We start from the raw sequence: 57671 nt of genomic DNA on the forward strand, positions 1-57671 counted from the left end.
CCTTTCGGGGGCTGCGCCGGTGGTATGGCTGACCAGGGGCCCCGCCGGCGCGGGCGCCCCGATATCGCGCCCGCGCGACGGTGGGGACGGCAGGGCGGATGTGTTACCCATGTTTGACAGGACTACACCCAGGCGAGTCCGATGCATCGACTCCTTGCAGCTCACGGACAAGCACGAGGTCGCGTTCGGCAGGGGTGCAGTGTTGTCTGGCCTCTTCTCATACGGCTAGCACGTTACCGAACGTCTTCGACCCATAACAGGTACGGTGCAAGTGGGCCCCTGTTAAGGCTGGCATACAGGCGCCGGTCAGAGGTGACAACCTGGCAACGCCTGCTTATGGCTAGGGCTAAATATAGGCAGTCGTAGACACTTCTGCCAAACTGCGTTGCGATGTCCAGAGCGGGGTCGATGAGGCCAAAGGAAGGAATCGTCTTGATTGGGAAACGCCTGACGTCTTGCAAGAGGTCGCGGGCTTCTTCGGCGGTGAGCTCACCGGTCCGGGATTTCTTCCAGAGCACATTCCCGAGTTCAGCCCACAGCAGGTCTGGGGCGAGAAGATCGTTGCGTTCTGTAAGAACACGGCGAGCTGGTACACTGTGTAGCTCGGGGAGCAGCCATTTCACGACGATGCTGGCATCCACCACAAGCGGCGTCACCGCTGACGATCCTCCCGGAGGATCCTGGCGCTGTCGCTGAAACGTTTGCCGGCGAATCGCCTCTGCCACTTCTCGACGATGGCTGACACCTCGTTGGCAGGCAGCGTTGCTGCTTCCTCCAGGACGATCTTGACTTGCCCCTGAAGGGATCGTCCATGCTGCTTCGCAAGGGCCTTCAGGCGCTTGATCGTCTCCTCATCCAGGTTTCTTACTGAGAGCTGTGGCATGTCTACCTCCTCTGCGGTCACCCGTTGCAAGCAAATTGCATGCACAATGCTAGCACAAGGAGGGAAGTCGCAGCAAGCACTACGGCGTAATCACCGGGCCAACTTGAAACTCCAGCCATAGCGGTTCGCATCGCACTATATCATCGTTAAACACCTTGGAGGGTTTAACGAGCGGTGTGCCAGGAAAGGCAGGAATACAACTGGAGTGAGTGAGAGGAATGATCGGGACGGGGTGCTTGGACAAGATGCCGAAGCTCACCAGATGCATAGTTCGCAGAGTCAGCGACAAGATCCCGCTGACGCACTTGGTGAGCTTCGGCTGAAACCTGCCATGCACATCTCTCGCTTAGAATTGGATCTGCACCTCGGCAATCCCCTCGTGCACCAGCTCGCCGTGCGTGCTATTGCTCACACCGATCGTATTCCGACCTGGCCGGACGTCGGTGAGGAGGTAGTTCGCCCGCAACCGAACGCTGGGGTTGACATACCAGTTCAGGCCGAGGGTGCCGGACCGCATCTCCATCGGCTGCTCCTTGGTGGCCGTGGCTGGCGCCGTAAAGGCGCCCGTGTTGTCATCGACCCGCAGATGCTCGTAGCGGCCGATGGCCAGCAGGCCGCTCCGCTTATTACCGAAGATCCAGTAACCAAGCGACCCGTAGCCACCCTGGATGATGAGGTTGTCGAGATTGCTGCCACCCGCGCCCAAGGCGTCACGCTCTTGAGAGGCGTAGGCGTACTCCCCCTTGATGATGAATGGGTACAAGTCGAAGACGAGATCGCCGCCGCCGGTCACACGGTTGCCGTTGATCAGGAAGCCGTTCTGTGACGTGCCGGCCCCGTCACCCCCAAATTTCCAGCCGGTCGCCTGGGCCGGGTTAAAGCGGTGAAATGAGGTACCACTGACCGACGTCGTCGTACTGTTTGCATCGGTCGCACCCTTCCCATTGACGACCCGGAAGGTGCGATGATCGGCATTCAGCCCGATGGTGAGATTGCCAAAGGGCATCGGAGGGGCAACGGTCACGCGACCGGTGAACTCCTTGTCGCCGTCATTGTCGATGCCGCCCTTACATTGATCGATCCGGCCGCAGCCGTTATAGATTCCCACTCCATAGTAGACGGGTAGCAGGTTGGCGAGTTTCAGCGTACCCTCGACGGTGGCGCCCAACTGCTGATCCGGGGACAGCGCCTTAGAGATAACCGACCGCTCGGCGAAGTCCAGGTCGCGGGAGGTGGTAATCATCTCGAGGCCGAATCGAGGCTTGTACTGTCCGACGGTCACCTTGGCCCACGGGGCATACGTGTAGCTGCTCCAGGCCTCTTCGAGCCGCACACCGCCTGTACTATTTCCGGCGGAATCGGGGACCCCACCGAAGGAGAGCTCCGGCTCGATGAAGAAGCCGAAGTCGTTGAAGACCTGGCCGCTCACGATGATCCGGGTGCGGCGCTGCCTGAAGGTGCTCGGGCTGTGCCGCGCGATCCCGGCGGCCTTGTCTGCAGCGTTGAACTGCTCTTCCTGTCGCGCCCCTTCCGTGATGAACCAGGTCTGCGTGAATCCGCGCAAGCTCAGGTTAAACTGGCCATCGGCGGACTTCAGGAAGAACCCCTTGCCGGGCTCATACCCGGTGAGCAGGGATGAGGCTGCGGCCTCGGCAGCCTTCTGCTCCACCTCCATCACGCGCCGGTCGATTTCTGTCTGTTGCGCGGTCCGGTCTTGCCGCAGCCGGTTCATCTCCTGTTGCAACTGCTGCAGCGACTGCCGCTGTGTCTCAAATGCCTGCTCGAGTTCCGTGAGTTTATCGGCCCACGCCCCAACCGGGGCAAGCAGCAAGGCGCTACCCAGGACGGCACCACGAACCCACCAGCCTCTTTGCGTCATGATTCTCCTCTCTCTGCGTCGTTCGGAAGTGAAGTACGCATCATCACTTCCAGCACCTCCAATAGCGCCGGTATCGTTGTATTGTGGTCAAGATAGTTCATAGAGTGACGTATTCTAGCTTTCGACAGGAGAAAGTGCAAGGTTTACATGCTTCCGACTCGATCACACAACTCACCATGAAGCCACGGACCGCTGGCTTGCGAAGACCTTAAGCATCCAGTATAGTGTGGGCATAGCGGGCCGACAAAAACTGGATTCCGGGTCAAGCCCGGAATGACAAACTTGTACGTGCGGGATGCAGATGACTGAAGTATCAGATCGAACGACAGAGCTTGAGCAGATGGTGCGGCGTCGTATCGTCATCCTTGACGGCGCGATGGGTACGATGATTCAGACGCACAAGCTGGAGGAAGCAGACTTTCGTGGGCGCCCGTTTGCCGACCACTCTTGCGACCTTAAGGGCTGCAACGACCTGCTGTCCATCACGCAGCCGGTCATCATTGAGGCGATTCATCGTCAGTATCTGAAGGCCGGCGCCGATATTATCGAAACCAATACGTTCAATTCCACGTCGATCTCGATGGCGGATTATCGGTTGGAATCGCTGGCCTATGACCTGAATGTTGCCGGCGCGAGCGCAGCGCGCAAAGCTGTTGAGGCAGTCATGGCGAAGGACCCGAGCCGTCCTCGCTTCGTGGCCGGCTCGATGGGTCCGACGAATCGCACGGCGTCGATGCCGTCCGATATCCAGAACCCCGCCCATCGCGCCATTACCTTTGATCAGTTGGTCGCGGCCTATACCGAGCAGGCCCGTGGCCTCCTGGACGGTGGAGTAGATCTCTTATTGGTCGAAACGGTCTTCGATACGCTGAACTGTAGGGCCGCCCTGTTTGCCATCGATCAGTACTTCGAGAAGGTCGGTCGATGCGTGCCGGTCATGGTCTCGGTGACCATTACGGATCGCAGCGGGCGCACGCTTTCCGGGCAAACCGTGGAAGCCTTTTGGAACTCTATCGCCCACATGCCCGTACTGAGCGTCGGAATCAATTGCGCGTTCGGGGCGAAGCAGATGCGCCCGTTCCTGGAGGAGCTGGCTCAGATTGCGCCGGTCTTTCTCAGTTGCTATCCCAATGCCGGCCTGCCCAACGCGTTCGGAGGATTCGATGAGACACCGGCCATCATGGCGGCCGATCTCAACGACTTTGCGAAGAACGGCTGGTTGAACATCGTGGGCGGCTGCTGCGGGAGCACCCCGGCCCACATTGAGGCGATTGCAATGGCAGTGCAGGACTGTCAACCGCGCATTCCCCCTCACCCGCAGCCGCACACCCGATTAAGCGGTCTGGAGCCGGTGACGATTTGTCCGGAGGTGGGTTTCGTCAATGTCGGGGAGCGGACCAATGTCGCCGGGTCTGCGGCGTTTGCCAGGCTTATTCGGAGCGGCGAGTACGAGGCCGCCGCCTCCATTGCGCGGCAGCAGGTCGAGGGCGGCGCCCAGCTTATCGATATCAATATGGATGAGGGGATGCTGGACGCGAAAAAGGCGATGGTGACGTTTCTGAATCTGATTGCCTGTGAGCCTGACATTGCCAGGGTTCCGATCATGATCGATAGCTCCGACTGGTCGGTGATTGAAGCGGGGCTGAAGTGCGTCCAGGGTAAGCCGGTGGTGAACTCAATCAGCCTCAAAGAGGGCGAACAGGCGTTCATCCAGCGGGCCCGGCTCATCAAACGGTATGGGGCTGCGGTCGTAGTCATGGCCTTTGATGAGCGTGGTCAGGCCGACACGCTGCCGCGAAAAATCGAGGTCTGTGCCCGCGCCTACCGCATACTGACCGAGACGGTCGGGTTGCCGCCGCAAGACATTATCTTCGATCCGAACGTGCTGACGGTGGCGACCGGACTCGAGGAGCATAACAGCTACGCAGTCGACTTCATTGAGGCGACCCGCTGGATCAAAGCCAACCTGCCTCGTTGCAAGGTCAGCGGCGGGATCAGTAATGTCTCGTTCTCGTTTCGCGGGAACAATCCGGTTCGCGAAGCGATGCACTCGGCATTCCTGTATCATGCCATCCAGGCCGGCCTGGATATGGGGATTGTCAACGCCGGCCAACTGACGGTCTATGAGGAGATCCCCAAAGAGCTGCTCGAGCTGGTTGAAGACGTACTGCTGAATCGACGTCCCGATGCGACCGACCGGCTGGTAGAGTTTGCGAAGACTGTAAAAGCGGAGGGCCGGGCCGCTGTGAAAGATGAAGCCTGGAGACAGGGAACGATCGAGGAGCGGCTCGCGCATGCATTGGTAAAGGGGATCGTGGAGTATATTGAGTCCGACGTGGAGGAGGCGCGGCAGCAGTACGACAGGCCGCTTCAGATTATTGAAGGTCCATTAATGGCCGGCATGAACCTTGTCGGTCAGCTCTTCGGCTCCGGCAAGATGTTCTTGCCGCAGGTGGTCAAGAGCGCGCGTGTCATGAAGAAAGCGGTGGCCTACCTTCTCCCCTTCATTGAGGCCGCGCGCCTGGCGTCCGACAGTAAGCGCAACCAGCGGAAAATCCTGCTGGCGACCGTGAAGGGAGATGTGCACGACATCGGTAAGAATATTGTCGGGGTGGTGCTCGGATGTAATGACTATGAGGTGATTGATCTGGGGGTGATGGTGCCCTGCGACACGATCCTCACGACCGCCCGGGAACAGCAGGTGGATATTATCGGTCTGAGCGGGCTGATTACGCCGTCGCTCAACGAAATGATGCACGTGGCGCGGGAGATGATGCGTGAAGGGCTGCAGATTCCGCTCCTCATCGGTGGCGCGACCACCAGCCGACCCCATACGGCCGTGAAGATCGCCCCGCTCTATGACCAGCCTGTGGTCCACGTCTTGGATGCTTCAAGGGCCGTGGGGGTCGTCAGCCATCTCTTGAGCCAGGAGCAGCGATCGGCGTTTGTTGAGAGCAATCGAGTTGATCAGGAGCAAGTCAGGCGCGCGCACGAGGATCGTGGTCCGAGCGCGCTTCTGGCCCTCACCCAGGCGCGTGACCGGAAACTCCTTCTTGATTGGGGTATGGTAGAGATCCCCAAGCCGTCCTTTACCGGCATCCGTGTATTGGACGAGTTTCCGCTCGATCAGATCGTGCCGTATGTTGATTGGTCGCCGTTCTTTCATGCGTGGGGAGTGCGGGGCCGGTATCCTGAAGTCTTGCAGGAGGCAAAAGCCAAGGAACTGTTCGAGGATGCCCAGCGTTTACTGGAGCAACTCATCAGCCGGCGCCGGCTCATTGCCCGGGCGGTCTATGGGTTCTTTCCGGCCAACAGTGTGGACGACGATATCGAACTTTATATGGATGACTCGCGGTCGCAGGTACTGGCGACGTTCTACACCCTCCGCCAGCAACTGTACAAGGCCGAAGGGCAGTTCAACCTGGCGCTGGCCGATTTTATCGCGCCGAAATCAACCGGACTCCAGGACTACCTCGGCGCATTTGCCGTGACGACCGGTCATGGTCTCGATGTTCTCTGCAAGGGATATGAAGCCGCCCATGACGACTATATGTCTATTCTGGCTAAGGCGTTAGCCGATCGCCTGGCGGAGGCCTTTGCGGAATGCCTGCATCGCCGAGTTCGAGCAGAGTGGGGGTATGGAGTCGGAGAACAGCTCAGTAACGAGGATCTGGTCCGAGAGCGGTATCGAGGGATCCGTCCCGCTCCCGGCTATCCAGCCTGTCCGGATCACTCCGAGAAACGGACGCTCTTTGATCTTCTACAGGCAGAGCGCAACGCCGGTATCCGCCTGACAGAGAATTGCGTGATGGTTCCGGCCAGTTCGGTGAGCGGGCTCTACTTTTCCCACGCTGAGTCAACCTACTTTGCGGTTGGAAAAGTCGGACGGGACCAGGTATTGGACTATGCGCGGCGCAAGCGGATGGATGTGCGGACGGTGGAGCGGTGGCTGTCACCAAACCTGAATTATGATCCGGATTCTCCCGGTCAATGATTTGAGCGAGTAGCCATAAAAAGGCAATGGGCAGGAAAGTTTCCTTCCTGCCCATTGCTTTTCTCTTGATTGTGTGGGGCGGCGTTCTTACTTTACGGCTTTGAGATGTGTGAGCGCCCCCTCAGCGGCCTTGCCGGCGACATCGGCATGACCCGCCTTGCCGTGCTCAATGGCCTCTTTCAATCCCTTGATGGCCGCAGCCGTATGATCGTTGGCCTTTGCCTTCTGGGCTGCCTCGGCATGCTGCAAGGCTGCCGTTGCGTGTGTAACTACTACATCGGCATGACCCGCCTTGCCGTGCTCGACGGCTGCCTGGGTATGCTCGATCGCCTCGGTCTGATGGGACTTTTCAGCCCAGGAGATACCGGTTCCCACGAACATTACCGCCCCTAGGATCAACGCTGCTACTGCAAGCCTCCGCCTCATCCTGACTTCCTCCTCGTGATAGATTGCCCACTTTTCCCTTCGACGCGCTTCTTCCTCCCTCACCGCTTCTGAAACCGTCAAGTTACCGAAGCCCGATCACTCTACCATAGAGATTTTTCAAGTGTCAAGGCAGGGAAGAAATTCGGTGTTCACTCACGATCAGGTCGCGAGCGGCGCGTGGAGCCCCCAGTCAGGTTCCGTTCGATCAAGGCGAGTATAGCGGATATCGGGAGCGGTGGGCAGGGAGCGATCGAACGACCGCTCCCTGCAGAGCGTACGTGAGAGGGAGGCGCACGAACGTTCCGGTCCACCGTGGTGCGTGAGCGCGCAACCCGAGAGTCGTAGACCCGCATCTCGGACTATACTGTGGCCTATTTCATGACCTCCTTTTCCTCAAGATTCCTCTTGTATGATTGTCAGAACTTGACGGTTAGGGCGGTATAGAACGTACGTCCCATGCCGGGAACGGCAATGCCCCAAGGTATCGAGTTGAGGCCCATCGTCATACCCTGACCGGTATAGGCGCCACCGAGCGGCAAGGAGTAGAACTTATCGAACATGTTCTCGATGCCGAAATCGAGCCGTACCAGCTTCCAGTTGTAGCTGGTACGCAGATTGGTCAGGATGTAGCCCGCCGTCTTGATTTCGTTGCGCACATCGGCGACGTTGTTCTTGCCCTTCGCTATCACCATCTCGACGCTGCTGTCGAAGCCGCCAAGCTTGTGTCCCAGTATGAGCTTACCGTTGAGCGGCATGATGTTGTAGAGATCGTCGTCGGTGGTGAGGTTCTTGCCGTTCGTGTAATTGAATAGCCCCGCGAGGCTGAATTCGCCCAGGCTGTCGGTTTTCGCCAACGGCATATGGCCGGACACATCGATACCATAGAGCCGGGCCGTCTGGTTCACGTACTGGAGAAGGACAAACTTGTTTGTGGCGGTATTGTTCGCCGGGCCGCCGCAGATCGCATTCATGCCCGTTCCGCTACCTACACAGCGCTTCGCATCGATGTAGTCGGTGACATGGGTGTAGTATGGCGTGACCTTGAACTCCCAATTTCGGTCGACGGCATGCCAGTCGACGGTGGCGCTTAGGGTGTGCGCTTTTTCCGGGTCCAGATCCAGATTGCCGACATAGCCGTTGCCGTCGCCGACAAAGTTGTTCATGACCATGGCCATCGCATTCGTCGACCAGGCGTACCGCTCATACAGGTTCGGCGAGCGTGTCTTGTGCGCGTACCCGAATTCGAGACCGAGCGTCGGCAATGGCGCGTAACGGGCGAGCGCAGTTAAATCCCAGTTGTTGTCGGTGCGGTCGTGATTGCGGGCATTGAAGGCGTCTGCTGCAGGCTTATAGGCCATCGTATCGTTGTAGCCCTGCACCGGCCCGGTGTCCATCGTCACTCGCTCGTAGCGGGCGCCCAGCAGCGTCAACCACTGCGGATGTAGGCGCGCCTCCCATTCGGCGAATAGCGCCTTTCGCTCGCGCGTACCGTCGTTGATATTCCTGAATACATTCGGCGCCATTCCGCTGAACATAACGCCAGGCGGCAAGATGGCGGGGGACGGCGGCCAGAAGTCGTGCAGGCGGTAATACTGATATTCACCACCAACACGGAGGGTGTGCTGCTTGGCCAGATCGATGTTGGCCTTGACCGCGCCGCCGAGGTTCCTGCTGTCGCTGTTCATCGGCATCCCTGGCGCAACGGGACTGCCCATCATCCCTCCATATAAAAACTGTTTGTCGTCGCCGAAATCCATATCGTGTCGGACGGTTTCATGGTAGGCGTGGGCATCCAGCGAGCCCCAGTCGAACTGGCCGAGATAGCGCAGGTTCTGGCGCCACTGGGTGTTGCTGATAATGTCCATGCGCTGGTTAGGGAAGCCCTGTTCCGGAATATACTGGTACCCCAACTTCAGTTCGACCAGATGGTTGGCTTTTCTCAGCGCAAAGCCCAGCGTGTGGTTTTCGGCCTTGTACGCGCTGGAGCCGACCTCGTCACCATCAAGAATATTTCCCGGCTTGTCGACGGCAGCCGGGCCGGCCGCCTTGAAATTTCCGCCCGCCGTGTAGTTGTCGGCATGGACCACCGAGCCGCTGTAGGTCGCGCTGAACATCTCGGTAGCATAGGTAGCCGAATAATGGCCGCCTCGGGCCTTGTTGTTGCTGCGATAGAAGCCGCCGGCCTCACCCGTGAGCAGGTGGTCCTGACCTGGGGCGGCAAAGGCCGGTGCGGGAGCATCCAGCAAAATCGTCCCGCCGATGCTGTCGCCGCCGACGCTGACCGGTGTGATGCCGGCGAACACTTTGAGGCTCCCTACGTAGCTTGGGTCGACGTAGGACAGCGGCGGAGTCATGTGGTTGGGACAGGCGGAAATCAGGTCCATGCCATCAACCTTGATGCGCAGACGATCGTCTGCTAGGCCGTGAATGACCGGTAGGCTGGACACGCCGCCACCGCCGTAGAGACTGACGCCGGGGATGTCTCGCAGTAGGCTGGCAGCGTCGCTGGTGGCAGGCGACAGGGACTGCACCTTTGTCTCCTCGACTACCGAGGCATTCAGCGGCACAAAGACGTCGTTGAGAGCGGTCGAGCGCACCACCACCTCCTTCAGTGTTGTCACTTCATCTTTTTTCTTGTCTTCCTCTGCTATTGCCACGGTACCCCATGTGAGCAGCGTAGTCAGCCCCATAAGAGCTGCGGTGTACCTGTGCGTGCGTCTGCATCCGCGTCGTCTCATCGTTGCCTCCTTGTTTTTCTTCCTTCAGCCTTTGGTCTATCTACCTGCCCTCCTGACGGGTGAGTCTCGGGACCGCCGGATGAGGATGGCGGTCCCGAGAAGACTCATCCGCTTCGAGGGAGGAAGTCCCTGCCATGGCGCATCAGCCCGACCCCGGCAGGGGAGGGTGGGCAAGTTGCGGTGCAGTGCCGCCAGTTGGTCCCCTTGTTAGAGCCACTTGACCCGCCACCAGCGGATAAGTCCCGTCACCACCAGCGTTATGGCCAGGACCGCAAAGAGATCATTCAGCCACTTCCAGTGCTGCCAGAAAATCAGCCCGTCGTGAAGCTGCCTCAGAACGTAGTACCACGGCACGCCATCCTCCACAGGCTGAGTCAGCTCGATCTGGCCACGAACCTGACCCGACCGATCCGTCATCACCACCGTCTTGCCGTGATGGAGCCATCCGATCTGACCGTCCTCCAGCCGCGTGATGTCGCTCGTCATATGGGCATGCTTATCCGAGAGCGTGAGCCACCCGGCCCCGTCTTGCGGCTTCATATAATTGTTGATGCCCATCCAGCCGCCGATATAGAGCGAATCCCCGAAGCGGCGAAGCCTTCGGGCCGCTGCTATGCGTTCGGCGCCGGCATGCTCCGCCGACCATGTGCGTCCCCCATCCTCAGATGTAAAGAGCCCAACCCGAGTTCCGATAGAAAGCTTCTCTGGTTGACCCGGATACCCGATCACTGCCTCAATCCACCCGTCCCACACATTGAGATGATAGACAGGTGGGTAGAAGATCGAGGGCACCTGCACCCGTCGGAGCCATTCGCCTAACTCCTTAGAGTGTCCAAAGAAAATACCGGTAATGACGAGATAGAGGAGCGGCAGAGCCGCGTAGAGCCCGATCAACGGGCTATGGAAGCGGAACAGCCAGATGAGCGTCGTGCGTTTGGTCTCGACATGGATCTGACCCCCGTGTCGGCGGCGGTGCCGCCAGTACTTGGGGAATCCCCAATAGCACACCCCGCTCAGCGCCAGGGCGCACAGACCAAGGCCTGCCAGATCGTTGAGTAGGAGCGAGAGGCCTTCGGCGAATAGCCCCCGCCCGACATGCAGGTCGATGATGAGCCGTCGCAAGGACATCTGGTGCGGTAGCGCGTCGTTCGGCGGTGTCTCCAAACGGAGCCAGAGGGGATCATCCGGTCTCCCGGTGAGCAGTTGGAATACTCGGCTTCGGTCCGTCACCCCGTACAGTTCCCCATGGCTTGCCCCCGCCGAGAGTGCCGTAATCCTCTGCGCTTCCATCCCTGCTTTCACAACGGTCTTGCCGCCATCAGCAGACACCCAAATTCCGTTATCCGTACCGATCCAGAGCCGATCCCAACCACGCTCCGGGTCCGGTTCAACCGCAAAGACCTGGAGATGCCCGTCCTTATCGCCAACCAACTGTGTTCGCTGCCAGCTCTTGGCCCCATCCTCCGTGACCCACAACCCACGCGATCCTGCAGCGACCTGATGCATCGGCCGATTCGGATTGACCTGGAAGATCTGAATCACGGTCCGACTAAGGCTTCTAACCGATCCAGGCATAAGACGTTCCGGAACAGTCGAAAACCAGATCCACCGCCACTCCTTGTGATCGAGGAGAAAGCCGGTCGCCCCGAGCACGCACAGCCAGACAGCCGAGATCAGGCCCGCCCATTTATGGAGCTTGAGGAGCGTAATCCTCCGGTACCAGCGCGTATGTGTGCTGAACATTGCTGTCACACTTGTGTTGACATCTACTCGCGCCGCGCCGAGAAGCCTCGTTCTCGGCACGGCGCTAGAACCTGAGCTTGAGGCCGGCGAAGTAAGATCGCGGCTGGCCGGCGAAAAATGCTTGCTTTGACGTCGCCAGATTGGCCGGCGTATCGCTGAGCGCATCGGCCACGACGTTGGCGCTTGCGATGTAAGTCGCGTCGAACAGATTCTGAATCTCAAAGAAGGCCGACAGCGATCGAACGAAGGGGATCGTGACTTCCCGGTCGTAATGGAGATTCAGGTTGACCAGTTGGTAGGGCAACGTCTTCAGCGTATTGCTGTTGTTCACGTAGAAATCGTCCAGCCAGTTGACCTCGATCCAGCCGCCCACCCCACGCCACCACTCACTGTAATGGCTGGTGTCATACGCGAGTCTCGCGTTCAGGATATGGCGCTCAACGCCCGGGATCTTATTACCGCTCCGATCGAAACTCTTGCACGTTGTACTGGAGCAGATATTCTCCGTAAACTCGGTGTAGATGTGGTCGTTGAAGGTATATGAGGTTGACACCTTTGCTCCCGCGAAGGGCCGCCAAGCCAACTCCGCCTCGATCCCGCGATGCTCGGCGTTGGGGGCGTTGCTGGTAAAGGACGACAACCCCGCGCCGGGCGACTGTGTGATGAATTCGTTGAAAGAGAACTCATAGTAGCCCGTCAGGCTTGCCGTAACAGTCGGCAGGGGTCGGACATCGATCCCCAGCTCTACCCCGACATTGCGCTGTGGCTTCAAACCGGTATTGTTCCCCGCGAGCCCTGTCGTGGCTGTGGTCAGATTGCCGATCCCAGGGATGCCGTAGGCGGTTGCCACCCGCCCGCGGAACTGGAGGTCCGGGTTCACGGAATAGATCACTCCCGCCTCCGGCGCGACACTCACGAAGTCGCGACGCACATCGACATTGGTCAGCGGGGCGGTCGTGCTGTTGCGGGATCGGACTTCGGCCCGAATCTCCGAGCCCTCCACGCCCACTCCGAGGTACCCGGTCCATCGCGGCGAGAACTGAACCTCCTCCCGCACTCGGCCCCCAAGATTGCGGATGTGGCCACGGGTATTGGCCTGCAAGTCGCCGCGGCTGCCATGGCCGTCGGCCAGATTGAAGAAGGTGCTCGATTCCTGCTCTATGCGATTAAAAAAGAAGCCGGCATAGTGTTTCGCCGCAAGGCCCAACAGGCTTCCTTCCCTGGTGATGTCGGCATAGAAATTAAAGCTCGGATTCTCGTTATCCCCTATCGTTCCGAAGGTCTGGTTAATGTCTTTATAGTCGTAACTCCCCAGAAGGCGGAACCCGGTCTGCGCGTCCAGTTGCTGTTCGTATCGGGCACCGACAATCGTGCGATTATCGTTTCTCCCCTGGTCTGCCTGCTGGGCGGTGACAAATCCCTTGCCGGTCACAAAGGTGCGCCCTGCGCCCCATGGGTTCGCTCGAAATTCCGCCAGTGTCAGGCGGTTGGGCACCTTAGTGTCAACGTCATTATTGATGAACTTCAGCGTAATCGATCGCTTGTCATCGGGGGTATAGGTGGCCACCAGGTTTTCAGTGGTGGTGTTGAATTTGCTGTGAGCCAAGAAGCCGTCACCCCGGACGTGGCTTCCAAAAAGGGAGTACTCGAACTTATCGAGCTGATCGCCGATATGGACGTAATGGTTCGAATAACCGTAACTGCCACCCTCATTCCCCACCTCAACGCCTCGAATGTCGCGCCCTTTCCGTGTGCGGAAATTGATCACGCCCCCGAGGGCGTAGTTGTCATAGAGTGCCGATGAAGGTCCTCGCAGGACATCGATCCCCTCATAGGCATGGGGATCGTTTAGGTCTGTGCGCGCGAGGCCGTCCGGTTGGGTAGTTGGAAACCAGTCGTCAAAGACCTTAATGTTCCGAATGCCGAAGGTGGTTTTGGCGCCGGACCCTCGAATAGAGATTCCCACATCACGGGGCCCGTTGCCTTCCTTGAGGAAAACCCCTGGGGTGACCTCGATCAGTTCCTTGACGCTGAAGGCTCGCGCGTGCTCGATCTCCTCCTGCTCCACGGTACTGACGGCCCGGCCAACCGGCTTCTCTTCCATCCGTGTGGCAAGTACCTTGACCGGTTCCAGGACCAACGGTTCGCCTGGAGTCGGAGGGGCCACCGGCTGACTCGCAGTGGCGGCAGAGGCAGGCGAGGCGGCTCTAGCCTTCTCCTCCGGATCAAGCGCCTGAAGCTCCTTCTCGATCTGCTCCAACTGGCGCAGCAGTTCCTGGCGTCGCTGCACCTTCTGAGCGACCTGCTTGGGATCCGGGGTAGTCTGGAGTTGAGCCCAGACGACCCTTTCACCCGCAAAGGCGCCCCATGCCAGGAGCGTGATCAGCCCCACAAGGGTTGCGGTACACGTGCGCGTACACTTGCATCCGCGTCGTCCCATCACTGTCTCCTTCCTTAGAGAATAGGGAATTAGGCTGAAGACTTTTAGATATAGCCTCTTCCTTCCTTCAGTCTTCGGTCTATCTACCTGCCTTCCTGATGCGGTGAGTCTCGGGACCGCCGGATAAGGATGGCGGTCCCGAGAAGGCTCATCCGCTTCGAGGGAGGAAGTTCCTGCCATGGCACATTAACCCAACCTCGGCAGGGGAGGGTGGGCTAGGTGTGCGTCGCTCGGGTGTGGTGTGACGCTCACCATCTCTTTAATCTGAATTCGACCGGCAGCACGGCCCAGGCGGCGACGACCCGATGGTCTCGTCTTGCCGGTTCGAAGCGCCATCGTCTGATTGCCTGGACTGCCGCGTGGTCGAGGTCTGCGTAACCGGACGACCGCTCAATCGTGACATTGGCCACACCGCCATCGGCTTGCACCAGGAATTTGAGGAGGGCCGTCCCCTCGATGCCGGCCCGGCGGGCCGACTCCGGATAGCGGGGGGTAACCTGGTAGCCGCCCTTGAGCAGTCTGCCATCGATTAGGCCGCCATTGTCGGTGCCTGCCCTCCCCCCACCAGCCGCCTTGTAGGCGGGGGGATAGCCATCTGTCCGAGCAGACGCCACGATGGCAACTCCCGCTGCAACGGCGCCGCGGTCGGTCTGCGCTGTTCCGCCGACAGTGTGGTGACCGGTCAACGTCTGTGTATCCTGGCCCCCAGGGACGACCCGTCCGGAGTCGTCTTCTGCCACAACCGCTGGAAGTGCTCGCGTCGATGCGGCGTCGGCTTTCTGCTCTACAACAGCCTCTGGCGGCAGTAGCGGTATTGGTGGCTGTTCGTGTGGCACTGACGACTCATGTGACGGCTTCTGTACCGCCTGCGGCGTTTCGATGCCGAGATCGGATGGAGAGACAGTGGGATTGTCGCGCGGCGAGGGGACGCCAGGAGTTCGGAGCCGGTCCTTCAAGATCCGCCCAGTGCCCGGCATGGATTGCTGAGACGCCGGCACATCAGTCTCTCCGACTGTGATGACCTCAATGGGGATCCGTACCTCCAGGGGGCTGGAGAGGCCCAGACCCGACACGCCAGAGACAAGCGCCAGCAATGAGAGGTGGATCAAGCCGGACGCCACTGCGGGGCCTTTCAGCGAATGATTCACTCCTCACGCCTCATCTGATTCGGCTTTACGGCGATCGCCAGCTTGTTCGAACCGGCCCACCTGGCTACGTCCATCGCCTCCACAACACGTCCGTGCGATACGGCCTCATCCGCGCTGAGGATTACCGTGAGTTCCGGGTTCACCGTGAGCAACCCCTTCAACCGCTCCCGAAGCTGATCGACCGAAATAGGTTGCTTGTCCAGATAGAGCTGTCCATCTTTGGTGAGCGTGACCGCCGCATGGTCGCGCATACCCTGTTGCCCCGTCCCCGCCTTGGGCAGATCGATCGGCATCCCCCTGTAGACTGCCATCGATAGCGAGGCCATCATGAAGAAGACCAGCAGGAAGAAGATCGTGTCGATCAGTGGGATGATCTCGATGCGGGCCTTCCGTGGCGGGCGGCGCAGCAGCCTCATGGACGGACTTCCTTCAATGCGAGTTCCAGTCGAGAGCCGTAGCGTTCGATGTCGCCCATGATCCGCTCGACCCGCGCAGCGAAGTAGTTGTAGGGGACCAGGGTCGCAATAGCGATCCCGAGGCCTGTCGCGGTCGCGATGAGGGCTTCAGCGACGCCCCCGGTGATGGCGTGGGGTTGGTTGATGCCGCCGGAGGCCATGACCCCAAAGCTACTGATCATCCCTGTAACGGTGCCGAGGAGGCCCAACAGGGGCGACAGGGTGATGACCGTGTCGAGCAGCGGCAGATATCGCCGCATGTGGGTCAGCTCTTCATGGGCGGCGGCCTCCATCGCCAGCGTCGGGGCAGGGTTCCGATGGCGGATCCCGGCTGCGAGGACCCGCGCCACCGGAGAGCGGGAGAGTTCGCCGAACTTGCGCGCATCCTCCCAGTTGCCGGCTGCCGCCAGCGTGAGCAACTGCTCTATCTCCCCGGATGGGCGCAGGCGCCACCAAAATAGCCCCCGTTCGATGACCACGGCCAGCGAGGTGATCGAACAGCAGAGGAGGGGGATCATGACGGGCCCCCCTTTGATAAGTAACGCAATGAGTGCGGACATCTCTACCTCCTTCACGCGCGTGCGCAGCTTGAGCATCTTCCCGCTCCTCAGAAAATAGCGGTCAGCAATCAGCGCTCAGCTGTAGGTCGGGTTAGCGCAGCGTAACCCGACATCGCTGCAGAACGCTTCCGGTTTCTCGGATCGTTTGTTCATCGCGGCCTTGAGTAAGGCCCAGGCGCACTAGTTCGCGCGAGATACCGTTGGTGGTACAGGTCGAGTATTCGAGTGGAAAGACTTACGCGAAGGCGAGCAGGGGTGGGGAGCGGCCGGTCAGCCTGATGGGGGAGATCTGAGGGTAGTGCTGAGGTAGCGGTAGAAAGGCGAGCAGAACAGTCACAGCTAACGGTAGGAGTATCCTTGACGACGGCACATGGGAGGCAACTGTCTTGTGTGCCCAGGCACAGACAGAGACGGGGTGAGTATCTGCTTGGCCTTGGATGTGGGTATTGTGAGGGTGGACCAGGCACAGGATGAGGAACGCATTGACCAGCAGATAGAGACAGAGCGCTGATAGCGCAAGCGGCTTGAGATGCCGAGATTCGCGGGATGATCTATTCAAAAGCGCCACTGGTGAAGCTCCGTCTTCTTCGATGGACGACACTGAGCAGGAACATAGTTTACGACTCTTTCTACTTCTTCCGGACGAGCATGTCTACAGATGCCTGCTCACTGTTGCTACAAATATTCCGTACTGACCAAGTTGTTTGCAGGCCGGCACGACTCCGGGGTTCGATGACTCTTACTTACCTCGATACCCCAAATCCGGTTCTGTTCGATCAGCCTCGCCACAGAGGTCTGGAAGATGCGGAGACTCCCTTTTCCGACCTTGGTCGCCTCCAATCGACCCTCCTGCACCCAACGGTAAATGGTCCAACGGCTGACGCTTAGCAGCATCGCCGCTTCATCGACGCGCAATAAATGTTTGTTCATGGCTGTGACTCCTCCAAAAGACTCGTCAGTGCAATTCTGCCTAAGCGGTCAGGATTCAGCTTCTGATACATCCTTCGCCTTGGCCGAGTTGTCGGGTTACGCTGCGCTAACCCGACCTACGGTTGAGCGCTGGCTGCTGAACGCTATTATCTGGGCAATGGCGTGAAGTTTAGGCAGTAAAAGAAGGAGGGGCACGTCCATGGACAGGAGCGAGACAGGCGACAGAAGGACCACTAAAGACGACTCTTGGAACGATCTCTAAGAGTAGAGCAGGTGTCTCGATGGCAACGGACTCGACGGCGGTGCAAGCCAGGTGTGCGGAGGCCGAGGCCACCGCACACTGGGTAGTCTGGTTGAGACGACCGAGGTTGTGCATCGAGTGGAGCCCGGCCGCGAACGCGAAGAGGAAAAGGATCAGGACAAGGACCAACGCTTCGACGGACTGCGCGCGCGGCCGCTTCAGTGTCAACACGCACCTACCTGTGCATTGATGGCGGCATGGCCGTCGGCGTGTCGTGCGCCGGCAGATGGTCGCCATGAAGTTCTTGGGACTTGAGATGTTCGAGATGGCGCGCATGGCGAGCCGGCATGAGTTGAGTGAGGAGGGCTGAACAGGCCAACGTCGCAACAACGATCATCCACTCCAGTCGGACGAATCGAGAGAACTGGGATTGAGGCATACTGGTGAACCGACGGATGATCCTGAAGATCAGCCCATCGGCCCTGCCGGACCTGTGCATCAGCAGGGCGAGAAAGTAATACCGGTTGACGGCCGCAATCATCAAGATGCCGCCCACAAGCGCGAGCTTAACCAGGAGGGTCCAGCCGTACGCAGCCTCGACGAGAGCCGAGGCGGAGCCCACCTGCAACCAGGAGTTGTAGAGCCCGGTCGCCAGAAAGACGGCGACGCAACTCGCCGCCATCTTGGAGAATGGCCTCGCGATCGAAGAGAGGCCGTGCACCGTATCTTGCATACCTGGAGTTGCGAGGGAACGCTTGAGCACGAACCCGAACGTGAAGAGGCCGCCGATCCAGATCGAGACTGCCAGGAGATGGAACCAGCCGATCAGCACCGGAACCGTCATATCGCCCCAGTCAGCCGCGTGGCCTGAAAGGGTTGTCGTCAGCGCAACGAGGAACGTCGCCAAGAAGGAAGCCCTGATAAACCATGGGCTTGCGGTGCCCCCCAGCAGCCTCAGCCACCAAGTCATGCCCAGCAGCCCTATCCGGCCGAGCCGCGCGATCCAGAGTAATCGCGGGGGTGTGGCTATCCCCTGCAGCCTCAGCCACCAGGCCATGCCCAGCAGCCCAAGCAGGCCGATCCGCACGGTCCAGATAGTCCCATAGTGTGTTTTTCGAAGGACCAACGGAAGCGCGACGCCCAATGTGGCCAGACCCCCGCCGCTCATCATCAACGTCCTCAGGATCAGGTCAGCAAGGCTCGTCAGTACCACGAGCCCGAGCGAGACGAGTTCTACTCGGCGAAGGTGTCCCTCGATGATCTGGTAATCGTGGCGTGATAACAGGCTTGGTGGGAGGATCAGAGACTGAAACGCTAACCCGCCGACGAGCGTCATGAGGCCCATGAACTCCAGCCAGCGGATGAAGATATGAAGAAGGGCGTGCGGGCCGGTCATGGGCCGGATCCGATGGTGAACGGGAAGTCACCCTCGGTGTGGTGGCCATCTCGGGCGATGACGCTCCAGAATACCCGATACCTGCCAGGCGGCAAGGGTGGGAGACTCACCTCGAGAATGGTGGTGTCGGAAGGGTTGACCCGCCCGTCCGCTTTATCGACTCGTTCTTTGTTACCGTTCATCACCGTGATGGTACTGAATATTGGCTCGATGGCGCCGTCAAACCAGATCCTGACCTGGGCTGGCGACTGCTTCACCATCCACCCTACCCGTGGTTCGGAGTGGTCGGGGAAGGCATGGCCCCAGGCCGAGCTGACCATCAGGAGCAACCCTACTGCGAGAGCGGTAGAGCTGCTCCAGCGCCCTGGCAGCCGGTTATCGTGGCAGCGTTTGTGGTCCCAGTACGCCATGGAACGGTGTCCAGGTAAAAATGTCAGGAGCGATATCGTCGAGGAAGATGTGGAGCATCACCAGGGCTCCCGTATGGCGCCCGGCCGTATCGTTGAGGGGTATTTGCGCCGAGGCTGCAAGTTCGAAATACTTCCCGGCCCAGACCAGCCCGGGGTTGGCAAAAGCGGTGTGTGTTCCATTGTTAGGCCCGCTGATCTGGGTTTCCCCATTGAACTCCACGACGGGGAACAGACGGTTGAACGGCCAGGCAATACCCACATCTTTTACGTACGATTGTAGATACGGGATGCTATACATCACGGCAACTCCCCAAGTGAAGGCATGCTGGGCATCTTCTTCCCTTTCGTTACGGTTGGCGCGCAGGTCGAAGCCAACCGACGTGGTGACCGCAACCGGCTTGAGCCAGTCGGCCCAGTCCGGGAGATCACCGAACCCTTTGCCGATCTGAAGGGCCGGGCTGACGGTTGTTCCAGAGAGTCTGCCGACTCGCCTCTGCCCGACGCCGCCCGGCGAAACACTGACGGCAGCGGTGGCGGCCAGTTCATGCATTGCATTCCGAGCGAACTGGTAGCGGAGGCCGAAATCCGGATTATCGAAGCCAGAGGTAGCACCCTCCTCTGCTGCGGCCTCGCCACGAGGCCTAATAATGTGATACGAGCCGCCGAGCGTGATCGCCAAGTCCGGGCTCAACCGCTTCGAGATCTCCGCCTCGAACTCAGTTGAGAGCGCCTCCGGCTCCCTGCGGTGGCTTGACACGAGGCCCGCCTCGTCAGAGACGAACGAGTCCTCGACAACAATCGTAGATGGGAACCACCGCTTACCCACGACGCCGTGGGCCCAACCGGCGGCCGGCAACGCGATCACAACGGCAATGCCCAACACCAACGAACACACACTACGCCAACTGGTCGCTCGGTGCATGATCCTCCTCACGAACGCGAATCTCGCGCTGATAGAGAAAAGTCGATTAGGTGTGACGCTGCATGCCGACATAAGTCCCAAACGGTTCGTCATTCCGGGTTTGACAAGCCTGCCCCGTACTTGATACGGGGGAACCCAGCATCTCTCCGGCTGGATTCCCGCTCCTGGCTTAAAATGTGCCGGGACAAGCTTCGCGAGGAATGACGTCCATTATTGTGACTTACGACGTAACGTATAACATTCCCGCCGGAAGCAGGTTCGCTAAGCGTCAGAAACGTCGATTGAGGCGAGTCACGCGAGAGAAAATAGGGGCGGGGATCGACCGGTAAGTTTGATGATCTGGAATTGGGAAGAGCGCGGCAGGAGCGGTATCGGGATGAAGAGAGTCGCCGCAACTACAGGCAGAATCAATCCGGTTGATGGCGCATGAGGCGCAACGGTCTTATGGACCCACATACAGATCGAGGCGAGATTACTCTTGACCTGACCTTGTGAGTGCGTATTGTGGGGCTGGATGAGGCAGTGGGTGAGAAAGGCGTTGAGGAGCAGGTAAAAGCCGAAAGACGCAGCCGCAAAAGATCTAAGGCGCAGGCGAATCAAGGATCTTTGATGTAATCTTTGCATGATAGGGATGTGCACCCTGCTTCGCTTACCGGCTTTGGCATGTTCCTCAACTAATTGTAGGCTATCGAAGCCGGATTACTGCTGTCAAGTGAAAAAGAATGAACTACCCCGCGGTAAGCCGCGTGGAATGAACCTCCAGTGGATTCAACAAATATCTTGGAGGATTAGGCAGCGTCTGCGGCGTCTTTCTCAAACCAGCGATAGAGGCTCGGGAGCACGAAGAGCGTCAGTAGTGTGGATGTCACGAGGCCGCCGATAACGACCGTGGCCAGCGGGCGCTGGACCTCGGCGCCTACGCCGTGGGAGAGTGCCATCGGGATGAACCCGAGACCGGCGACGAGGGCTGTCATCAGGACCGGCCGCAGACGGATTTCGGCGGCCTTGAATGCGGCGTCGCGCGCCGAGAGCCCTTCCTCGCGAAGGTGTAAGATGTAACTCATCAGAACCACGCCGTTCAGGACGGCCACGCCGAACAGGGCAATAAAACCCACCCCGGCGGAGATACTGAACGGCAATCCGCGCAGCGCCAAGGCAAGCACCCCACCGGTCACCGCCAGCGGGACGTTCAAAAAGATCAGCAGCGCAGGTCGAACGGCATTAAAGGTGGTGTACAGCAGGACAAAGATCAGGCACAGCGACAGAGGAACGACGATCGCCAGGCGACTCGTTGCTCGTGCCAGGTTTTCGAATTGCCCGCCCCACTTGATATGATAGCCGGGAGGCAGCGTGAGTTCTTTGGCAATTCGGTCTTGCGCCTCGCGTACAAACGAGCTCAGGTCGCGACCTCTGACATTGGCTTCTACGACGATCCGTCGGCTGATATCTTCACGGCTCACCTGCGCCGGGCCCTCTTCGACGCTAACGGTGGCCAGTTGGGCCAGCGGGATAAGGGCGCCATTTGGCGCCGCGACCGGTAAGTCTTGGAAGGAAGGCAGATCAGTACGGCCGCTGCCGATCGCTCGGACAACCAGGGGGAATCGTCGCTGCCCTTCAAAGACCGTTCCCACCACCCTGCCGGCGCCGGCCGCCTCGACAGCGGCCAGGACATCCGCTGCGTTGATTCCGTATCGGGCGATCCGCCGCCGGTCCACCTGAATACGCAGGGCCGGGAGGCCGGTCACCTGCTCGACTCGAATATCCTGGCCGCCACGGATCTGTCGCAGGATGTGGGCTGCCTGGTCACCTTTTTCTTTCAAGACGTTGAGATCATCACCAAAAATCTTGAGCCCGACATCGGATCGGACACCCGCAATCATTTCGTTAAAACGCATCTCAATCGGCTGGGCAAAGCTCATACCTACGCCCGGGACTTCGGACGAGAGGGCCGCAGCAAGCTGGTCGATCAACCGGTCTTTTGTCATGCCGGCTTTCCACTCCCGTGACGGTCGGAGGGCGACGAAGACATCGGATGCCTCCATCCCCATCACGTCGGTCGCCACTTCGGGAGACCCGATTCTCGACACCACCTGCCGCACCTCGGGAAAACGCAGGAGGGTACGTTCAATCTCAAGAGAGTCCTTGATTGATTGATCTAACGCGGTGCTCGGGAGACGCCAGGTCTGCAGCACAATATCACCCTCGTCGAGTTGCGGGATAAACTCTCCGCCGAGAAACGGCACAAACGCGAGGCTGATGATAAAGGCCGATGCCGCCATAATGGCCGTCATTTTCGGGTGGTGGACACACCACGCGAGTCGCGGCAGGTACAGAATCTTCACGCGGCGGAGGAGCCACGAATCGCCCTCGGCGATCGGCCCCCGCAGGAACAGGGAAGCCAGAACCGGCATCAGCGTAAACGACAGGATCAGCGATCCAATGAGGGCGAAAATGACCGTGAACGCCATCGGCTTGAACATCTTTCCCTCGACGCCCTGTAACGTGAGAATCGGCAGGTAGACGATGACGATAATGCTGACGGCGAAGAAGATGGGTCGCAGGACCTCGCGCCCGGCTCGGAGGATAATGAGAGGACGTTCCTCTCGTCGTACGCTGCGCTCTTCCGCCAGATGCCGAATGATATTTTCAATCATCACCACCGCGCCGTCCACGATCAGCCCGAAATCGATCGCGCCCAGGCTCATCAGATTGCCGGAGATTCCGGTCTGGACCATTCCCGTGAAGGCGACCAGCATGGAGAGGGGGATCGCTGCGGCGACGATCAGGCCGCCTCGGAGGTTGCCGAGGAGCAAGAGCAGAACGGCAACGACCAGCAGCGCTCCCTCGATCAGATTGGTGGTGACGGTTCGGATGACCTTATTGACGAGATCTGATCGGTCATAGTACGGCTCAATAGAGACCCCGGGCGGAAGACTCGGTTTCATCCGCTCCACCTCGTCTTTAATCCGCTCAGCTACGACGCGGCCGTTGCCGCCGCGAAGCATCAGCGCCATGGCGACCACCGTTTCCCCCTCGGCATTTCGGGTCGCTGCTCCGATCCGGGGCATCGAGTCGATCCTCACCTGGCCCAGTTGAGCGACCGTAATCGGCGTACCGCCCGGTCCGGTGCCCACCAGGATCCGGGACAGATCTTCCTGATTTTCGACCAGCCCCTCGCCTCGAATCACATACGCCTCGCCGTTGTGCTCAATGTAGCCGCCGCCGGCGATGGCGTTATTCTTTTCAAGTTCATCAAACACTCGCCCGATAGGAATTCGGTACGAGACGAGTTTTCTCTGGTCTACGATGACGTGGTACTGCTTCGTGTACCCGCCCCATTGCGACACTTCCACGACACCTGGGACCGTACGCAGCCTGTACGCGATCTGCCAATCGAGGATCTCGCGCAATTGCATTGGCGTAAAACTATCGCCCTTCACCACGAACTGGTAGACCTCGCCCAGCCCTGTGGAGATCGGCGCGAGCTCTGGTGTCCCGAAGCCGGCAGGAATCTGTTCTCTGGCCGTCGCCATCCGTTCGGCGACCAGTTGCCGGGCAAAGTAGGCGTTGACGTGGTCCTTAAAGACGATGGTGACGGCCGACAGACCGAATCGGCTCACCGAGCGGAGCTCTTGCAGGTCCGGCAGACCGCTCATCGCCGCTTCGATCGGGAAGGTGACGTATCGCTCCACGTCCACGGGGCTCATGGGCGCCGTTTTCGTCAGAACCTGGACCTGGACCGTGGTGATGTCCGGGACAGCGTCGATCGGCAGGTCGCGCAAGGCCATCACGCCGCCGAGGACCAGGAGAGCGGTCAGGATCAGGACGAGAAATCGGTTTTCCAGAGACAGCTCAAAAATACGCTGGAGCATGAAAGATCCCTCTGGGGACTATTGACCTTGTCCCTGAGCGATTTGTTCTTTCAGGAACTCAGATTTCAACGTGAAGCTGCCCGTCGTCACGAGATGCTCATCCCCTGTGAGACCTTCGGCGACTTCCACGAGGTCTCCTGATGCGGGTCCAAGCTTGACCTTCCGCCGCGCAAACGTCACCGGATCGAGTTTGACGAAGACCGACGGTTGCCCATCGATCTGCTGAATGGCGGACGAGGGAATCGCTGTTACCGTCGCGCTTCCATTAACGACCCGGGCTCGAAGCCGGACGGTTGCGAACATCCCGAGTTTCAATTTCCCCTGATGGTTGGGGATCTCTACGCGCGCCTTAGCGGTCCGCGTTTCGGGATCGAGGAGATCGCTGACGTAGCTGATGGTGCCGCGAAAGGTGTCCCCCGGGTAGGCCTCGACGTTGATTTCAGCGGCTGTTCCACGTCGAACTTGGCCCAGGTCCTTCTCGTAAATATCCACCAGCGTCCAGACGCTGGAGAGGTCGGCGATCGCCAGCAGCTCTTTTTCGGGTCCGACCACCTCGCCGGGCGCCCCCTCCCGCTTGATGATCACGCCACTGATCGGCGCCCTGACGACGGTAGAGGAGGCCTCACGACGGAACGACTTCTCGTAGCTGGTCGACAGCTCGTCGATCTGCTCCTCAGTCATGCCGAATCGGTACAGCTTCTCCTTCACCCGTGCGATTCGCGCATGCCGATTCGCGACCGCCGCTTCGGCGACTCGCCGCTCCGCCTCCCGGATGTGGACCTCTTTTTCAGCAATGGCTTCTTTTTTCAGGAGCAGTTGCCCGCGATCCAGCATTTGCTGCGCATGGTGCAGGTTGGCCAGATCTCGCCGCAGATCGGCTGACTCGGCCATATAGTCTCCGATCGCCTCCCCCAGCTCGATGTTGTCGTACTCGAAGAGCGGGGCACCCTGGTTCACCAAGTCGCCAACCTGCACATAGACTCGGACGATACGCCCCTTGGCGATCGGTGCGATGTGACTCACGCGTGCAGGATCCGGCGCGATAGCGGCTGTGGCTTCAATGAGCCGGACCGGCGTAATACGCTGGGGCTTGGCGGTAGTAAATCCGAATCTGGTCTGAGTCTCGGTCGAGATCGTGATCTTATCACTTCTCTGCTCAGCCTTGGGCTCAACCTTTTGTTGTTCGTCTGGGGTTCGGCCGCAGGCCGCCAGCGCCAGCGCTGCCGCGATGATTGCCGTCGGCAAGGCACGAGCGTGAGGCGTGAGGCTGATGAATGAATGTACAATCATCGTAGGTCCCTAGTGTGCTGATTCTTCAATCTGTTTTACCCATTCCGTTCACCCTGAGCCTGTCGAAGGGTGAATCGTGTCACGGTGTTCCGTTCATGCTTCGACAGACTCAGCACGAACGGTAATTGTGAGATGCTGTCTACCGGCCGACGGCCGCCTCGACTTGAAACCTGGCGATGCTCAGTTCGTACAGGGAGCGGTTGTACAGCCGCTGGACCTCCCGGAAAGTTCGCTGTGCGTCCAGAAACGCCGTGAGATCGATGGCTCCCAGCTTGTGCGCAGCCTCGGCGATTTCCCGCGATTCTCGGGCCTTGGGCAGGTATTCGGTTTCCAGTCCTTCGAGGCGTCGGTGTTCGCTCTCAAACCTGTTGAACGCCTGATCTACCTCCAGGAGCGCCTGAGTTTCCGATCGCCTGAGTTGCAACGATTCTCGCTCCTCTTCAGCCTGAGCTCGAACGATGCCTCCCTGGTTCCGATTGAAGAGGGGCAGAGGGGCCGAGACGCCAAACATGACGCTGTCCTCGCTGAAGTTTCGCTTGTAGCCCACGAAGGGAAAAAGATTCGGGAAGCGCCGCGCCTGTTCGAGTCCGGTCTGTTCATGAGCCCGGACAAACCGCTGATGCTGAGCCTTGAGGTCCGGGCGGCTCTGCAGGGCCTCGGCATGGAGCGGTGCCAGACTGCCGACAGGTGCGCCCTTCGCAAGTTCTTCGGTCACATCGAATTCGAATGTCGGGTCGGTAACGCCGAGCAGCGTGAGCAGCGTGGCCTTGGCCTGTTTGAGGTTCAGCTCTGAAGCGACCACGTCGTCAAACACCCTGAAGCGCTCAACCTGCACACGCCTCAGTTCCGCCCCGGAGATCTCGCCGAGACGGAACTGCTCCTCCTTGGAGCGGACGGTCCGATCAAAGTCGGTCAGCAGGTCGCGGGCCACAGTAAGATCGGTCTTGGCCAGCACGATCTGGAAGTATGTCTGCTTAACCGTGAGCCTGAGAAGACGAGCCGTATTGTCGACGTTGGCCTCGGTCGCGCGAAGATTCGCGCTCGCAACGGCCATCTGCTGGGCGCGCTTGCCGGCTGTCTGAACCTCCTGACTGACTTCAAAAAAGAACTCCTGTCGATCGACAAATGAGCCCCCGCGAAACCCTTCTGATCTGAGCGAAAGCTGCGGGTTTGGGAGCAGCGCCGCGGTGGTCGCGTCTCCATGTGCGATCTGTCTGGTCGTCATCTCTGCCTGCAGACCGGAGTTTTGCCGTCCTGCGATCTGCAAGGCGTCGGCCAGCGAAAGCGTCCTCGGGAACTCCTGGAGTTGGGCGCCAGCAGAAAGAGGCGTACTACACCAGATCAAGAGAGGGACCACAAAACTGACACGGTGCATGTGTCTCATCTGTCTACCATCCTCAAAATAACATTGGACATACCCGACTCCTTATGACCCGCGTCGCTGGATGAGGAAGCAATCGTCATTCAGGGCTTGACCCGCCTGACCGTACTGGATACGGGGGAATCCAGTGCCTTTCCAGATCCCAACCTTCATGGGAATGACGAGCCTAGAATCAATAACGGCGCTCGTCCCCGCGGAGGCGGGGCGATGATGACCTTTGTAAGGTCTGGAAGAAAGATTACGCGTGACGAGGCGGTGGGGAGGTTGGATCGATTGTGAAGGAGAGAGGGGAGGGGGCAAGTTGATCGTTGCGTGCCCTGACGGATTCCGGAGGAGCGAAGCGGCAGAGAGGCGGATAATCGATTGGGCTGACCTCAAAATCGCAGTGCGGACTCGATGGGGTTGCGGGAGCAGGCCGGTCATCCGGCATTTCATGCGATTCGGAGGCTTGGGAGAACAGGTTGACCTGCCGGTCGTGAACGGGGGACAGGGTCCCAGGAATGTTCGATACATGGTAGTTGTCAGGATCGACCGCCCAACTATGCAGTGGCGGAAGGGCGATGCACACCAAAAGGAGAGTACGGGCAACGATTGACTGAATCTTCACGGCGTATAATCCCCGCGGACCTGGTGCCAACCCTGAACAGCCTTCAAGGCCTTGGGTGGATCTCATAGCTTAGCGCAGTCTATCAATCGATCCACCATCGTGTCAAGCTAGCACCGCCTCCGTCCCTGCATCTGTGAATTTTCCTCCGGCGACCGGGATGAACTCCCACTCGTAGCGCGCCGGGTACAGGGTCAGCTTCAAGACGCCGAACGTCTCATTGTTTCGTACTGTGCTGTTCGAGTAGGCTCAAGGAAGGCGGTGTGAGTACGGGGGGCGGCTCCTCAAGCGGACCAAGGCTGAGCAGTACAGCAACCGGGCTCCCCCTTCGAACAAGGGCGCCGGCCTCGGGATCCTGGGCGATCACCTCCCCCTTTGGGCGCTCCGACGAATGGACCTGCGCCACCCGGCCAAGGGTGAAGCCATAACGCTGCAGGAGCTGCTGCGCCTGGGGTAGCGGCAGTCTAGTCAGGCTGGGGAGTGCGACCGCGTCGCCCCCCTGACTGATCACCAGACGAACTTCGCTATTCTTTTGTACCCACGAGCCGCTGGCCGGCCGTTGGGACAAGATGGCATCCTTCGGGACCTGTTCGCTGTACTCCCGGCCGCTTACTTTCGGCTGAAGCCCCTGCCCGCGCAGCAGATCGAGGGCCGCCGTGGAGTCCATTCCGATGACCCGCGGAAGCTGGACCTTATCCTTTTCGGTAGCAAGCCACACCGTGATGGCGCCGCTCACGACAGCCACAGCGGTGAGGACCAGGGCCCACGCGAGCCCTTTGACCAGCAGACGGAGGAGTTTCATCTGTTGCCTCTGCGCAGTCGAATAGTATAGAAGCCATCAATTCTGTGGCGGTGCGGCCAGGTGCGAATAGCGCCCTTGGAATCGATCAGCTTTGCAACCGTGGCTGGAAGGCTGCCGGAGGGGTCGGCGATGGTAAACTCCGGGAAGTCACGCAGGAACGTCTCGACCACGGCGTCGGTCTCCTCTGGTTCAAGCGAACAGGTGCTGTAAACCAGGAAGCCTCCAGGTTTGAGGATCGGTGCGACACCATGAAGCAGCTCACGTTGCAGGTGTGCCAGGGCTGCCAAGCCCGCCTCTTGCTGCTGCCACCTTCGCTCGGGATGGCGTCTGAGGGTGCCGAGGCCGCTGCATGGCGCATCGACCAAAATCCTGTCCACCTGGCGCGTGAATAACTGCGCGGCCTGTCTGGCATCGGCCTGGACCGGGGAGACTCGATCGAGACCCAGGCGTGCCTTGGCCTCTTGGAGGCGTCGGTGGGCGCGAGCACTCGGGTCGAGCGCAATGACTCGGCCTTTTCCGGCGAGTTGACCCAGAATCAAGGCCGTTTTCCCGCCGCCGCCGGCACAGGCATCCAATACGACGTCGCCGGGCTGGGGATCCAGCAGGAGGACCGGTAGGGCCGCCGCCTCGTCCATCGGGAAGTACCAGCCGTCCGCGAATGCCGGATCGCGCAGCGCCTCAGCGCCATCTTTGAGGTGAAAGGCGCCAGGGACGAACCGGCCCGGCGTCACCGATCCCGAGATCTTGGAGAGGCGCTCCTGGACCTCCTCGGGCTGACGCTTGAGGCGGTTGACCATAACCGACAGCGCCGGGGTGTCGTTGTTGGCTTGCAAAAGCGCTTCGGTCTCTTCGGTCCCCAGCCGCTTCAGCCACCGGGCAACCAGCCACGGCGGGTGCGACCAGCGCGCCGCGAGGGCGCCGACCGGATCGTCGGACGGATCAGAAAAGTGGATCGTGGCATGGCGCTCCAGCAATCGACGCAAGATCGCATTGACGAAGGCTTTAGCGACAGGCTTGAGGTGGCTGCGCATGACTGCTTGAGTCAGGGCGACGGTCTCGTTCACGGCGGCATAGGCCGGTATGCGCGTCAAGAAGAGGATCTGGTAGGCGCCAAGGCGCAGCAAACGGCGCAGCGCCGGATCGACCCTGTCCCAGGGGCGGTCGGTCACGGCGGCCAACAGGTAATCGAGACGACCCTGCCAGCGGAGGACGCCGTACGTCAGCTCGGTTGCCAGCGCCCGATCCTGTGACGAAAGGCGCGAACGCTTCAGCCTGGCGTCCAGCAACAGGCTGGCGTAAGCCTGCTGTTCCTCCACCTGGGTCAATATCTCAAGTGCGAGACGCCGCGCGTTGATTGGCGCAGCACTAGAGCGAGCCAAAGATGTCACCGATGCGGACACGGTATCCCCTCGCGAACTCTACAGCCGTCATAGCGTGCCGGTTCTCCGGTTGCACCTGGGACCGTCACAGACCCCCCTGTCCGAAGCCAATTGGCGAACCGACCCAGCATCGGATCGGCCACGAGCGTTCTCACATCGACCTCTAATGCCTAAGATAGCATAAGCCCTGTGTGCTCATGAGGCGGAAATCGAAAAACCAAGTCCTAGGGGACATGATCTTTTGGGGGAGGGGGAAATGTGCATCTTTGGGTGGCGCTCGCGCAATAGTGCCTTGTCGGAAGAACGCGCTCCTGATAACATCTCTAGTCCGAAATGTGGAGGTCAGGGCCAACGTCGGCCAAGCTGATTACCATATTTCATGTACGTGTAGATCAACGTTGCCTGATATCTGAACTTGAGCGCGGTGTGCTGCTTGATGATGATGACCTGTGATGGGCAAGTGGCGCATCGTGAAATGATATCACATTGGGGCTATGTAAGGGTGTGCTAGCCTGATGAGCGACTGTATGGCCTACCAACCACTGAGAGGACAGAAGGCCCTTGTGACCGGGGCCAACTCGGGAATCGGGGAGGGCGTAGCCCGAGCTCTGGCTGCAGCCGGCGCAGCAGTGGCGATCAACTACATTACGAACGCTGAGGTCGCCTATGCGATTGTGAACGAACTTCAAGCGAGCGGAGTTGACGCAATGGCCATCCGGGCTGACGTGTCCAAAGAGGACGAGGTTCGAGCGCTGTTTCGGGACGTATTTGCCGCCTGGGGGACCCTCGACATCCTGGTAAACAATGCGGGGGTCCATCGCGATGCGTCAATCACCGAGATGACTCTAGACCAATGGGAATTCGTGCTACGAGTGAACCTGACCGGGATGTTCCTCTGTGCACGCGAAGCAGCTCGTGAGATGATTCGGCGAGGGGTTCGGCCTGAGATCTCGCGGGCGGCAGGGAAAATTATCTGCATTTCGTCCGTGCAAGAGAAGATCCCATGGGCGGGCCGGGTCAACTACACGGCTTCAAAGGGGGGCGTAAAGCTTCTGATGCAATCCTTGGCAAAGGAGCTGGCACCGCACCGGATCAGGGTCAATTCGATCGCTCCCGGTGCTGTCCAGACGCGAAATAACCGCCGCACCCACGAAACGCAAGAAGAATTAGAACGGTTGCTGAGGCTGATTCCTCACGGACGCATCGGACTCCCTGAGGATATTGGGAAAGCGGCTGTATGGCTCGCCTCCGATGACTCGGACTATGTCCTTGGCCATACCCTCTTCGTCGATGGCGGTATGACGCTATATCCAGAGATCGGTAGCGGAGCCTAGACAAATGAACCTGGGAATCGTTACGCCGCAACTCAGCCAATACGGAGGTTCGGAGATTTTCCTCTTGGAGTGCCTGAAAAGGTGGCAGGAGGAACTTGAGATAACGGTGTATACCCCCTCTTTCAGCAAGACACTGCTCAAGGAATTTGGAATAAGTAATAATGTAAGGGTGATCCCTCTTCCTTCCGGGGGGAGGAGCAGAGATGCTTTTTTCTACGACACCGTCATCCTCCCTCGGATCTGGGAACAGAAGATCCTTTCGCACGATCTCTACTTTCTTTACTTATTTCCCACGCACTTCATCCACCGAAAGCCCTCCATCTGGTTCGCGCCTGAACCTCTTAGAGCAGCCTACGACCTGAGACATCTTAACAGTTCGAGCGAACGAGAGATTGACGTCCATTTTTATCCTAACTTACACTATGACAGGGTCAGGGTTTCTGAGCTTGACGTGCTCTTACACATCATCGAGAAGCTTGACTCTACTCCCACCTTCGACCGGTTGGCCACCAATAGCCAGTCCATGGCCAGATATCTTGAAAATATCTATGGACGGAAACCTGACCGGATCGTGTATCCCGGAGTCAATCTACGCATTCCAACTTTCCCACCTCCTGTTTCCGAGCAGATTCTCTCTGTGGGGAGGTTGTGGAGGCACAAGAGGGTGGACCTCATCGTTAGGGCCCTCTCGCTTCTGCCTAAGGGTGAGTTGGCCATTGTCGGTGAAGGTCCGGAAAAGCTGAGCCTAAAGAGCTTGGCGCAAAATCTGGGCCTCAACGGCAGGGTAAAGTTCCTTGGACAGGTCACCCAAAAACGTCTAGAGGAGCTGTACGCAAGATGCGTACTGTGCGTATACACCCCCGTGCGGGAGCCCTTTGGAATTGTACCCCTGGAGGCTGCGGCAGCCGGAAGACCAGTGGTGGCCACCGAAGGTGGGGGCTACAGCGAGATCCTCAACGAATCGTGTGCCCGCTTTGTGCCACCAACGCCGGAAGGGATCGCTAAGGGGATGGAGGCCATCATTGAGGATCGTGCGCTTGCGCGAAGGATGGGCGAAGCGGGAAGAAAGATCGCTGCCCGGTACACCTGGGATCGTACAGCGGCTGACCTGCTTGGATTTTTCCGAGAAACCACTCGCAATGGCGGCAAGAAGAAGATCCGGCGCAAGACCCTGCTAGGGGCTCATTATTACCCATGGTACCGTGCCGGGAGGAATCCTGAGCATTGGAACGAGAACCAGGAGTTCGCCGCCGTCACAGACTTCCCCATCGATGGGCCCTACTCCTCCGATAATGACGCTCTTGTCCATCGCCATCTGACTCTAGCCCTGAATTCCGGGCTCGACTTCCTTGTGGTGAACTGGCAGGTCACCTTCACGGGACTCAATCCCACTGAAGTCGCCGCTACCAGAAGACTCTTTAATGCGGTCGAAGAAAAGGGCTACCCGATATCGATTGCGATCCTCCTTGCTATTAACGCCGACGATCCCAGGGTCATTGGCAGTGCCCTCCGGACTATCCGAAAGGAGTTCATTCCATTACCAGCCTACCAGCGGTTTCGCAAGCGGCCTCTCATCTGGTATTACCTTAGCAATCCCTTTATTGGGTATTTTTTTTATCACTACCACGATCTGATTGATCTGAATCGCGGCTGTTACCCTGTGGCCACGGGCGCTCTGGCCTACAATAAGTTCCTCCCGGGGCTCCTCAGGCAATTCTTCAATGGATGGTGTCTGTACTCTCCACTACAAGTGGGACCAAAAAAGATCCGGGAATCAATATGGCGGGACACGTATAGGGACTTCTCCGAGGCTGGGGGCCTTATTCGGGTATTTACCGTCTGCCCGGGGTATGATGACTCATCTCTTACTTCCGCCCAGAACAAAAGGAGTACGTACCGCATCCTACCTCGAGAAGGCGCCCGGACCTATCAGAGGATGCAAAAAATTGCGTTAGAGCTCACCCCTTCCCCAGACTTCGTTGTCGTTACTAGCTTTAATGAATTCCACGAGAACACGCACATAGAGCCTTCAGAGCAGTTCGGGGACGTCTACCTGAAGTTGACGCGGGCCTTCAAGGAAGCATTGAGAAAGTAAGATGAGGAGGTCCATACGACAACAGGTGCGGAGGGGCATCATTTATACCCACGGCCTTCCTGTGCTCGGTACGCTCTACCGCAAGGGGTGTCACCTAGGGACATGGGTGGTGGGGCGGCGACTGGTACGAATGCGAGGCGTGGAAAGCGTATTTCTACGGCACAGCCACCCCTCTTCCCCGATGTTCGTACCCGGACAGAGCGACCTGGATCTCACGCTGGTCTTCGAAGATGAGGCGGCTGAAGATCCATTCAAGATCAGGGAATGTTCCATGGAAATCGAGAATCTTAGTCGCCTGTTCTTTTTTGTCTGGCCTCCTGATGTCAGATATATATCGAGGAGCGATCTTTCTCAGTATGTTGCCTCGCCTTGGTCTCCGGAAGTCCTCTGTCAACCTGGGGATTGGATCTTGCTCGCCGGAAAGGAAATAAGGAATGAGAGATCCCATTTTGTCCTCCCTGATCAGATCCCCTGGCACCCGGAGTTCAACAAATGGTGGGGGAATATCCTCCAGTCCGATATATTTGCACTGCACAACAGCTTAGACATACGGTATATGCGGGCCTTCTACCGCGCGGCCTTGAAAAGCCAGCTCCATCTGCAGGCCGCGAGGGGGATGGTGACTGGAAGAGATGGGGGATATCTGAAAGACAGGATACCGTTAGCGCAATTCATCAGTGATCCTGATCTGGCGGCTATCCTGACAGACCTCAAAGAGCGGAACTTCTGGGCGGAGGACGCCGACAACCTGAAATCTCAGATTCTTCAAGCAGTTCTTCTCACCGTCGGAGACTTCTACGGTGACTGGAAGGCCCATCCAGAGAACATCAAGGAAACGTCAATCCATCCTCGATCTACGGAGGAGCCACACAGATCGTACTATGAGGAACTGAAACGCAGAATACAGAGACAGTCTGCACTCACCTCGATTCTGGAGGCGGCAGTCGCCTATCCCTCTCCTCACTGGTACCCGTATGAGTACCAAGTTGATCTCATCTGTCGGGACGGACTCTCGCCGGATGATTTCACGAAAGGGGTCAGGGCCCTCAGGCTTGGTTTCGGAGGGAGGACGTTTGCGATTGGGGCTGCTAATGCCCAGGTCACCATCACCCTGAACAGCATCTATCGGCATCCTTTGTACTTCCTGGGTTTGCCCTTTCCCTTTCTCAGAGAGCATATCCAGGAATTTGGGGCTGTGGTTTATGGAGCTCCGATAGAGGCTAATCGGGGGACCTTCAGCCGCGCCGACTTGACCCAATGGTGCCGCATGTATCTCCCTTTTCATGAGTTCAATTTCAAGTGTCGCCCTGAGTACTTTTCCAAAGATTGTAATTACTACCAACTAGCCAGCCTTCATCTTTTCCTCGAGACCGGTGAGATCCTGACCGACCCGCCTCAGATCCGGCAGGCGTACCTGGATCGATTTGTAACAGGGGATCGGGACAGGGCAGTCCTGGACTATTATTATCTCCACCGGGCCGCCACCCCGGCTTCTTCAGACCTGTATGCTGACGCCTTTACTTTTGTGTCCGATCAATATAGGAGGGTGAAATCACTGTTAATGGAGAGCACTGGGGCAACTCCTTGACCCTTCGAACCAGCGACTGGATTTGAGCACATCAGAAGAGGAGACGTTGTGGAGAATGTGATTCTCGACGAGAAGAAATTGGGTCAGGGCTGGTTTACCACCGAAATTGGCACGCGCGGAAAGCTCTTTCGTTGGACCTCAGCGCAATGATCTTTGGAGGGCATTCGTCTGATCTCCGTCGTCATCCCCTCCTATAACATGCGGGCTACCATTCGCCACTGTCTCCGGTCGGTTCTCGACCAAGACCTTGAGGCCCAGTGCGAGATCATCGTGGTGGACAGCTCGAGTGACGGGACCGATGACGTCATCCGACTGGAGTTTCCCCAAGTACTCTTGCTTCGTCTGGAAGGGCAGACATCGGTTGGGCAGGCGCGTAATGTGGGCGTGGACAAAGCCTCTGGCAGCTTTGTAGCTTTTACGGACGCCGATTGCATCGTTGCCAGGGATTGGCTGCGGCGGATGCTCTGGCGACATCGAGAAGGGGCGTATGCTGCCGTCGGCGGATCCATCGCCAACGGTACTCCCTGGAGCCTCGTAGGCTCAGCGGAGCACCTCTTCGAGTTCAACGAGTTTCTCCCTCAGGCTCCGGAGCGGCTGGTGGACAACATCCCCACCTGCAACATCTGCTACCGCCGGAGCGCGCTAGATAGAGCGCGATTCGACGTTGGGCTGGAGGGGGCAAATCTAGGGGCCGAAGACCTGATCTTGAACTGGGGTCTGACGCGAAGCGGCTTGAAACTACTGTTCGATCCCGCGATCCGAGTGATCCACCTGAACCGGACCCGTCTGCACTCTTTCCTGCGCCACCAGCACCTGCTTGGGCAGAGCTCGTGCTGGGCCCGGAAACGCACCGACCTCCCAGGTAGAATCTTTGCCGACTACCCGCTGCTTGGGCTGGTGTTGCCTATAGTCCGCTTGGCCAGGATCAGTTTCAGGCTTTGCCGATTCGATAGGATTGAAACGCTGCGCTTCCTGGCCCTTTCCCCGCTGATCCTTATGGGGGCCTCGGTGTGGGCGGCCGGCTTCATGCGCGAGGGGTTCCGACGGTAAGCCCTGGAGTGATGGCTAGCCAGAGGTTGAAATTATAGGTGTGATTTGTCCAGGATTCGAACGATGGAGATGACTGACGGTTTATCGGATTTATATTTGAACTTCTATGGCTGCATTGTGAAGGTTTCGAGCGACGAGCGCACGTGCCTGGATAATGTGCGTCGCGATTTTTTGTACTTTCTCTGTTCTCAGCCGCCGGAGAAACCTCTATCGGTCAGCATTCGACTCCATAAAGAGCCCCCCCCTCCGGTGCCGGCTCAAGCAAAACAAGTGTTCCAAACGAATGAAGGTGTCTGCTACGAGTACGAGCAGATCAGATATGTGGACTACTCGGGAAAAGCACTTGCGAGGTATGACTTCAGGTCGGAAGAAGGGGTAGGATTCAGCCTTGATGACAGCCTGCTCTACGAGATTAGCTATATAATGGTCCTCTCACGTATCGGCGAGTTGCTTGATAGAAAAGGGATCCACCGCCTTCATAGTCTTGCCGTGTCCGTGGATCGCTTTGCAGTCATTTGCCTTCTTCCAATGGGAGGCGGAAAAACCACGCTTGCACTGGAGTTAATAAAGGCGAATGATTGTTTTCTCTTGTCCGATGAAATTGCTGCTATTGATGGGTCTCTTCAGGTGTTGCCATTTCCCCTTCGGTTAGGGGTTACGACGACCGAACGGATTGACCCCAACATGCCAGGGAGGTACCTTCGTTCAATCACAAGGATTGCCTATGGGCCGAAGGTGCTGATTGATGTGGAATATTTTATTCAGAAAGTGGCGACCGAGCCAGCGAGATTAGGGGTAGTGCTGTTTGGGGAAAGAAAAAATTCCAACAAGCCGGAGCTGAAGAGGCTTTCTAAATTCGCCGCTCTTTATCATGTCCTCAAATATATCACCCTCGGCTACCAACTTCCTCAAACAAAGGCGTATTTTTTCAAGTTTAGCATAGGATATTTTATCACTCTCTTTACCATTCTTCTTTCGCGGCTATTGAGCGGTGTGAAAATTGCTCTGTCAGTCAAGTGCTATCGTTTTAAGCTTGCCGATAATCCACATAAAAATGCGCAGGTGATTGCCAGTGTTTTGCGGAAAAATGGATCTTGACTGAGTGGGTTGACTCTTAGGCATACCCCTGCCAGCGGAGGACGCCGTACGTCAGCTCGGTTGCCAGCGCCCGATCCTGTGGCGAAAGGCCCGAACGCTTCAGCCTGGCGTCCAGCAGCAGGCTCGCGTAGGCCTGCTGCTCCTCCACCTGGGTCAATATCTCGAATGCGAGCCGCCGTGCGTGCATCTGTATGCCTCTATGGAGAGCCAAACAGGTCGCCGGGTTTGACACGATACCCACTGGCAAACTCCGCTGCGGTCATGACACGACGGTTTTCCGGTTGCACCTGAGACAGCCACAGACCCCCCTGCCCGGCGGCGACCAGCACCCCCTTCGCGCGATCGATCGCACATACGGTGCCTGCAGGAGTGCCCGTTGCCATTTCTACTTCGGCTTGTAGCAGTTTGACGCGGCGTCCCCCGAAGCTGGTCACGGCTCCGGGCGCTGGACACAGGCCACGAATCAAGCAGTCGAGCGCTCGCGCATCGCGGGTCCAGTCGAGATGCGTCTCGTCCACGGTGAGCTTCGGCGCATAGGTCGCCAACCGCTCGTCCTGCGGGGTCGGGTGGACTGTCTTGCGTGCCACCTGATCGAGAGCCTGGCACAACAGCTCGGCCCCAATGACGGCCAGGCGCTCGCCCAGCGTGCCGGTGGTATCCCGAGGCCCGATCGGCTCTGGCTGCCGCATGAGGATCGGGCCGGCATCCATCCGCGCCTCGATCTGCATAATCGTGACCCCTGTGACGGCCTCGCCGTGGATGATGGCCCATGAGATCGGCGACGCGCCGCGGTACTTCGGCAGGAGCGAGGCGTGAAGGTTCAGGCAGCCTTGTGGTGGGAGGGTGAGGATCGGTTTCGGCAGAAGCTGACCATAGGCGACAACGACAATAGTCTCCGGTTGGGCTGCCTGCAGTGCCGATATGACCGCCGGCTCGCCGACCTTTTCCGGCTGCAGGACTGGAAGCTCATGCTCCTGGGCGGCGAGTTTCACCGGCGGCGACGTAGGTACGCGGCCGCGTCCGGCCGGCCGGTCCGGTTGGGTTACGACCATGCAGATGTCGTGACCTGCAGCCATGAGCGCTTTGAGCGAGGGTAGAGCGAACGTGGGGGTGCCCATGAAGCTCACGCGCATAGGCCGTTCCCTTTTTTCATAGCTGCCACGCGATCGAGCGTCTCTACCATCCGGGCGTAATGCGTCCCCTCCCAGTAGATCCGAAGACAGCCGGGGCAGCGGGCGAACCGCTCCTGGGTCTGCCAGACGAATACGGGGATCTCGGCGCGTACCTCGGTTTTGTCGACCGCCTCCAGAGGGAGGTTGCATCGCAGGCACAAACGGCCGATGATCCGGGGCGGCAACCCAAAGCGAGCCACAACCTGAGCAAGCTGCGCATCGTAGTGATCGCTCTCAATAAAGCAGGTCAGATGGGCCGGCAGGCGAGGCGGCAAGTGGGTGTCCCGGGTAAGCAGCAGCCGGTTCTCCGCCAGGACTAGCCGCACCAATCTGGCATCGTCGCCTCGCCAATACAGTGTGTCGTAGCCCAACAGACGGAGCCACTTGGCCAACCGACCGAGCATCGCATCGGCCACAAACCGCATCCTATTCCGTCCCTTTCGGCTTCTCCGTGTCCTTGGTGCATCTCTACCTATGCGCATCCTCACGCGCAGACGGCTGCGGCACATCGCCTACGTGTCACTATAACACACGAACGGGATTTCGGTATGGGTAGAGCAGGGGCTGGGCCTAAACGGGCTTCCGACAGCATCAGGCCTGATTGCCATGACCGGTCATGCCTGACTGGTACCCAAGCGCATAGAGTAGCTGGTGTTTTCGGAATCAAATTGTCAAGCTTTCAATCGCAAGCGCCGATACACATTACAGACCGCAAGGGAGCCCCTCGCCCACTGAAAGTACAGCCCTTACAAGGCTGGAATGTAACGCCGGGGATCACTTATCGAGACCTGCAGCCGGGCCCATAAAGGAGGAACGACACCAATGCTCTTGGAACATGAGGAGTTGCCGCCAATGGAAGGGGGATGCTGATGGAATCTACGTCGTATCGATATCCGCCCATCCTATCGTCCTGCTCCCGGCTTCCGTGCGTCATCTTGCAACTTATTAGACTTGCCGGCTTCTTCGCCATCCTGGGCATGATGTCTTTCACCGTTGTGGCGCTACCGACGGTCCATGCCGCGGCCGGAGACGGCGGAGGGCAAGCGGCCTACAACACGCCCTGCCGATCCGGTCTCGGCGTGACGAGCGCATTTGACGGCGCGCATCTCTGGTACGCCTGCGACGTCCGCGTCACGAACTTATACCGCACCGACCCCGAGGGCAAGGTTTCCGCCTCGTACACCATTGACGGCGGTCTCGGCGCCCTCATGTACGATGCAGAGCGCAACGGGATCTGGGCGGGCTGGGCAGATAGAGCGGGCGGGGCCGCCGCCGTTCGGTTCATCTTCCTGGACGCCGAGAAGAACGTGGTCGGATCTGTGGAGGTACACACCGTAGCGGATGTCGTTGTCTGCGGTAGGGCCACCGGGCTTGCCTACAACGCGCGGACCGACACTCTGTACATTAGTGATGAGTGTTCCGGGATGTTTCACGTGCATCCGGCTGAGCTCTTATCTCCAGGTTCTGTCAATACCATGGTCAGACCTGATAGTCACGTAACGATCCACAACTCCGGCGAGATCGAGCGTAACCAACTGGCCCACACCCACTGAACCGAAGAGACATAGCTGTAAGGCTTCAATCCTGACCCCGGTCTTGATCTAGGCGGTCCGGCACTCCGAGACCCCAAGGACCATGGTTGCCTCCGCCATCGTCGACTCCCTGCGAAACACGCGTTCGATCACGGCGAGTCGTTAACGCTCTTTTGGCGTCAAGGCTATAGTGTGCACAGCCTGACATTATCACACGGCCATTAGTCTCTGACAGAGCCATCTTGCTCGCATCGCCGCCAACACAGCCATCAAAAAGGCTTGACCGTTTCCCAAGGTTGGAGTACGGATCGTCGCTGAATCCGAATATTGGCGAGCTTCGACTCTCGCGGGTCAAGTCATGGCAGCCCACGTTCCTCGCGCATCTCCAACGCGTACTCCCAAGCGTTGCTAACTGCAATGCAGCGACTGCGATGGAGGTTCATGTATGAGATTCACTGCAATAGCCGGGATTAGGGCAAACCTCAATGGGCTTTCCCCTTAGTGGCGACATTCGCTCGTTATGACGTTGATTGTTGGGTTGACTGTCTTGGTTTGGCTGGCGGTGCGTACGTATCAGTTCGCGCCGCAGATTCCGGACAGGGTAATTGGTCCGGGTGGCGCGATCATCCTCACAGCCGACGACATTCGAGCCGGACAGGAAGTGTTCTTGAAGTAAGGCCTGATGGAAAACGGTTCCGTCTGGGGACATGGGGCGTATCTGGGACCCGATTTTTCAGCGGAGTATTTGCACGCATTGGCGGTCGCGGCAGGGCCGGCGTTGAAGCAGAACCGCTATGACCCGCGTACCAGGACGTTAACATTCACGGATGCGGAGGCGGCGACGTTCGAGAGCCAGGTGGCAAGGTGGACGGCGTACTTTGCGGAGCCGACTGGGAGCATCGGGTTGCCGGCCAAGTACATCACCGACCCAACATCGCATCGGCTACAAACCGCATCGTTGTTCTATCCCTCTCTGGTCCTCTGCGTCCTTGTCACACAAAAGATGTGCCGCGTGCCTGTGACTATAGCACACGAACAGATCGCCCTTGACCGTAAATGCCCCAGCCGGTAAGCGCCATAGCCTCTGTCATTCGTTTGCCACGTCCTTGTTCATGACGAGCCACAGACGTGGGAAGAATCGGTCGGCCCTAACAGCAATAGGCTGAACAGCGTTTGTTGGCAACGGCGATATGTGGAAGCTCTTGACAAGTCCTTAGAACGGCTGGAGAATCGCGGCAATCGTTGCAGTTTTATGGACGTAATAGGCCGAGTTGCCTAATATTGATAAGCCTGACTAGGCTAATCAACAGTTGGGCCGATATGGAACAGTTTTTATTTCATAGGAAACTTCGTTAATGCGTTATTTGCCGCCCTCGCTTCGTCTCCTCCTAAAAGAGATTACTCCGACTGCTAGCGTAGCGGATCAACGGAGACAACTTCGATCGGGCTTTCTCCGTGAACTGCAAGATCAGTCCATGTGGGCACTTGAACGGTGGAGTTATGCGGACAGGCGCACTCCGTCGCGTGACCTATCGCTGGTAGCCCCGGGAGATGCTCTCAACCCGCTTGTTGGGGGCTTCAAGTGTGGCTCACCGCGGTGCAGACTCCAGTCTACGATAGTGTTCGGACGCTATTGCGCTCTTTACACAGATGGCGCCATCCTGCCAGACTATATCACACAGGCGCTAGCGAAAGGTGAAGAGCGCAATACTCTTGCCGTCATACGGGTCTGGCTCCCACAACGCGTTCAGCTTTTACCCTTAGTCAGGGCGGGACTTCTGCGATTCGCTAGGCCGATTCATGACGCTGAGACACCTCAGGGAGAGTCGCACCGTCTCTTGCGCGAAATTGTGCGCGACCTCATTAAGGCGAACCGCGAGTCCTTCGTACTTGAGTATTTTCCGTACGCACGTCGACCTGAGTTGCACTTCAGTAGCCCGGGGGTCACCAGCGGAGCAGTGCCTCTTACGCGAACACTGCCGCTATCTAGGCGAGAGCTCATTAGTCTTGGCCGAATTGTCCGACTCCGAACCAAGCCTGTCGTCCTGCCACCGACCGCATTCGATGTATTTACAGACCGTATTGCTGACATTGTAGATGGCGATCTCTGCGGCCTGCTCATCCAAATGCACACGGCGTCCGCATCAGCCGCGACCCTCTTGCTCGGAGCGCCGGCGGAGACCTTCGTGCTTCAGCGCCATGGCACTGCGACAGAGAGTCGCCTGTCACCACGTGCAGAGAATATGCAGACTGTTCGCCTTCCTTGGGTTAACGACCTCACGATTGCAGAGGCGGTCCGCCTCCGCGAAGGAGCAGGCCCGTCCCTGGATAGGCTAAGAGCCCGGGTCGCAACTGCATCAAATGCCGAGGACGGGCAGCAGCTTACTCGCCTAGTTGCCGATTTGAACGAAGAGGCGGCCGAGATCGCTGCTGAGTTGAAGACGCTCCGAACTGGTGCGCCGAGAGTCATTGATGCGGGATTTACCGCTCTAGGTATCGGCCTTATTCTTTACGGCTTGACCAACTCGTCCCTTGTAGCCGCTGCAGCGGGGTTCAGTTCCATCGTAGCCAAACTACGGGAAGAAGCAAAGGGAAGGCGTGAAGCGATCGTGCGGCAACTAGCCCGGCCCGGATACGCGCTCCTCAAGGCACGCCAGCTCCTTGGAGATCGTGAGTTGCACCATCGTCAGGCTTAGGGCACCCCATAGATCCCGTCATGTTCCGGAAGCGGATAACCACGTGTGTGATGACTAAATGAAGCTGATCGGTCTGGGAGGTAGGTAACAAAATAGTTCGGGGACATGGGTTACACCCTGTAGCGGACGGTCATCCACGCGAGCACGCTCGCGCCTCTGCCAGGTGCTGATCGGACGCCCCGTTGAGTAGAACAATCGACGAGGAGGAACGAATGTCTGGTAAAACGACCGGACCCGAGAGTAAGAATGCGCTCCGTGCCTATCTTCAGCGCGCAGAGGTCAGGCTCTCCACGATGCACCGTATCGCGGGGGCGTTCCTCGGCGGTGCGGGCCTGCTGTTACTTCTACCGACATTCCTTCGAGATGCGCCCGTTCAGGTATTCGGCGTCATCAATAAAGCCGTTCCCATGCTGTCGACGCAGTGGAACCTCCCGCCTCTTCTTATCGGCGTCGCATTGAGTCTTCCTGTAGTGATCGCCTACACGATCCCTGTCTATGCGCTCTGGCTCTTGCTTCAAGATTTGACGCTGTTCTACTTCAGCGTCAATACCCCCAGAAATGTATCTGTTGGGAAAACTGATAAGCCGGTATTCCATCCCAGGTTTTCGCTGACGGCGATACCCTTTAGTGATGATGAACCCTCGGATATCAAGAAACAGCTTCGCGCGATCCAGTTCGGATCCTCACTGAAGCACTCCGTCCTCCCTCACGTACAGAAAGACAAACATTGGTTCAAAGCGCTTGTAGAAAAGGAAAAGGAAGAAGAGGAGGAGGAGAGGCAGGTAGCGCTTCCTGATGATTCGTGGTTGGAGGAGTGTCCGACAGATGACGAAGACGACCGATCTGCCTTGTGTGTGGCGTTTGGTCTTGCCGGGGCATACAACCATGACTTGGTTGCGGAGGTGGCAAAAACCGAACTTTCACTGATTCGTCACAATCTGAACCTCAAACGCCTCGTCCTGCGGTACATGAAGGCGCTGCTCACGCTTGTCTGGACCACACTCCTGTCCTTTATGGTTCTCGCCGGGATCAATGATATCATGCCTGAGAAGGATCTCATTGTGGTCGTACTCGGGTTTCTGGCGTGGGCTATTATCACGCCGTGGATCGTCAGGGCGCCCACCAGGTGGGTCTATCGTGGGCACAGTCAGCATGCGACCGGCGCCATTAACGATCGGTACCTGGCCCGGTTCGAGAGGCTCGTCATTGCCGGTTGCTTTCTCGCCGCACTTCTCACGTCCGGTATTGCCGGATTCTTTGTGGGATGGACCTTTATTTGGCTTGGTCCAGTGGGTCCTGGTCTGGCGCTTGCGCGAAGCTTCGGCTGGCTTAAGCACGATCTGTTGAAGTGGCTGTGATTTAGTGAGACGAAAAGATGGATCGGCATTTATGATCGCGCCGGTCTCGAAGCCTGAGTCGCCACTCGATGTTGAGGGGGTGAACTTAGAGATGACCGCAGACGAAATCGTCACAATCGTGCGTAAGGTTCGGAGGCGGTAGCCTCAGGAGAAAGGAGACGGTTATGCAAGTCCAACCTTACATATACTTCGATGGTCGCTGCGAAGAGGCTCTCGAATTCTACCGCACTGCGCTCGGCGCGCAGGTGGACATGCTCATGCATTACAAGGAAAGCTCTGAACCACCTCCGCCCGGCACGCTCCCGCCAGGCTTTGAAAATAAAGTCATGCACGCCGTCTTCCACATCGGCGAAACCAGACTCATGGCTTCCGACGGTTGCCAGGAAGGTCTGAGCTTCGGCGGCTTCTCGCTCTTACTCGCCGTACCGACGGAAGCTGAGGCCGACCACGTCTTCACCGCGCTCGCGGATGGCGGCCAGGTACAGATGCCGCTGACCAAGACGTCCTGGTCTAAGTGCTTTGGTATGGTCACGGATCGTTTCGGTGTGTCGTGGATGATAAACGTGACAGCTTGAGCCTGGTTCTTTATAGGCTTGATCGATGCGAATACACTTCCCGTAACAGGGGCCGAGGCGTCCCGTAAAGTCTTGGATCCTGCTCATGAACCATCCAACAGGCTGATTGAACGAATGTATCGGTAGCGATGTCTTGAGCGCAGTATGCAGCCCAAAGATGAGTATCGGGATTCCGACGGGGAAAACGTGGGCTGATAAGTCGCTCAAGCCAACCCGCCTCGGCGATCTTGTCATATGGCGTAAGTTGTGGATGGGGGCAGCCTAGCTCAAACGTTCAGCCGACCGCAGGCGGTCGGCTGAACAGAGCCGGCCGGTCAGCTCGCGGCTCTGTGAGGCGGTTGCGTGAGGCAAATACGTAAAACGGTTGCCTTATTTCAACAAAAGAGGGGGTTCCATGAAAAGAAAAGCATTCTACGGGGGTGTGTTCATCCTTCTTGCGGGCGTGTGCCTGTTTGCTTCCCCAGGGTTTTCCGCAACGCCAGAGCCACAATCTGAGCAGGCAAAACAAATTAAGGCTCTCGTGGACAAGGCAGCGGCTTTAATAGAACGTCAAGGAAAGGATGCCTTTCCCGAATTGAAGAAGAAGGACAGCAAGTGGTATAAAGGAAACACCTATGTGTTCGTTGATGATATGAATGGAACTGTCCTTGTCAATCCCCCCGCACCAGAAATCGAGAAGAAAAATTTAATCGACATGAAGGATGCCAAGGGCAAAGCGTACGTCCGGGAGTTTATCGAGACAGCGAAAACCAAGGGATCGGGATGGGTCGATTATTGGTGGCCTAAACCGGGAGAAGACAAGCCCTCCAAAAAGATAAGCTATATCAAGAAGGCCAAAATGCCTAATGGAGACATGGTCATTGTAGGCGCTGGCATTTATGTTGAGTAATCGTTTTGGTGGAAGAGTTGCAGGATGATCTTGCGGCTACTCCTGAAGCGGTACCAGTTCATCATTGGCAAAAAGAAGAGCCGGCTCGCAGAAAGGCCAACCTGAGTCGGTATAGCCGCTGAGTTCATTATCGCATTTATGTGTGGAGGAGCTCTATGGAAGAGACCGAAGAGACGGAAGAGAAGCAAGAGAAAAAGCATACAAAGTGGGTGAAGAGTGTCATGGGTCTCGTAGCTCTTGGGGAAGCGGCTGTGATTTTCATTGGTCTTCAGTTCATCCCCTACGGCCGAGGATATAATAATCCTCCGGTGAAGGCTGAGCCCAAGTGGGACAGCCCCAAAACGAGAGAGCTGTTTTTCCGCGCCTGCGGTACTTGTCACAGCAACGAAGTCGCCTGGCCATGGTATGGCTATATTGCGCCCGTGTCATGGTTCATTCAACACGACATCGACAAGGGTCGCGCCGCCCTCAATGTGTCGGAATGGGGACGTGCAGAGGGTAATAGTGGCGATTCCGCAGAAACCGTCCAAAATGGCTCAATGCCACCTTCGACATATGGAATCTTGCACCCGTCAGTCCGACTGGCTACTCCGGAAAAGCAGGCGTTTATTCAGGGGCTGGTGGCCACCTTCGGCAGTAAGGATGAGAGCAAGCATAAAGATAAACAGGATGATAAGTGAGCCAATGCGGCGGGGCGACCGATGAGCGAAGTGGTGGCGGTCTGCTGTAGTCCCACGCACTCGTTCGGTAAGCCGCCACTGGCCGCCATTCGCCTGCTTGCGGGCCTCGGCGTGGAAGGTGACGCGCACCTTGGGCGAACGATCAAGCACCGCTCGCGGGTGGCGGTCGACCCGACCCAGCCGAACCTGCGGCAGGTCCATCTGATCCACACCGAACTGTACGACGAACTGCGGGCTGCCGGGTTCGACGTATCTCCCGGTCAGATGGGCGAGAACGTCACCACCCGCGGCGTCGACCTACTCGCCCTGCCGGTCGGCACTCAGCTTCGACTCGGCCGGGAGGCAGTCGTTGAGGTGACCGGGTTGCGCAATCCGTGCGCCCAGCTTGACGCCTTCCGACGGGGACTGATGGCGGCGGTGCTGGACCGGGACGAGTCCGGTCGGCTGGTCCGCAAGGCGGGCATCATGGGGGTGGTGCGAACGGGTGGGGTGGTACGGCCGGGAGACGTGGTGGGGGTCGAGCTGCCTCCCCCACCTCATCGTCCGTTAGGCCTGGTGTAGCAGCCGCGCCGAACGACGCGCTGACCGATCGCGGCGGCGGGCGAGTGAGACTGGAGCGAATGAGAGGTGAGGGATGGACTTCGAACTGAGCGAGGAACAGCAGGCAGTTCAGACGATGGTCCGGGAGTGTGCCGAGCGAGAGATCGCGCCGGTTGCAGCCGAGCTTGACGAGCATGAGCGGTTCCCGACCGAGATCATTCGGAAGCTGTCGGAACTCGGGCTCATGGGGATCCTCTTTCCCAGGACTTACGGCGGCGCGGCGATGGACTACGTGAGCTATGCCCTGGTCCTTGAAGAACTCGGGCGGTACGATGCGTCGGTCGCGCTGACCGTGGAGTCGCACAACTCGCTCTGCAGCAATCATATCTATCTCTTCGGGAGCAAGGCCCAGAGGAGTCGGTATCTACCGCGACTCACCAGTGGAGAAGCCCTTGGCGCGTGGGCGATGACGGAGTCGGGGTCGGGGAGCGATGCGGCCGGGATGCAGACCATTGCAGCGCGTGAGGGGGATCAGTGGGTCCTGAACGGGACAAAGAACTTCATCACGCAGGGGAGCGTGGCGGGCATCTACGTGATCATGGCGCTCACCGATCAGGTTGCGCGGGAGAGAGGAATATCGGCCTTCATTGTGGAGCAGGGGACGCCCGGATTGCGGGTCGGCCGAAAAGAGCACAAGATGGGATTTCGGGCTTCCGACACGGCCCAAGTTATCCTGGAAGGCGCGCGCATCCCGGAGGCGAATCTGCTGGGTGAGCTAAATCACGGCTTCATTGATGCGTTGACGATCTTGGATGCGGGGAGGATCGGGATGGCTGCTCTCAGCGTGGGGATTGCCCGCGGCTGTCTGGAGGAGGGGCTGAAGTACGCCAAGGAGCGACAGGCCTTCGGCCGACCGATCGCGGACTTCCAGGCGATCCAATGGAAGCTGGCGGACATGGCCACCGAGATCGACGCGGCTAGACTCCTGGTCTTGCAGGCCGCCTCCCTGAAAGATGCCGGTCAGCCGTTCACGAAGGAGGCGTCGTACGCCAAGCTCTTTGCCTCAGAGACGGTCATGAAGGCCGCCACTGAGGCGGTGCAGATCCACGGCGGCTATGGCTACATCAAGGAGTATCCGGTGGAGCGCTATTTCCGCGACGCCAAATTCTGCGCCATCGGCGAAGGGACCTCCGAGATCCAACGGCTCATCATCGCTCGCGAACTCCTTGGCCGAGCATATGTGTAAGAGCGGTGCAGTGTAACGCATGGAGCTGGTGCAGAACATTCTAAAGGGTGATGTCCGCGCGGCGGCCCGCCTGATGACCATGATCGAAAACGGCGATGCCGAGGCCAGGGCTGCGCTGAAGTCACTCTACCCCCATACTGGCTCAGCCCACATCATCGGGATTACCGGTCCGCCGGGCTCAGGCAAGAGCACGCTGGCCGACCGGCTCACCGAAGAGTTGCGAAAACGCGACAAGACGGTGGGGATTGTCGCGGTAGATCCGACGAGCCCGTTTACCGGAGGGGCGATTCTGGCGGACCGGATCCGGATGCAAAGCCACAGCCTTGACGCCGGCGTCTTTATCCGCAGTATGGCGACGCGCGGCCACCTTGGCGGCCTGGCCCGCGCCACCAACGAGATCGTGGACGTCATGGATGCGGCTGGGAAAGAGGTGATTCTGATCGAGACGGTGGGGGTCGGTCAGGATGAGGTGGAGGTCGTGGGAACGGCGCACACTTGTGTGGTGGTCTCGGTGCCGGGTCTCGGCGATGAAATCCAGACGTTTAAGGCGGGTGTCCTGGAGATTGGCGACCTGTTCGTGGTCAACAAGGCCGACCGGGAGGGCGCGAACCGGACAGCTACTGAGCTTGAGATGATGTTACAGATGGCCCCTGCGGAGGCTGGCTGGTCTCCAAAGGTCCTCAAGACGGTCGCCACAACAGGGGAAGGCGTTGCGGTGCTGCTGGATGTGATCTTCGAGCATAAGGCGTTCATGGATGAGCGCGATCTGCGGAGGCAAAAGGGACGGGAGCGAAGTGAGCGTGCCTTTCGAGCGCTGCTACAGGAGCGACTGACGGCCAAGGCGCTGGAGCGGTTCGATCAAAACGGGCGCATGCAGGAGCTGATCGCCCGTGTCGCCGACCGCACCCTCGATCCCTACACCGCCGTAGAACAAGTTCTCGCCAAGATCGGCCTGTATTAGGCCTGTTCGTCTAACTCTTTGAGAACTTTTCCGTCTTTGGTCCTCCACTCGATGAGTCCGTTCGCGCTACCTCCTTCGACCACTGCGGCTGCCGCACTAGGACTTGTAAACTCAGAATCTTTCGTGAAGAGATAAAACCCGTCTTTCTCAACAAGGATACCATCTGTGATTAACTTCCGACGAAGAGCGAGGATGTACGGCCATTTGTTAGCGGACTTGCGCTCTTGCAGGACGGCTGTAGAACCTTGAAGAACCACAAAGCCGTCTGGGGTACGATGACCACGCGCCTCAGCACCTTTCATTCGGCAAAACAATATTCCGCCTGATTGTTGCTTTGCCTCCGGCTGACCGACCGCGATTAGCAGATTGGAGCCGAGGACTGGTAACAGTTGGCGGATGCGGGAAAAGAATACTTCCATATCCGCACGATCGGATTCCGGAAGTCTAGATCCACCAGTCTGGTTCTGCTCTAGAGTGAATCGCCCAATCTCAGTTGCCTCACTCAATAGGCGGTTTTCTAAATATCTTACATGCGCCTTAGTCAGGTTCTCGTCTTTACTAATGACTACAATGGCAGAAACCCAAAACTCCTTCGACTTATGCTGTTTCAGGCGTTCGCGGATGATTTCCGCCTCACCGATGTAAGCGCGGGGCGAGCCTGAAATCGGATCAGCGCCGGTCAGAATGTAAATGCCTGCCTTGTCAAGTTCCTCTCGCGCGAGCAAATCATCTAATTCCGTCCGTGGAGCGGCTATTGCCTTTCCGGTCCAGTTGGAAATCTCGGCGGTTCGGAGACTTTTCGCATCTCCGCGCGGCAAGAAAAGTGTGATTGTGGCAGTTGTCATCGTACTGCCCCAAGCAGGTTCAACTACAGAATAGACTGGTTGGCCTATCTCAATCGGTTATTTTCGGAGTTGGTGCGGATTCTATTGTGTTCTTCAGTGGTCCGCAAGGGATTTCTGAGTTCCGCAGATCGGCCAAATGCTGTACATGCCGGCAATTCATTGTACCCCTGCGGAAATGCGCTCCAGACCTAGTCCGAAGTGATCCGCTGGACTCTGAACGTCCGTACCGGCGCTTCATCGGGGCGGCGCGGCAGGTTAGGTTGGCCCGCAATGTCTGTAAGACCAAATTGAGCCGAGGGGTTAGATCGTAGTGCTTGCGGGGTAGAAGGTGGCGGGCGCTACCCCAAATCGCTTGCTCAACCGCTCGATATGCTCTCGTGTAAGCCTTCGCTTCCCTCTGAGGATTTGCGACACGACCGGCTGGCCCCCAAGCTCCTTAGCGAGGTCGTACTGGCTTAGCTCGTGCTGCTCCATGAGGAACCCCAGCACTTCCTCGGGGGTTGCTAAGCCAATAGGGAACGCCTTTTTCTCATACGCCTCGATGAAGGGAATGACAGCGCTCAGGTACTGGCCGACAGCCGTGCGGTTCTGGGCGTCCAGTCCTCCGGATTCCCGCATCAGGATACGAACCGCCTCGCTGTAGCCGTGATGCATCTTCCTACCCTTGATAGGTCTTGGCGGCAGATGGAGATAGAGCCACCGAAGCAGCTCGTTGTCTACCGGGGACTCGAGCGGCTTGAGCTTCTTTGCAAGTGTGGCGCTTGTCATGTCACTTTCTCCAACGTGCCTCATCGTACTCGGCGTGCGTCAGCACGCCCTCGATTGACACGAATTGCAGGGCGTAATCTACGACAGTAATCAGCCGGTATTTGTTCCCCGAGATATTGAAAACGGTATACGGCTTGACCTGATCCGCTGAACCAAAGGTCTTTGTGAGATCGACGAAGTGCTTGAAGCTATTCGACTCTATAGTCTGCATCCAGCTCTTCAGAGAAGACCTGGAGTCGGGGTGTTTCCGTGCGAAGAGCTGGATCACATCTCGTCCGATAAGCTTCACTGAGTGATAATAGCAGAACGCTATTGTTTATCAAAGGACTGGCTGTGCTCCGGAGCCCCCATCCGAGTCGCTCTGTTAGGCTTTGGCCTACCTTACTGGCGCTTCATCGGGGCGGCGCGGCAGGTCAGGCCGGCCCGCGCAGAGAAGTCCCACGCGCACATTGCCGCCGGGAAGCGGCTGGTAAGAGTCGGGAAGCGTCAGTAATTTTACTTGCCTTCTAAAATGTTTAAGCTTATAGGTCAGGCTATGGGAGAAGCGAAACACCGCTGCGGAAGAGATCCTCGCAACAATCGGCCTGTAAAGGAGAGCGTGAATCATGGATGTGCTGCAGGCAGGAGTCGGTGAATTCAGCGTCACAGATCCGGACGATCTGCGCGCCTTCATGCGCACCGAGAAGCGGCGGGCGATGGTGGACAAGGTCATGCCCGAAGCCGGGGCGGTTCGCCGCTATGTGAAGGACGGCGATTATGTCAGCTTCGACTTCTCCTCATTCACCAGAGGCCCGGCCTCGCTTGTTCGGGAGATCATCCGCCAACGGAGGCGTGACCTCTGGTTTGCGGCCAAGTTTACGCTGATGGAGACGACGCTGCTGGCGGTCGGAGGCTGTCTGCGTGGGGTCGATGTGGGATTTCTGGGCCTTGGCCAGCTCATCGGCAAGTGGGTGCAGGAGGGGCGGATCAAGGTGACGGAGTGGACCAACGGGACCTTGACGCTCCGCCATCTGGCCGGGGCGATGGGGGTGCCGTTTCTGCCGACCAGGAACCTGCTGGCGACAGATACCCTGACCTACTCCGGCGCCAAGGTGGTGCAGGATCCCTTCACCGGCAAGCCGATCGCGCTGGTCCCCGCCGTCAACCCCGATGTCGGGCTGGTCCACGTCCATCAGTGCGATATCTACGGCAACGCTCGCTGCTTCGGCCCTGGTGTATCACCGCTGGAAACGGCCATGGCGTCTAAGCGGACGATTATCTCGACCGAAGAGATCATCACGACCGACGAAATCCGCAAGGAGCCGTCGAAGACCACCATCCCGTACTACATGGTCGATGCCGTCGTCTATGCCCCGTTCGGCTGTCTGCCGGGCGGGACGCAGGGGATCTACGAGATGGATATCCCGCACTTCCTGGAGTTCATGGGCGCCTCGCGCGACGAGCAGAAGATGGCCGCCTATCTCGACAAGTATGTCTACAGCGTTGCCTCCCACGAAGAGTTTTTAGACAAGCGTGTGGGGATGGCGAGGCTCTTGGAGTTGAAGCGACAGGCGACGATCAAGGAGGGCTACCATTGAGCGATAGGGAGTTCAGCGAATCCGAGTTCATGATCTGCCAGTGCGCCCGGCTGATTCAAGACGGCACGCTTGTCTTCATCGGGTATGGGATGCCGCAGATCGCCGCGATCCTGGCCCAACGACTGCACGCCCCTCGGATGGTCCAGGTCTATGAATTCGGCGCGGTCGGGGCGCTCCCAGAGACCCCGTTCGTCCGCTTTACGATGGGCGGGCCGCGCAATTGCTATCGGTCGCTCGCCTGGACGAACATGAATACCATCTTCGCGCAGGCCCAGCTTGGGATGGTCGATATGGGTGTTCTCGGCGCCACCCAGATCGACCGGTTCGGTAACCTCAACTCGACCATGCTCGGGTCCGATTACTACCGCCCGGGGAAGCGATTTCCTGGCAGCGGTGGGGCCAACGAGGTGCTTTCCCAGTGCTGGCAGACGGTGGTCGTCATTAAGCACGAGCACCGCCGTTTCGTGGAGAAGGTCGATTTCGTGACCTCCCCCGGCTATCTGGATGGCACGCCCGAAGCCCGCGAGCGGGCCGGCCTGCCCAGGGATACCGGACCCTGGCGGGTGGCGACCTCCAAGGCTCTGTACGGATTCGATGACCGAACCAAGCAAATGATCTTGCTCGGGGTCCTGCGTGGTCTGAGCGTCGATGACGCCCTCAAGGAGATGGAGTTCACACCGCTCATTGCTGATCGGGTTGAGGAGCTTTCACCCCCGACGCCTGAGGAGCTTCGCATCCTTCGGGAGGAGATCGACCCCGATCGAGCCATCATCGGCTCTGCCGGGGATTAATCCCCACGCGTTCCATTGGCGGTCTTTATCAGCGAATGGCCCCCATGAAGCCATGTCGGAAAGCCCAACCAGGCTTTGTGTCGCATCCAGTCCCACAGGCGAATGCCCAGCAGGACGGCCAAGATGGCGGCGTAGAGATACGGGTCGTTCACGCCCTTTTTGGCCAGCCACAGGTAATGCAGCACGCCGAGCAGACCGATAAGATAGACCAGCCTGTGCAGCCGCCGCCAGTTCTTGCCCCCCAGACGTATTATCATGCCTGATGTGGAAGTGCCGGCAAGCGGCGTCAGCAGCGTTAGGGCGAACATGCCAACGGTGATGTAGGGTCGCTTGACGATATCGGGCGCGAGCTCCCCCCAGTCGAAGAAGTGATCTACCGCGATCCAGACGGTGAAGTGGAGGCAGACGTAGAAGAACGCGAATAATCCCAGCAGACGTCGCAGGCTCATTTGCCATGCGATCCCGAACAGGATGCGAAGGGGCGTCAGGGCAAGACTGGCGAGCAGCAGTCGGAGCGCGGTGTCGCCAAGCAGGTGTGTGGCGTACGAGATCGGATTAGGGCCAAGCTGGTTGGTGTGGAAGCGATACAGGAGCAGCAGTAGGGGCGACAACGCAACGCCCCACACGGCACTCTTCAGAATGATGCGTACTCGCCTGGACACAGGTCAGAAGTCCCGTCGCAGGTCCATTCCGGCGTACAACGCCGCGACCTGGTCTGCGTAGCCGTTGAACATCAGCGTCTTTCGCCGTCGAAACTCCCCGATTCGGCGCTCGGTTGCCTGGCTCCAGCGCGGATGATCAACGGCAGGATTGACGTTTGAGTAAAACCCATATTCCCTTGGGGCCGCCTTTTCCCATGCCGTCTTTGGTTGTTCACTCACGAAGCGGATCCGCACGATCGACTTTGCGCTCTTGAAGCCGTACTTCCACGGCACGACGACGCGAACCGGGGCGCCGTCCTGGTTCGGCAACACCTGCCCGTACAGTCCGAATGTGAGCAGCGTGAGCGGGTGGAGCGCTTCATCCATCCGCAACCCCTCCACGTATGGCCAATCGAGTGAGGAGAAGCTGAGGAGACTTTTGCGCTGTCCAGGGAACTGCGCTGGATCGTGGAGCGTGGTGAACTCGACGAACCTGGCCTTGTTTGTTGGTTCCACCCGCTTGATGAGGGACGCGAGCGGGTAGCCGATCCAGGGGATCACCATCGACCACCCCTCGACACAGCGCAGGCGATAGACCCGTTCTTCCAGTGAGAACAGTCGCATCAGTTCTTCAATGTCGTACCGCTTGGGGCGTGCCACGTGGCCATCGATCTGGACCGTCCAGGGGCGCGGTTTGAGCAGATGTGCCAGCCGCGCAGGATCGTCCTTATTCGGACCCATTTCCCAAAAATTATTGTAGGTTGTGATGCTCTCAAGGGGGGTCTGAGAATCCTCCAGGGTAAACCGCTCGTTGCGGGCGGCAGGAAGAGGTGCGCCGGCCGGCGGAGCCGCCGCGACCGATCCGATCGGAGCCAGCGCCAAGGCCGCCATTCCGATCAGAAACGACCGCCGGTTGAGGTAGAGCTGATAATCCGTAATCTCTGACGGTGCAATATCCGGGGCATGCCTGATCAACATACGATTCTCCTACACTTCTAAGATATATTACCAGTTGCATCATTGCATAGACCTTTATTCTCTCATCCTCCCTTCCCCCTCTTTGCCAAAGAAAGGGTTTATTTCCTCCTTGGTTCCTACTTTCTTAGACGCTACACAGCCTCCCGTAGATTCTTCCCTATTCGTCCAGTTGAAAACCGGCCTTACCTGGTGATGGCCGTCCTCCCTATAGCATGGCAAGAAGCCGCCCGGGTTGACTTTTGTGCTGCTCTTCCGCCTGCGAAGCCTGGCGAGGGAGACGTTCAGGGTGAGGCGGTAGAGCCACGTCGAGAACGCTGAATCGCCCTGAAATGATTTGGCTTTTTGATAGATTGCCAGGAATATCTCCCAATGGATCTCCGCAAGAGGTCGCCATTCCGTGATATAGTATGGCAAGGTTTGATGAGAAGTAATCGTTGGATTCGCGTAGCTTCTTGCGTGCAACCCTGCGAATATTATGGCCAAGAATCCGTGTGGACATCAGCATTGGGGAGGTGATACCAGTTTCCTTACGACAACAGCACGACTGTCGAAGGGTAAGATGGCAAGTGGCGACCGCGGCGCTACTTATTATCATGTCTTTCGTCGCGTCCGCATGGGGGGCGCCTTTGGCGCGTGAGGAGGACCTTCCCAACCTTCTCCAGCTTCCGATCTTCCAGCCTGGCGAGCCAAGCCTCCTGTACGATGATGAAGGAAGGGTATTGGGCCCCATCGTTCCGGAATACCGGATCGTTGTTCCGCTCTCCAGGATTCCCTTGAAAATGCGACAGGCTATCCTCGCCGCCGAGGACGCCCGCTTTTATGAGCATGGGGCACTTGATCTGAAAGGGATCGCCAGGGCAGCCGTACGAAATCTCATGTCTGCTTCCGTGAGAGAAGGGGGCAGTACCATCACGCAGCAACTCGCCAAGACATTGTTCTTGAGCCATGAGCGGACTCTCGGACGAAAGGTACAGGAGTTGCAACTTGCCGGTGAACTCGAGCAGACTTACACAAAAGACCAGATCCTGGAGATGTATCTGAATTCCATCTATTTCGGTCATGGGGCGTATGGGATCGAGGCGGCCGCCAAAACCTATTTCAGCAAGAGCGCCACTGATCTCACCGTTCCTGAAGCCGCGCTTCTCGCTGGGCTTCCACGCGCCCCAGGGCGGTATTCGCCGCTGATCGATATCAAGCGCGCCAAGGTGCGTCGGCAGTACGTATTAGACCGGATGGTGGCAACGGGCGCGCTCAAACCGGCCCAGGCCCGTCGGGCCAATCTCTCGCCGGTCTCGGTCAATCCGATGTTCCGATCGAAAGGTATAGCGCCATGGTTTGTCGATTATGTCCGGCAGCAGCTTGAGGTGCGCTTGGGCCCGATCCCAGTCCGGCAGGGGGGGCTGCAAATCTACACCACCTTGAATGTCGGTATGCAGCGGGCAGCCATGAAGGCGATCAGTCGGGGCATTGCGGCCATCGTCAAGCGCAAGGCCGAACAAAAGGCGAGTGGAAGCGCGGCGCCGGAAGGGGCGCTGGTCGCGCTCGATGCCAGGACAGGCGAGATCAAGGCCATGGTAGGCGGCTTAGACTATGGTCGGAGTCAGTTTAATCGGGCAGTCCAGGCGCGACGGCAACCCGGTTCTGCCTTCAAGCCGTTTGTGTATGCGGCAGCGTTTGAGCGGGGGCTGACCCCCTGGACCATTCTTGACGATGCCCCGATCAGTTTTGAGATCGGTGCGGGGAAACGAAGCGAGACGTGGGCTCCGGAGAACGTAGACCGCCAGTATCGCGGTCCGGTGACGCTGCGTCGCGCACTTGAGGAGTCGATCAACGTGCCGACGGTCCGCTTGATTGCGGCGATCGGGGTCGATCCGGTGATCGATCTCGCCCGTCGGCTTGGGATGACCTCGGAGCTACGGCGGGAGTACGCCATGGCTCTTGGTGTCTCGGAGGTGAGCCTGCTGGAACTGACGTCGGCCTACCAGGTGTTCGCCGATCGGGGGACCCTGGTGCCGCCCTTCGCCATCCGGCGCGTGGTAGGCCCAGGCGAGAACGTGCTCGAAGAGCAGGTACCTCAGCCGCAACAGGTCATGCGCGAAGAGATTGCCTTTGTCCTGACCTCGGTCCTTGAGGGGGTTGTGGAACGTGGCACCGGTAAGGCCGCCAAGCGTGTCGGGCGTCCAGTCGCCGCGAAGACCGGAACGACTCAGGCCGCAGAAGATCTCTGGTTCATCGGCTATACCCCGAGCGTCGTAGCCGGGATCTGGCTGGGTTACGATCAACGCCGCTCGATCGGCTCTCACGAGACGGCTGGGAAGATTGCGGCGCCTATCTGGGTCGATTTCATGAAGCAGAGTCTTGGCGACAGCCCTGCTGAGCCCTTCCTTCCGCCTGAAGGGGTCTCGCAGGCTTGGATGAATCGAAGGACAGGACAGCCGACCTCGCCGACTGACCCTGAGGCCGTCAAGGAATATATTGTCCGAGGGCAGGAGGAGGTGTTGCCCTCAGACTTGGCGCTGCCGGCGACCAACGGCGGCTCTTCGCCGAGGCCGAGCGATAATGCAGTCCTCCCGCCTCCCCCCGGTCGGTGACGTACTTCCAGTATCATTGCGCCATCGCGTAGTTCCGTGGATTTTGGTTGCGCGGCGATTCCATATTCCTATATAGTAGACGCGGTTTTGATCCCTTCCTGATCGCATGGCCCCATCGTCTAGTGGCCTAGGACGCGGCCCTCTCAAGGCTGAAACACGGGTTCGAAGCCCGTTGGGGCCACCAATGTCTTCAGGTGGTTACGAAACCGGTCGGTTTCCGCATCGGCTCCGGGACTCACAGCGTGATGACTCCGTTGCAGCAACCAACCCGGCCATCGTGGTTAAGGCGATTTTTATCTGGAGGCGAGTAGAATTATGAGCGAGGAGCGAAAATACACCGTAGAGCGGAATTTCCGACTTCTCGCCGCGATCCTGTCTGTAGTAAGTCTCGTACTGGGGATGATCCCGGCTTTTCTCGTCGGCCACTGGCTTTTCTTTTTGGGGTGTGTCGGAGTCTTCTGGGGGTTACTATGGACTGGATATATAATGGCGCGACGGTTGGAAGGAATTCATAAGAAAAGGATCTGGCGTCCCTAGTTGCGTCATAACCTCATGCAGCGCGGCCATGCTGAGGCGTTGTGGTACCTCCGAGCGGTCTGAGAGTCCTTCCATCCACAGAAGGCTTCGATGGTTCGCTGACTGACGCCCTTCATGCCGAACCAAGAAGCGGTGTGATGGCAGAAATCGTGAAATCGAAAGTCGGCAATCCCGGCCCACTGATACGTTCCCCGAAAGGTCATGGTGAGCCTCGCTCGCGTCCATCCAGGAAAGAACCTATTCGATCCCCGTTGGGGCTACTACTGGTTTCAGTCACTCAGCCATCGTCAATCCCTGCTTGCAGGGGGATCTCAGTAATCTCTCTCTGATTTCGGGATGGTCAAGCGTCTTGACCGCTCATCGCTGTCATGCTACAGTCGGCCCGTTCCTTCCGCAGTTACCTCGCGCCCGTAGCTCAGCCCGGATAGAGCGTTTGCCTGCGGAGCAAAAGGCCGGCAGTTCAAATCTGCCCGGGCGCACCAGTACAATCCGACCAAAGTAGTACATCCAGCGCTTCTTTACATTCACCGTTTCCCCTGAGTCTATCGAACGGTGCAGCATTTCGGTCTGTTCCGTTCATGGTTCGACCATCTCACCACGAACGGATTATCAAGGGATTTATCACGTGCTGCACTA

General features: G+C 58.5%; 51 protein-coding genes and 2 tRNA genes. 23 read left to right on the top strand and 30 right to left on the bottom strand.

Annotation, left to right across the window (positions count from 1 at the left end; all coding sequences use genetic code 11):
* Positions 1–233 precede the first annotated feature (233 nt).
* From PHV01_RS06215 to PHV01_RS06225, 3 genes are all read right to left on the bottom strand, one after another.
* Positions 234–656 (bottom strand): type II toxin-antitoxin system VapC family toxin, encoded by a 423-nt coding sequence (locus PHV01_RS06215; protein WP_337290288.1) that lies wholly within the window; start codon positions 654–656, stop codon positions 234–236.
* A complete protein-coding gene (locus tag PHV01_RS06220; RefSeq protein ID WP_337290289.1) occupies positions 653–883 on the bottom strand; it encodes a hypothetical protein in 231 nt (76 codons plus the stop codon). The genes PHV01_RS06215 and PHV01_RS06220 overlap by 4 nt, the downstream gene beginning before the upstream one ends.
* Before the next feature lie 346 nt (positions 884–1229).
* Entirely contained in the window at positions 1230–2762 is a 1533-nt protein-coding gene (locus PHV01_RS06225; protein WP_337290290.1) for a porin, read from the bottom strand.
* 301 nt (positions 2763–3063) lie between these two features.
* Between PHV01_RS06225 and metH the strand changes: the two genes are divergently transcribed.
* Positions 3064–6756, top strand: a complete 3693-nt coding sequence (gene metH, locus PHV01_RS06230) for a methionine synthase (protein WP_337290291.1) — start codon at positions 3064–3066, stop codon at positions 6754–6756.
* Positions 6757–6843: 87 nt separating this feature from the next.
* Here metH and smbP read toward each other — a convergent pair whose 3' ends face one another.
* The 18 genes from smbP to rsmB all read right to left on the bottom strand — a co-directional run bounded on the left by smbP (position 6844) and on the right by rsmB (position 29493).
* Positions 6844–7182: a small metal-binding protein SmbP gene (gene smbP / locus PHV01_RS06235; RefSeq protein ID WP_337290292.1), complete on the bottom strand. Its 339-nt coding sequence runs from the start codon at positions 7180–7182 to the stop codon at positions 6844–6846.
* A 416-nt stretch (positions 7183–7598) separates the two neighbouring features.
* Positions 7599–9920 (bottom strand): TonB-dependent receptor, encoded by a 2322-nt coding sequence (locus PHV01_RS06240; RefSeq protein ID WP_337290293.1) that lies wholly within the window; start codon positions 9918–9920, stop codon positions 7599–7601.
* Between the two features lie 207 nt (positions 9921–10127).
* Complete coding sequence (locus tag PHV01_RS06245) at positions 10128–11663, bottom strand: PepSY domain-containing protein (RefSeq protein ID WP_337290294.1); 1536 nt, start codon at positions 11661–11663, stop codon at positions 10128–10130.
* A gap of 64 nt (positions 11664–11727) precedes the next feature.
* Complete coding sequence (locus PHV01_RS06250; RefSeq protein WP_337290295.1) at positions 11728–14103, bottom strand: TonB-dependent receptor; 2376 nt, start codon at positions 14101–14103, stop codon at positions 11728–11730.
* A gap of 248 nt (positions 14104–14351) precedes the next feature.
* Positions 14352–15251 carry an energy transducer TonB gene (locus PHV01_RS06255; protein WP_337290296.1) on the bottom strand — a complete coding sequence of 300 codons (900 nt, stop codon included), beginning with the start codon at positions 15249–15251 and terminating at the stop codon, positions 14352–14354.
* A complete protein-coding gene (locus PHV01_RS06260) occupies positions 15248–15667 on the bottom strand; it encodes a biopolymer transporter ExbD (RefSeq protein WP_337290297.1) in 420 nt (139 codons plus the stop codon). Before PHV01_RS06260 ends, PHV01_RS06255 begins: the two co-directional genes overlap by 4 nt.
* Positions 15664–16302 carry a MotA/TolQ/ExbB proton channel family protein gene (locus PHV01_RS06265; protein ID WP_337290298.1) on the bottom strand — a complete coding sequence of 213 codons (639 nt, stop codon included), beginning with the start codon at positions 16300–16302 and terminating at the stop codon, positions 15664–15666. The genes PHV01_RS06260 and PHV01_RS06265 overlap by 4 nt, the downstream gene beginning before the upstream one ends.
* 639 nt (positions 16303–16941) lie before the next feature.
* A complete protein-coding gene (locus PHV01_RS06270; RefSeq protein ID WP_337290299.1) occupies positions 16942–17196 on the bottom strand; it encodes a helix-turn-helix domain-containing protein in 255 nt (84 codons plus the stop codon).
* A gap of 169 nt (positions 17197–17365) precedes the next feature.
* On the bottom strand, positions 17366–17668 hold the full coding sequence (locus tag PHV01_RS06275) for a hypothetical protein (protein ID WP_337290300.1): 303 nt from the start codon (positions 17666–17668) through the stop codon (positions 17366–17368).
* Between the two features lie 4 nt (positions 17669–17672).
* Entirely contained in the window at positions 17673–18833 is a 1161-nt protein-coding gene (locus tag PHV01_RS06280; RefSeq protein WP_337290301.1) for a CopD family protein, read from the bottom strand.
* Positions 18830–19243 carry a copper resistance protein CopC gene (locus PHV01_RS06285; RefSeq protein WP_337290302.1) on the bottom strand — a complete coding sequence of 138 codons (414 nt, stop codon included), beginning with the start codon at positions 19241–19243 and terminating at the stop codon, positions 18830–18832. The genes PHV01_RS06280 and PHV01_RS06285 overlap by 4 nt, the downstream gene beginning before the upstream one ends.
* Positions 19209–20165 (bottom strand): hypothetical protein, encoded by a 957-nt coding sequence (locus tag PHV01_RS06290; protein WP_337290303.1) that lies wholly within the window; start codon positions 20163–20165, stop codon positions 19209–19211. The genes PHV01_RS06285 and PHV01_RS06290 overlap by 35 nt, the downstream gene beginning before the upstream one ends.
* A 788-nt stretch (positions 20166–20953) precedes the next feature.
* Positions 20954–24037 (bottom strand): CusA/CzcA family heavy metal efflux RND transporter, encoded by a 3084-nt coding sequence (locus tag PHV01_RS06295; RefSeq protein ID WP_337290304.1) that lies wholly within the window; start codon positions 24035–24037, stop codon positions 20954–20956.
* An 18-nt stretch (positions 24038–24055) separates the two neighbouring features.
* A complete protein-coding gene (locus PHV01_RS06300) occupies positions 24056–25327 on the bottom strand; it encodes an efflux RND transporter periplasmic adaptor subunit (RefSeq protein ID WP_337290305.1) in 1272 nt (423 codons plus the stop codon).
* 139 nt (positions 25328–25466) lie between these two features.
* Positions 25467–26711 carry a TolC family protein gene (locus tag PHV01_RS06305; RefSeq protein WP_337290306.1) on the bottom strand — a complete coding sequence of 415 codons (1245 nt, stop codon included), beginning with the start codon at positions 26709–26711 and terminating at the stop codon, positions 25467–25469.
* Positions 26712–26946: 235 nt separating this feature from the next.
* Positions 26947–27315 (bottom strand): hypothetical protein, encoded by a 369-nt coding sequence (locus PHV01_RS06310; protein WP_337290307.1) that lies wholly within the window; start codon positions 27313–27315, stop codon positions 26947–26949.
* Positions 27316–27529: 214 nt separating this feature from the next.
* Positions 27530–28114, bottom strand: a complete 585-nt coding sequence (locus tag PHV01_RS06315; RefSeq protein ID WP_337290308.1) for a PASTA domain-containing protein — start codon at positions 28112–28114, stop codon at positions 27530–27532.
* Positions 28111–29493: a 16S rRNA (cytosine(967)-C(5))-methyltransferase RsmB gene (gene rsmB, locus PHV01_RS06320; protein ID WP_337290309.1), complete on the bottom strand. Its 1383-nt coding sequence runs from the start codon at positions 29491–29493 to the stop codon at positions 28111–28113. The genes PHV01_RS06315 and rsmB overlap by 4 nt, the downstream gene beginning before the upstream one ends.
* A 527-nt stretch (positions 29494–30020) precedes the next feature.
* Between rsmB and PHV01_RS06325 the strand changes: the two genes are divergently transcribed.
* From PHV01_RS06325 to PHV01_RS06345, 5 genes are all read left to right on the top strand, one after another.
* Positions 30021–30827 carry a glucose 1-dehydrogenase gene (locus tag PHV01_RS06325; protein WP_337290310.1) on the top strand — a complete coding sequence of 269 codons (807 nt, stop codon included), beginning with the start codon at positions 30021–30023 and terminating at the stop codon, positions 30825–30827.
* Positions 30828–30831: 4 nt separating this feature from the next.
* Positions 30832–32922, top strand: a complete 2091-nt coding sequence (locus PHV01_RS06330) for a glycosyltransferase (protein ID WP_337290311.1) — start codon at positions 30832–30834, stop codon at positions 32920–32922.
* Between the two features lies 1 nt (position 32923).
* Entirely contained in the window at positions 32924–34510 is a 1587-nt protein-coding gene (locus PHV01_RS06335) for a hypothetical protein (RefSeq protein ID WP_337290312.1), read from the top strand.
* 153 nt (positions 34511–34663) lie between these two features.
* Positions 34664–35560: a glycosyltransferase gene (locus tag PHV01_RS06340; RefSeq protein WP_337290313.1), complete on the top strand. Its 897-nt coding sequence runs from the start codon at positions 34664–34666 to the stop codon at positions 35558–35560.
* Between the two features lie 63 nt (positions 35561–35623).
* Positions 35624–36658 carry a hypothetical protein gene (locus tag PHV01_RS06345; RefSeq protein WP_337290314.1) on the top strand — a complete coding sequence of 345 codons (1035 nt, stop codon included), beginning with the start codon at positions 35624–35626 and terminating at the stop codon, positions 36656–36658.
* Positions 36659–36674: 16 nt separating this feature from the next.
* On the opposite strand, the gene PHV01_RS06350 is transcribed toward PHV01_RS06345, so the two are convergent.
* Genes PHV01_RS06350 through PHV01_RS06360 form a run of 3 tightly spaced genes read right to left on the bottom strand, consistent with a single transcriptional unit; the run spans position 36675 to position 38255 of the window.
* Positions 36675–36845 carry a transcription antitermination factor NusB gene (locus tag PHV01_RS06350; protein ID WP_337290315.1) on the bottom strand — a complete coding sequence of 57 codons (171 nt, stop codon included), beginning with the start codon at positions 36843–36845 and terminating at the stop codon, positions 36675–36677.
* A gap of 10 nt (positions 36846–36855) precedes the next feature.
* Positions 36856–37791 (bottom strand): methionyl-tRNA formyltransferase, encoded by a 936-nt coding sequence (gene fmt, locus PHV01_RS06355; RefSeq protein WP_337290316.1) that lies wholly within the window; start codon positions 37789–37791, stop codon positions 36856–36858.
* A complete protein-coding gene (locus PHV01_RS06360; protein WP_337290317.1) occupies positions 37782–38255 on the bottom strand; it encodes a Mut7-C RNAse domain-containing protein in 474 nt (157 codons plus the stop codon). The genes fmt and PHV01_RS06360 overlap by 10 nt, the downstream gene beginning before the upstream one ends.
* Positions 38256–38699: 444 nt before the next feature.
* On the opposite strand from PHV01_RS06360, the gene PHV01_RS06365 reads away from it, so the two are divergent.
* The 12 genes from PHV01_RS06365 (at position 38700) to meaB (ending at position 48307) form a co-directional block, all read left to right on the top strand.
* Positions 38700–39383 (top strand): hypothetical protein, encoded by a 684-nt coding sequence (locus PHV01_RS06365; protein ID WP_337290318.1) that lies wholly within the window; start codon positions 38700–38702, stop codon positions 39381–39383.
* A gap of 499 nt (positions 39384–39882) precedes the next feature.
* Positions 39883–40038 (top strand): hypothetical protein, encoded by a 156-nt coding sequence (locus PHV01_RS06370; RefSeq protein ID WP_337290319.1) that lies wholly within the window; start codon positions 39883–39885, stop codon positions 40036–40038.
* Between the two features lie 6 nt (positions 40039–40044).
* A complete protein-coding gene (locus tag PHV01_RS06375; RefSeq protein ID WP_337290320.1) occupies positions 40045–40434 on the top strand; it encodes a hypothetical protein in 390 nt (129 codons plus the stop codon).
* 886 nt (positions 40435–41320) lie between these two features.
* Entirely contained in the window at positions 41321–42058 is a 738-nt protein-coding gene (locus PHV01_RS06380) for a hypothetical protein (protein WP_337290321.1), read from the top strand.
* A 212-nt stretch (positions 42059–42270) separates the two neighbouring features.
* Positions 42271–43416 carry a hypothetical protein gene (locus PHV01_RS06385; RefSeq protein ID WP_337290322.1) on the top strand — a complete coding sequence of 382 codons (1146 nt, stop codon included), beginning with the start codon at positions 42271–42273 and terminating at the stop codon, positions 43414–43416.
* 164 nt (positions 43417–43580) lie between these two features.
* A complete protein-coding gene (locus PHV01_RS06390; protein WP_337290323.1) occupies positions 43581–43991 on the top strand; it encodes a VOC family protein in 411 nt (136 codons plus the stop codon).
* A gap of 394 nt (positions 43992–44385) precedes the next feature.
* Positions 44386–44880 (top strand): cache domain-containing protein, encoded by a 495-nt coding sequence (locus PHV01_RS06395; protein WP_337290324.1) that lies wholly within the window; start codon positions 44386–44388, stop codon positions 44878–44880.
* Positions 44881–44888: 8 nt separating this feature from the next.
* Entirely contained in the window at positions 44889–45002 is a 114-nt protein-coding gene (locus PHV01_RS06400; RefSeq protein WP_337290325.1) for a hypothetical protein, read from the top strand.
* Positions 45003–45035: 33 nt separating this feature from the next.
* Positions 45036–45560, top strand: coding sequence for a heme-binding domain-containing protein (locus tag PHV01_RS06405; RefSeq protein WP_337290326.1), 525 nt, complete (start codon positions 45036–45038; stop codon positions 45558–45560).
* A 21-nt stretch (positions 45561–45581) separates the two neighbouring features.
* On the top strand, positions 45582–46121 hold the full coding sequence (locus tag PHV01_RS06410; RefSeq protein WP_337290327.1) for an MOSC domain-containing protein: 540 nt from the start codon (positions 45582–45584) through the stop codon (positions 46119–46121).
* A gap of 73 nt (positions 46122–46194) precedes the next feature.
* Entirely contained in the window at positions 46195–47346 is a 1152-nt protein-coding gene (locus PHV01_RS06415) for an acyl-CoA dehydrogenase (RefSeq protein ID WP_337290328.1), read from the top strand.
* Between the two features lie 19 nt (positions 47347–47365).
* Positions 47366–48307 carry a methylmalonyl Co-A mutase-associated GTPase MeaB gene (gene meaB, locus PHV01_RS06420; protein ID WP_337290329.1) on the top strand — a complete coding sequence of 314 codons (942 nt, stop codon included), beginning with the start codon at positions 47366–47368 and terminating at the stop codon, positions 48305–48307.
* On the opposite strand, the gene PHV01_RS06425 is transcribed toward meaB, so the two are convergent.
* The 3 genes from PHV01_RS06425 to PHV01_RS06435 all read right to left on the bottom strand — a co-directional run bounded on the left by PHV01_RS06425 (position 48304) and on the right by PHV01_RS06435 (position 50209).
* Positions 48304–49152, bottom strand: coding sequence for a GIY-YIG nuclease family protein (locus tag PHV01_RS06425; protein WP_337290330.1), 849 nt, complete (start codon positions 49150–49152; stop codon positions 48304–48306). The two genes, meaB and PHV01_RS06425, sit on opposite strands and share 4 nt — an antisense overlap.
* A 300-nt stretch (positions 49153–49452) precedes the next feature.
* The gene (locus PHV01_RS06430) at positions 49453–49920 is read right to left on the bottom strand and encodes a helix-turn-helix domain-containing protein (protein ID WP_337290331.1); all 468 of its coding nucleotides are present in this window, start codon (positions 49918–49920) and stop codon (positions 49453–49455) included.
* A 1-nt stretch (position 49921) separates the two neighbouring features.
* The gene (locus PHV01_RS06435; protein ID WP_337290332.1) at positions 49922–50209 is read right to left on the bottom strand and encodes a type II toxin-antitoxin system HigB family toxin; all 288 of its coding nucleotides are present in this window, start codon (positions 50207–50209) and stop codon (positions 49922–49924) included.
* A 316-nt stretch (positions 50210–50525) separates the two neighbouring features.
* Here PHV01_RS06435 and PHV01_RS06440 point away from each other — a divergent pair, with 316 nt between their 5' ends.
* Together PHV01_RS06440 and PHV01_RS06445 are read left to right on the top strand one after the other, a co-directional pair.
* Complete coding sequence (locus PHV01_RS06440) at positions 50526–51497, top strand: CoA-transferase (RefSeq protein ID WP_337290333.1); 972 nt, start codon at positions 50526–50528, stop codon at positions 51495–51497.
* Positions 51494–52288: a CoA-transferase gene (locus tag PHV01_RS06445; RefSeq protein ID WP_337290334.1), complete on the top strand. Its 795-nt coding sequence runs from the start codon at positions 51494–51496 to the stop codon at positions 52286–52288. Before PHV01_RS06440 ends, PHV01_RS06445 begins: the two co-directional genes overlap by 4 nt.
* Here the strand turns inward: PHV01_RS06445 and PHV01_RS06450 are convergent.
* The 3 genes from PHV01_RS06450 to PHV01_RS06460 are packed head-to-tail and all read right to left on the bottom strand — an operon-like array spanning position 52285 to position 54390.
* Positions 52285–52914: a protein-methionine-sulfoxide reductase heme-binding subunit MsrQ gene (locus PHV01_RS06450; RefSeq protein WP_337290335.1), complete on the bottom strand. Its 630-nt coding sequence runs from the start codon at positions 52912–52914 to the stop codon at positions 52285–52287. The two genes, PHV01_RS06445 and PHV01_RS06450, sit on opposite strands and share 4 nt — an antisense overlap.
* Positions 52915–52953: 39 nt before the next feature.
* Entirely contained in the window at positions 52954–53907 is a 954-nt protein-coding gene (gene msrP, locus PHV01_RS06455) for a protein-methionine-sulfoxide reductase catalytic subunit MsrP (protein ID WP_337290336.1), read from the bottom strand.
* Positions 53908–53961: 54 nt separating this feature from the next.
* Positions 53962–54390: a sigma factor gene (locus PHV01_RS06460; protein WP_337290337.1), complete on the bottom strand. Its 429-nt coding sequence runs from the start codon at positions 54388–54390 to the stop codon at positions 53962–53964.
* A 143-nt stretch (positions 54391–54533) separates the two neighbouring features.
* Here PHV01_RS06460 and PHV01_RS06465 point away from each other — a divergent pair, with 143 nt between their 5' ends.
* The 3 genes from PHV01_RS06465 (at position 54534) to PHV01_RS06475 (ending at position 57517) form a co-directional block, all read left to right on the top strand.
* A complete protein-coding gene (locus PHV01_RS06465) occupies positions 54534–56498 on the top strand; it encodes a penicillin-binding protein 1A (protein ID WP_337290338.1) in 1965 nt (654 codons plus the stop codon).
* Between the two features lie 108 nt (positions 56499–56606).
* Positions 56607–56682, top strand: a tRNA-Glu gene (locus tag PHV01_RS06470).
* 757 nt (positions 56683–57439) lie between these two features.
* Positions 57440–57517: transfer RNA gene (locus PHV01_RS06475), tRNA-Arg, on the top strand.
* Positions 57518–57671: the final 154 nt, after the last annotated feature.

This window comes from Candidatus Methylomirabilis sp. (genome assembly GCF_028716865.1).
Taxonomy (GTDB): domain Bacteria; phylum Methylomirabilota; class Methylomirabilia; order Methylomirabilales; family Methylomirabilaceae; genus Methylomirabilis.

Bases quoted from the DNA above. Each gene is read 5' to 3' on its own strand.
- PHV01_RS06220 (WP_337290289.1), bottom strand. From the start codon at position 883: ATGCCACAGCTCTCAGTAAGAAACCTGGATGAGGAGACGATCAAGCGC.
- PHV01_RS06225 (WP_337290290.1), bottom strand. From the start codon at position 2,762: ATGACGCAAAGAGGCTGGTGGGTTCGTGGTGCCGTCCTGGGTAGCGCC.
- metH (WP_337290291.1), top strand. From the start codon at position 3,064: ATGACTGAAGTATCAGATCGAACGACAGAGCTTGAGCAGATGGTGCGG.
- smbP (WP_337290292.1), bottom strand. From the start codon at position 7,182: ATGAGGCGGAGGCTTGCAGTAGCAGCGTTGATCCTAGGGGCGGTAATG.
- PHV01_RS06240 (WP_337290293.1), bottom strand. From the start codon at position 9,920: ATGAGACGACGCGGATGCAGACGCACGCACAGGTACACCGCAGCTCTT.
- PHV01_RS06245 (WP_337290294.1), bottom strand. From the start codon at position 11,663: ATGTTCAGCACACATACGCGCTGGTACCGGAGGATTACGCTCCTCAAG.
- PHV01_RS06250 (WP_337290295.1), bottom strand. From the start codon at position 14,103: ATGGGACGACGCGGATGCAAGTGTACGCGCACGTGTACCGCAACCCTT.
- PHV01_RS06260 (WP_337290297.1), bottom strand. From the start codon at position 15,667: ATGAGGCTGCTGCGCCGCCCGCCACGGAAGGCCCGCATCGAGATCATC.
- PHV01_RS06265 (WP_337290298.1), bottom strand. From the start codon at position 16,302: ATGCTCAAGCTGCGCACGCGCGTGAAGGAGGTAGAGATGTCCGCACTC.
- PHV01_RS06270 (WP_337290299.1), bottom strand. From the start codon at position 17,196: ATGAACAAACATTTATTGCGCGTCGATGAAGCGGCGATGCTGCTAAGC.
- PHV01_RS06280 (WP_337290301.1), bottom strand. From the start codon at position 18,833: ATGACCGGCCCGCACGCCCTTCTTCATATCTTCATCCGCTGGCTGGAG.
- PHV01_RS06285 (WP_337290302.1), bottom strand. From the start codon at position 19,243: ATGGCGTACTGGGACCACAAACGCTGCCACGATAACCGGCTGCCAGGG.
- PHV01_RS06290 (WP_337290303.1), bottom strand. From the start codon at position 20,165: ATGCACCGAGCGACCAGTTGGCGTAGTGTGTGTTCGTTGGTGTTGGGC.
- PHV01_RS06295 (WP_337290304.1), bottom strand. From the start codon at position 24,037: ATGCTCCAGCGTATTTTTGAGCTGTCTCTGGAAAACCGATTTCTCGTC.
- PHV01_RS06300 (WP_337290305.1), bottom strand. From the start codon at position 25,327: ATGATTGTACATTCATTCATCAGCCTCACGCCTCACGCTCGTGCCTTG.
- PHV01_RS06305 (WP_337290306.1), bottom strand. From the start codon at position 26,711: ATGAGACACATGCACCGTGTCAGTTTTGTGGTCCCTCTCTTGATCTGG.
- PHV01_RS06315 (WP_337290308.1), bottom strand. From the start codon at position 28,114: ATGAAACTCCTCCGTCTGCTGGTCAAAGGGCTCGCGTGGGCCCTGGTC.
- PHV01_RS06325 (WP_337290310.1), top strand. From the start codon at position 30,021: ATGGCCTACCAACCACTGAGAGGACAGAAGGCCCTTGTGACCGGGGCC.
- PHV01_RS06330 (WP_337290311.1), top strand. From the start codon at position 30,832: ATGAACCTGGGAATCGTTACGCCGCAACTCAGCCAATACGGAGGTTCG.
- PHV01_RS06335 (WP_337290312.1), top strand. From the start codon at position 32,924: ATGAGGAGGTCCATACGACAACAGGTGCGGAGGGGCATCATTTATACC.
- PHV01_RS06345 (WP_337290314.1), top strand. From the start codon at position 35,624: ATGGAGATGACTGACGGTTTATCGGATTTATATTTGAACTTCTATGGC.
- PHV01_RS06350 (WP_337290315.1), bottom strand. From the start codon at position 36,845: ATGCACGCACGGCGGCTCGCATTCGAGATATTGACCCAGGTGGAGGAG.
- fmt (WP_337290316.1), bottom strand. From the start codon at position 37,791: ATGCGCGTGAGCTTCATGGGCACCCCCACGTTCGCTCTACCCTCGCTC.
- PHV01_RS06360 (WP_337290317.1), bottom strand. From the start codon at position 38,255: ATGCGGTTTGTGGCCGATGCGATGCTCGGTCGGTTGGCCAAGTGGCTC.
- PHV01_RS06365 (WP_337290318.1), top strand. From the start codon at position 38,700: ATGGAATCTACGTCGTATCGATATCCGCCCATCCTATCGTCCTGCTCC.
- PHV01_RS06370 (WP_337290319.1), top strand. From the start codon at position 39,883: ATGACGTTGATTGTTGGGTTGACTGTCTTGGTTTGGCTGGCGGTGCGT.
- PHV01_RS06375 (WP_337290320.1), top strand. From the start codon at position 40,045: ATGGAAAACGGTTCCGTCTGGGGACATGGGGCGTATCTGGGACCCGAT.
- PHV01_RS06385 (WP_337290322.1), top strand. From the start codon at position 42,271: ATGTCTGGTAAAACGACCGGACCCGAGAGTAAGAATGCGCTCCGTGCC.
- PHV01_RS06390 (WP_337290323.1), top strand. From the start codon at position 43,581: ATGCAAGTCCAACCTTACATATACTTCGATGGTCGCTGCGAAGAGGCT.
- PHV01_RS06395 (WP_337290324.1), top strand. From the start codon at position 44,386: ATGAAAAGAAAAGCATTCTACGGGGGTGTGTTCATCCTTCTTGCGGGC.
- PHV01_RS06405 (WP_337290326.1), top strand. From the start codon at position 45,036: ATGGAAGAGACCGAAGAGACGGAAGAGAAGCAAGAGAAAAAGCATACA.
- PHV01_RS06410 (WP_337290327.1), top strand. From the start codon at position 45,582: ATGAGCGAAGTGGTGGCGGTCTGCTGTAGTCCCACGCACTCGTTCGGT.
- PHV01_RS06415 (WP_337290328.1), top strand. From the start codon at position 46,195: ATGGACTTCGAACTGAGCGAGGAACAGCAGGCAGTTCAGACGATGGTC.
- meaB (WP_337290329.1), top strand. From the start codon at position 47,366: ATGGAGCTGGTGCAGAACATTCTAAAGGGTGATGTCCGCGCGGCGGCC.
- PHV01_RS06425 (WP_337290330.1), bottom strand. From the start codon at position 49,152: ATGACAACTGCCACAATCACACTTTTCTTGCCGCGCGGAGATGCGAAA.
- PHV01_RS06430 (WP_337290331.1), bottom strand. From the start codon at position 49,920: ATGACAAGCGCCACACTTGCAAAGAAGCTCAAGCCGCTCGAGTCCCCG.
- PHV01_RS06440 (WP_337290333.1), top strand. From the start codon at position 50,526: ATGGATGTGCTGCAGGCAGGAGTCGGTGAATTCAGCGTCACAGATCCG.
- msrP (WP_337290336.1), bottom strand. From the start codon at position 53,907: ATGTTGATCAGGCATGCCCCGGATATTGCACCGTCAGAGATTACGGAT.